Below are 54,833 nucleotides of genomic sequence, written 5' to 3'. Positions count from 1 at the left end.
GTTGCAGCGATTGGCGAGCGCACTCATCACCGAATCGTGCAGGGCCGGGAAGGTACTGAGCGGCACATCGCTCAGCAGGGATTCATAGTCGCCGGTGGCCGCCAGGATCTCCAGCTCCTGCGAGCCGGGCCGGCGTTCGGCACAGATGGCGCCTTCGGTGCCCACGTCGAGAATGGCGCTGATCTGCTTGAGTACGCCGGAGGCAAATTCCCGCAGCGAGTGCAGATGATAGAGATCCCCCGCCCCCTCCAGTATCTTGCCGAGCCCCTGCCGGCTCTTGTCGATGGCGCAGAGGGTCTCGTAGGAGCGCAGGGAGGCGATGACGGTGGTGTAGAGCTTCTGCACCGTCAGCTCGGTCTTGGTCTTGTAGTCGTTGATGTCGTAATCGAGGATCACCCGCTGCTCCGGGGCCTGCCCCGGCTGGCCGGTGCGCAGCACGATGCGCACCAGGCTGTTATGCATCTCGTTGCGGATCTGATGCACCAGCCGCAGGCCGGCATCCTCGGTCTCCATCACCACGTCGAGCAGGATCAGGGCGATGCGCGGATTGGCCAGCAGCATGCGGGCCGCTTCGGCGCCGCTGTAGGCGTTGAGCAGTTCAAGCGGGCGGGATTTGTACTGAATGTTGGAAAGTGCCAGCCGGGTGGCATGATGAATGTCCGGCTCGTCATCGACGATCAACACCTGCCAGGGGTTGATCGCCTTGGTCACCACGGCCTCATCGTCATCCAGCTCGATGATGTCGTCATCCAGCCAGAGCTCGTCCTTGTCTTGGGCACTGCTCATATCGTTCACGCCTCCAGGCGCTGCATGAGGGTACTGACAGTATGTACCATCAGGCAGCGATGGATCACAAGCCCCTGCACTTGCCCCCCTCGTGCCCGCCCGGTGCCGGCCGGTTTATTCGAACGGTTCGAGATAGGCCTGGATTGCCTTCCTCAGCCAGGCCAACACCTTGCCGTGATAGGCATTTTCCGACAGATAGACGCCGTAGTCGCGCCACTGCAGGCTGAACTTGTGCTTCAAGGTCAGCAGCTCCCCTTGCCGCAGCTGACTCTGGATCAGCGGCGACGGCAGCACGGCCCAGCCGAGGCCGTCGAGCACCGCATCGCGCATCAGCTCGAAGCTCGACAACCCGATGTGGTGGCCGCCGATGGGCAACAGGCTCTTGACCGAAAATTCGTCCACATAGGAGAGGGTGACCTGGGTATGGCCGGTCAGATCCTGCTGCAATACCCGCTTCAGGCTGGCCAGCGGGTGGCTCGGGGCCACCACCATCAGGGTGCGGATCGGGTTGAGCACCTCGATGTTGAGGCCGCTGCGCTCCTGCTCCTCGGTGATAAGGCCGAAGGCGGCGTCGACAAACCCCTCCTCCACCAGCGCGGGCAGCTCCGGCGGCGAGGCCAGCACCAGTGAGATGCTGGTGCCGGGAAACTGGTGGCGCAGCGCCCCCAGCATCTCCCGCCACACCGCCTCGGGAATGGCATCATCCCGCGCCACCCGCAGCGCTACCTCCGCGCCGGAGGCGTAGTGTTCGCACTTGAGTTTGAGGCTGTTGGCGGCCTGCAGCAGCCGCTTGCAGTCATCCAGCACCTGCTCGCCGATCTCGGTCAAGCGGCTCTGGTTGGCACCTCGTTCAAAAAGTTCGACGCCAAGCTCAACCTCAAGCGCCGCTATCGCCGTGCTGACGGCGCTGCGGCTCTTGCCAAGCCGGCGCGCCGTATTGGCGATGGAGCCACTGCTGGCTGATTCCACAAAGAGTTGTATCTGGTAGAGCTTCATGATCTGGGTCGTGAGCAGGGTATCCGATATTCACCTTACCTTGCCCCCTTCTAGCAAGGCAAACCGTCAGCGTCTGAATTGTCGACGCTCAGCGATTCTGCCGCCTGAGCGGGCTGTGGCTATCATGGCCCCGTCGCAGCAACAAAAGGACATTTTATGTTATTCAATCGCATGCTCCTGGCCCGCATCTTCCTGACGGGCGCCATCCTGACCGAGGTCGCGGGGACCTCCAGCATGGCCATGATCCCGGAGAACGAGGCCGGCTGGCTCAACTATCTGCCGATGTGGCTGCTCATCTCCTTCTCCTATCTGTTGTTGGCCAAAGCCGCCAAAACAATCTCCATTGGTATTGCCTTCGCGCTCTGGGAGGGGCTGGGGATCGCGCTGATCACCGTCGTCTCCGTGCTGTTCCTCGACTACCACCTGAATGCTCAGGAGTTGGTCGGACTGGCGCTGGCCATAGTGGGTATTGTTCTGGTGACAATGGGTGAAACCCATGACGAACCGACCACAGGCACCGGCAGCATCCGCCGTCTTGGCGCGGCCCATGACAAACCGGCTGCAGGTACCGGCAGCACCCGCCGTCTTGGCGCAGCCCATGACAAACCGGCCGCAGGTACCGGTAGCACCCGCCGTCTTGGCGCTGCCCATGATAAACCGGCCGCAGGCACTGGCAGTACTCGCTGCCTTGGCGCTGCCAAGGAGGCCGTATGCACCCGTTGATCATCGTACTGGGAGCGGCCCTGCTGGATATCGGCGCCAACATGGCGATCAACCGCTCGGTTGGTTTTCGTCACAAAGGCTGGGGATTTCTCGGCATACTGCTGGTGCTGTGTGCCTTCACCCTGCTGTCGGAAGCGGTGAGCACCGGCAAGATCGATCTGGCCGTGGCCTACGCCACCTGGGGTGCCATCGGCATTCTGGGCACCGCCCTCGGTGGCTTGCTGCTGTTTGGCGAGCGACTCAAGCCCATCGGCTGGGTCGGCATGCTGGTGATGGCCGTCGCGGTGACCCTGCTCACCACCGCCTGATCGCCTCACGCACTGCACACCATGAAAAGAAGCCGCCCGGCTAACCGGGCGGCTTCTGCTCTTTATGGGGCAATGCAGGCTCGCGGCAGGTCTGCCTCAGCAGCTCGCTTCGTAGAGCTCCAGCGGCAAGCCGTCGGGGTCGGCGAAGAAGGTAAAGCGCTTGCCGGTCAGCTCATCCACCCGCACCGGCTCCACCTCGACGCCATGATCCTGCAGATGGGCGATGACCCGGTCGAGCTCAGCGACCCGAAAGGCCAGGTGGCGCAAGCCGCACGCCTCCGGCCGGGAGGGGCGCGGCGGCGGCGCCGGGAAGCTGAACAGCTCCAGCTGGCTACCGTCCGGCAGCGCCAGATCCAGCTTCCACGACTGGCGCTCCTCGCGCAGCGTCTCGGCGATGATGGGCAACCCCAGCACCTGGTGGTAGAAGTGGCGCGAGCGCGCATAATCGCTGGCGATGATGGCCACGTGGTGGATGGCATCGAACAGGGGATGTGACATGAGCACTCCGGGCAAGCGGGCAGCCTGAGCTGCCCGCTGCGGTCAGTTGAAGAAACCGTTGAACCAGTTGTCCAGCGCATTGGCCGGGCTGGACACCGGGCTGGCGCAGCCCATGGGCTCGGCCAGCCCGGCCAGCTTGGCCGGTACCTGCAGACTGCCCGGGCAGTCGCTGGTGACCCGGGTGCCGCTGGCACGGGAGAAGCTGGCCCAGCTCACCCCTTGCGGCATGTTCATGGCCAGGCTGTTGACCCCGCGCTGGCTCATGTAGCCGCTGAACAGCTGCAGGGCACCGCTGGCGCCGGTCAGGCCGGCCGGGGTGTTGTCGTCGCGTCCGACCCAGATGCTGACAAGCTCGTTGTTGTCGAGCCCGGTGAACCAGGAGTCGCGCAGCTCGTTGGTGGTGCCCGTCTTGGCCGCCATGGTGGCGCCGGGGAACTTGGCACCGAGCGCGCGCGCCGTGCCCTGGCTCACCGTCTTGGTCATGGCAAACAGGGTCAGCCAGCTGGCCTGCTCATCGGTCACCCGCTTGGCCGCTTCATCATGCTGATAGAGCTTGCTGCCGTCGCTGTTGACTACCGCCCGAATCGCCGACAGCGGCTGGGTCAGCCCCTGGTTGGCGATGGGCAGGTACATCTGGTTCACCTCCATCGGCGAGAGCGCCACCGCCCCCAGCACCAGCGACGGATAGGGCTGGATCTCCTGCTCCACCCCCAGCTTGTGCAGGGTGTCCACCACCTTGTCCAGCCCCACCTGCAGCCCCAGATTGACGGTCGGCACGTTGAGGGAGCTGGCCAGCGCATCCATCAGCGGCACGCTCTGGCGGAACTTGCGGTCATAGTTTTGCGGGGTCCAGATCTGGCCATCCTTGCCGCGAATGCGGATCGGCTGGTCCTTGAGCGGCGTGCCCAGGGTCAGGCCGTTGGAGAGGCCGGTCAGGTAGACCGCGGGCTTCACCAGCGAGCCTATCTGGCGACGGGCATCCAGCGCCCGGTTGAAGCCGGCGTAGCGCGGATCCCGACCGCCCACCATGGCCACCACCTCGCCCTTGTGCCAGTCGGAGACCACCATGGCCGCCTCCAGCTTCTTCTTGCCGCGCAGCTTCTCGATCTGGGCCAGACCCGACTCCACCGCCTGCTCGGCGGCGTGCTGGGCGATGGGATCCAGACTGGTGAAGATCTTGAGGCCGGACTGCTTGAGCAGATCCGGGCCGAAGCGGCTCTGGATCTCCCGTTTAAGCAGGCCCATGAAGGCCGGGGTGCGGCCATAGCTCATCTGGCCGCGAGTGATGATGCCGAGCGGCTGCTTGCTGGCCAGCTCATACTCGGCCGGTTGCAGGCTGCCGTGATCCATCAGCAGCTTGAGCACCAGATCACGACGCGCCTTGGCCCGCTCCGGGAAGCGCCAGGGATCGTAATAGGAGGGGCCCTTCACCATGCCCACCAGCAGGGCCACCTGATCGATGTCCAGCTCGTTGACCGGAATGCCGAAGTAGAAGTAGGAGGCGAGCCCGAAGCCATAAACCCCCTGGGAGAAGTTCTGCCCCAGATAGACCTCGTTGAGGTAGGCCTCCAGGATCTCGTCCTTGCTGTAGCGATAGTCGATCAGCACCGCCATGTAGGCTTCCTGTGCCTTGCGCCACAGGCTGCGTTCCCGGGTCAGGAAGAAGTTCTTGGCCAGCTGCTGGGTCAGGGTACTGCCCCCCTGCACGGTACGACCCGCCAGCAGGTTGGCCGCCATGGCCCGCATGATGGCCACCGGCGAGACGCCGCCGTGCTGGTAGAAGTCGCGATCCTCGGTGGTGAGCAGGGTGATCAGCAGGCTGTCCGGCACCTCGGCGATGCGCACCAGCAGGCGGTCCTCCCGATCCTCGGTGTTGAGGCGATCGAGCAGCACCGGGTCCATCTGGGCGTAGCCGAGCTGACGCTGGTTCTCCAGCGACTGGATCCCCTCCAGCCGCGCGCCGTTGAAGGTGAGGCGCAGGCCGCGGGCGGCATCGGCCCCGTCATGGAATTCGAACGGCCGGCGAATAAGCTCGATGCGGTTGCCGCTCACCGCATACTCGCCCGGGGTGTGGGGCTGGCGCACCTGCTTGTAGCTCAGCATGTTGAGCTCGCGCAGCATCTGGGCCTGGGAGAGGCGCTGGCTGGGATAGAGTTCCAGCGGCCGGCTGTAGACCATCACCGGCAACTGCCACTTCTCGCCGTCGAAGCGTTCACGCACCTTGGTATCGAGGTAGATGCCAAACACCACCATAAAAGCCGCTCCCACCAGGGAGAGCTTGAAGCCCAGCCAGAACAGCGTGCGCCAGATGGTGCGTTTGGGCGCCGCCTTCTTGGGGGTGCGCTTGCGTCGTTGCGTTGCCATAAATCCTCTTTGCTTTCCTTTCTACTTGTTATGTCGCGTTCGCGAACGTCCGATCAGACTTGGCCAATCGAACCTACAACCCCATCTTCTTCTTGGTGACCCTGGTCGGCATCGCCTCCAGCGGATTGTCCGGCCAGTAGTGGCGGGGGTAGCGTCCTTTCATCTCTTTCTTCACCAGCTCGTAGGAGCCGGCCCAGAAGGCGGCCAGATCGGCGGTGATCTGCAGCGGCCGCTGAGCCGGGGAGAGCAGCTCCACCACCAGCGCCACCCGGCCATCGGCCACGCACGGGGTCGCGGCCTGGCCGAACATCTCCTGGATGCGCACCGGGATCACCGGCGCCTGACCCGGCTGATAGCGGATCCGCACCCGGCTGCCGGTCGGTGCGGTAAAATGGCCGGGCAGCGCCTCGTCCAGCCGCTTGGGCAATGGCCAGGGCAGCGACTGGCGCAGGATGTCGCTCATATCGAGCTTTTTCAACTGTTCCAGCCGGGTCATGCCGCTCACCGCCGGCAGCAGCCACTGCTCGAGGTCAGCCAGCAGGCTCGCCTCGTCCATGGCCGGCCACCCTTCGTCGGGCAACCAGTCGCGGGCACAGCGCAATCGGGCCAACAGCCCCTCGCTGGCGTCATCCCAGGGCAGCACATGCAGCCCCTTGCGCCGAATACCCTGCAGCAGGCAGCGCCCTTTCTGTTCATCGGAGAGATCCGTCAGCGGCCGCTGGCTCAGCACCAGCTCGCCGAGCACCTGCTGGCGTTCGGCCCGCACCCGCTCTTCGCGCTCGTCCCAGTCGAACCACTGGCGCTCGCTCACCAGCTCGGGCAACTGGCGCACCAGCTCATCCAGCTCCACCGGCTCGGCGATGAAGATGCGGCTGCCGCGCTCGTTCTGGCCCATCTCGATGGCAATGAGCGCCCCCTGCCCCTGACAGGGGTGACCTTCTACCAGATCGCAGCTCACCCCGCCACTGAGCTGATAGCGGCTGCCACTGCGCAGCTTGCCGATGCGATCGGGCCAGGCGAGAGCGCACAGCAGCCCCAGCCATTGCCCCTGCGCACTGGCGGGGCGAGTGCCGAGCCGCTCGAACCAGCGGGCCGCACTCTGGCGCAGGGCCCCCTGGCGGCGGTGGAACAGCACGGAGAGGCGCTCCGATCCTCGCAGATCTTCTTCCAGCAGCGCCACCAGGAAAGCCGCATCGGCGACAATCCCTGTCAGACCCTCCGCCTCCAGCTCGCGCGCGCGCAGCAGCATGCGGGCAAGCCGGGGATGGGTACCGAAGGCCGCCATGGCGCGGCCGGCCGGGGTAAGTTGTTGCTCACCCTCCGGCTTCATGGCGCCGAGGCTCACCAGCAGCCGCTGGGCACTGGCGACGGCGGCGGCCGGCGGCATGTCCAGCAGCGGCAGCTCTTCGACCTTGGCCCCCCACTGGGCGGCGTCCAGCAACAGACCCGTCAGCTCCTGGGTAAGGATGTCGGGCGGGCTCTGCTCGGCGAGGCGCTCCTGCACCTCGCTGCTCCAGAGCCGGTAGCAGACACCGGGGCCGAGACGACCGGCACGACCCGCCCGCTGGGTGGCGGAGGCTTTGGCGATGGGGCGGGTCTCCAGCCGGGTGACGCCGCTCTTGATGTCGAAGGAGGCGCGCCGCTCCAGCCCGCTGTCGACCACCACGGAGATCCCCTCGATGGTGAGCGAGGTCTCCGCCACATTGGTGGTGAGCACCAGCTTACGGCGCCCCGCAGGTGCCGGCTCGATGGCCGCCTGCTGGGCCGCCATGTCGAGGCGACCGTAGAGGGGGGCGAGGGTCACCTCGTCCGGCAGCCGCCCTTCCAGCCACTGCGCCAGCCGCTCGATCTCTCCCTGGCCCGGCAAGAAGACAAGCAGGCTGCCGCCGTGGGCAGCCAGCGCCTCCAGCACCACGGCGCCGACCTGGGGCTCCAGCCACTGCTGGCGATTGGCGGGGCGATAGTGGTAGTCGATGGGAAAACCGCGCCCCTCGGAGCGAACCACCGGGGCCTCCGGCAAAAGCCGCTCCAGCGCCATGCCATCCAGGGTGGCGGACATCACCAAGAGCTTGAGGTCATCGCGCAATCCCTGCTGGCTCTCGATGGCGAAGGCCAGCGCGGTATCGGCGTGCAGGCTGCGCTCGTGGAACTCATCGAAGATGACCAGGGAGACGCCGGTGAGCTCGGGATCCTGCTGCAGCATCCGGGTCAGCACCCCTTCGGTGACGATCTCGAGCCGGGTGGCTGCGCTGGTGCGGCTCTCGCCACGCACCCGCAGGCCGATGCGCTCGCCCACCTTCTCCCCGAGCTGGCGCGCCAGAAAGCCGGCGATGTTGCGCGCCGCGAGACGTCTGGGCTCCAGCATGATGATGCGACCGGGCAGCCGGTTCTGGCGCACCAGCTCCAGCGGCAGCAGGGTCGATTTGCCCGCACCGGGCGGCGCCTGCAGGATCACGCTGGCATGGTCGTCGATGGCGGCAAAGAGTGCGGGCAGCACCGACACTATGGGGAGGGAAGACAAAGGGATCTGCACCTTCTTGTTGCAAGTCGTAAAGCGGCGCCTATTCTGCCACAGCCTGGCCGGCCACCGTGAGCGGATGTCGGCCGGCGAGACAGGATGCAGTGGCTGCCCTAGAATGGGCCACCCTGTCTGCATGAAAGAGGCATGCTCACCCGAATGGCCAAACTCTTCTTTGCCCTGCCCGCCGAGGCGCTGGCACCCGATCTCGTCGCCTGGCGCGACCAGCTGCCCTGGCCGGGTCAACCGGTGCCCGCCGCCAATCTCCACCTGACGCTGGCCTTCCTCGGCGAAGCGGATCAGCTCACCACCACCCGCCTGATGGCCGCCGTCGAGCGCCAGCACTGCCCGCCGCTCACCATAGCGCTCAATGAAACCGGCTGGTTCGGCCGCGCCAAGGCCGCCTGGGTCGGCCCGACGGAGTGGCCCAACGAGCTCACCGTGCTGGCCAGGGCGCTGCATCGCCACGGCGAGAAGCTGGGGCTTGGCAACGGCGAGCAGGGCTATCGCCCCCACGTCACCCTGTCGCGCAGGGCGAGCGAACCGCCGGCCGCCTTGCCCGCCCCCGATTTCGTGCTGCAGGCCGACCGCTTCTGCCTCTATCAATCCCTCTCGACCCCGGACGGGGTGCGCTACGAGCCCCTCGCCTGCTGGCCGCTGCGGGCCAGAGAGAAAATGGCATCCTGACCGGCGGCCATGCCCAGACTCATCGATTAAGAGAGCCATACCATGATCTTCGATCCCCCCCTGCAATCCGGGCAGCTGATCTCCCGTTACAAACGCTTCCTGACCGACGTGCAGCTCGACAACGGCGAGGTGATCACCATCCACTGCGCCAATACCGGCGCCATGACCGGCTGCGCCGAACCGGGCACCCGGGTCTGGTACTCCACCTCAGACAATCCCAAGCGCAAGCTGCCCCACAGCTGGGAGATCGCCGAGAGCCCGGCCGGTCACTTCATCTGCGTCAACACGGCCCGCGCCAACCAGCTGGCCCGCGAGCTTATCGAGCAGGATGCCCTCGCCCCGCTGCGCGGCTATGCCAGGCTGCGCACCGAGGTGAAATACGGCGAAGAGAACAGTCGCATCGATCTGCTGCTGGAAGATGACCACCGGCCAGCCTGTTATATCGAGGTGAAATCGGTGACCCTGCTCGACGAGCGGGAGCAAGCCGGCATGGGCTACTTCCCCGATGCGGTAACCACCCGTGGCGCCAAGCACTTGCGTGAATTAATGGCCATGAAGGCGGCAGGCCACAGAGCCGTGCTGTTATTTATGGTTTTGCACTCCGGAATCGTGAGAATGCGCCCGGCAGCGCATATAGATCCGCACTATAGTCTGCTTATTGAGCAAGCAATTACGGCAGGGGTTGAAATTTTATGCTATCGACCCCATGTTGGGGTGCAGAGCATGGTGGCCCAAGATTTTATCCCGTTTGAATCTTGTCACCTGCTACCCGAGGGCAGCGAATAAATGTTGGAGTGGGTAACATTATTGGTACGGCTTGTTTGCCTCCAAGTTACCCTTCTGCTATAGATGTCGCCCTCAATTTATGGATGGCACGGGTAGCGTGCTGAATTAGGAGACAGGGCATGCCAACAGGCGAAAACAGGAAATCTCTGGGCCCCCTGGCCATTGCGGGTGTGGCGCCTTACCAGGAAAAACCGGGTGAGGAGTACATGAATGACCAACAAAAGGCACATTTTCGCAAGATCCTGGGAGCCTGGCGCAACCAACTGATGCAGGAAGTTGACCGCACCGTTGACCATATGAAGGATGAGGCTGCCAACTTTCCGGATCCCGTGGATCGCGCCGCGCAAGAAGAAGAGTTCGCTCTTGAACTGCGTACCCGCGACCGTGAGCGCAAGCTGATCAAGAAGATCGAGAAAACCTTGCTGCTGCTCGAAGACGATGACTTCGGTTACTGCGAACACTGCGGTATCGAGATCGGTATCCGCCGTCTGGAAGCCAGACCCACCGCCGACCTCTGTGTCGACTGCAAGACCCTGGCTGAAATCAAGGAAAAACAGATGGCCGGTTGATACCGACCTCTGGCATAACAGAAAAAAGGGAGCTCGCGGGCTCCCTTTTTTATTGAGCTTTTGGCCGGGCCGTCCCAGAATGCAGCCTCAATGTCCCGTTTGCCCGAATCTGCATGCCCGTGAATACCATCCCCTCATCCCAGACCCGCCCTTATATCGGCCGCTTTGCCCCCTCCCCCTCAGGCCCGCTTCACTTCGGCTCCCTGATCGCGGCGCTCGGCAGCTTCCTGCAGGCCAGGGCACGGCAAGGACGCTGGCTGGTGCGCATCGAAGATATCGATCCGCCGCGGGAGATGGCGGGGGCCGCCCCGCTCATTTTGCAGACGCTGGAAGCCCATGGCCTACAGTGGGATGGCGAGGTGATGTACCAGAGCCGGCGCCACGGCCGCTATGACGAGATCATCGACCAGCTCTACCGGACCGGCGATCTCTACTGGTGTCGCTGTACCCGGCGCGAAATCATGGCGAGCGGCGGCTTTTACAACGGTCACTGCCGCACCCTCGGGCTGACCGCAGAGGGTTGTGCCGCCCGCGTGCGCCAGCACCACCCGGTGTACGATTTCGAGGATGGGCTGCAGGGACGCATTGCGGTGCCGGCGGCGCTGGCCGAGGAAGATTTCATCGTGCGCCGGCGCGATGGGCTCTATGCCTACAACCTGGCGGTGGTGGTGGACGACATGGACTGCGGCATCACCGAGATAGTGCGCGGTGCCGATCTACTGGAGCCGACGGTGCGCCAGATCGCCCTCTACCAGACGCTGGGCGCCCCCGTGCCCGCCTGGGTGCATCTGCCGCTGGCGGTGCAGGCCGACGGCAACAAGCTCTCCAAGCAGAATCACGCACCGGCGCTGGCACAGGACGAGGTGCGCCCGGCCCTGTGGCAGGCGCTGCACTTTCTCGGCCAGTGCCCGCCCCCCGAGCTGATGGCGAGCCGGGTGGACGAGATCATCGACTGGGGCATCGCCCACTGGCAGTTGGCCCGGGTGCCCGCCAGCGAGAAGATTGCGCTGACAGCTGGCGTAAACGAATAGGCAGTTCAGGGGGATTTGGGTGTGAATCAGCGCGGTTTGCGATGATTTAGCCGGGATAATCCGCTTCAAACGAGATCAATTGCCAGCACGGTTTTTCATTTGGTTAGGCGTGAGCTATGATAGGCCGCTATTTTTTTGGCCTCCCGTCAATTTGAAGTCATAACGAGGTGTACCATTTTTTCCCAGATCGCAAACTTTTGCCGCAAAGTGCTCGGCAAGGAAGACGGCGAGCAGTCGGCGGAGTCCCCCATTCCGGCCCGTGTCGCCGGACAACGTCGTACCTTGAGCCGTGACCAGCACCCGATTTCGCGCAAAGAGATCAGCGAGAATGCACTCAAGGTGCTCTATCGCCTGAACAAGGGCGGCTACGAAGCCTACCTGGTCGGCGGCGGAGTCCGGGATCTGCTGCTCGGGAAGACGCCCAAGGATTTCGACATCGCTACCGATGCGACGCCGGAGCAGATCAAGTCACTGTTCAGCAACTGCCGCCTGATCGGCCGCCGTTTCCGGCTGGCCCACATCGTCTTTGGTCGTGACGTGATCGAAGTGGCCACCTTCCGCGGTCACCACCATCAGGTCAATACCAGCAAACATGTGTCGGCCCAATCCGATGAAGGCATGCTGCTGCGCGACAACGTCTACGGCACCATCGAAGAGGATGCCGAGCGTCGCGACTTTACCGTCAACGCCCTCTATTACAGTGCCAAGGACTTCACCCTGCACGATTTCGAGGGCGGGCTGGAAGACCTGGCCGAGCGCAAGCTGGAGCTCATTGGCGATCCCGAGACCCGCTACCGCGAAGATCCGGTGCGGATGCTGCGCGCCGTGCGCTTCGCCGCCAAGCTGGACATGACCATCAGCCCGCGCACTGCCGCCCCCATCAAGGAGCTGGCACCGCTGCTGCAGGATATTCCGGCAGCCCGCCTGTTCGAGGAAACCCTCAAGCTGTTCCTGGCTGGCGATGGCCTGGCCACCTACAAGCTGCTGCGCGAATACGGCCTGTTCCAACAGCTGTTCCCGCAGGTGGCGGCGCTGTTTACCCCGCACGGCAACTCGCCCTACGAGCAGTTCATCGAGCAGGCGCTGATCGATACCGACACCCGGGTCCGGGAAGACAAGCGCGTCACCCCCGCCTTCCTCTACGCCACCCTGTTGTGGGGCTGTGTCGAGGCCCGCGGCCGGGTGCTGGAGAACGAGAGCGGCCTGCCCTGGTATGACGCCTTCATGCTGGCGATCAACGAGGTGCTGGACAATCAGGTGCGGATCATCGCCGTTCCGCGCCGCTTCACCACCGATGTGCGCGACATCTGGGCCCTGCAGCAGCGGCTGACCCGCCGTCAGGGCCGCCATCCCGAGCGGGCCATGGAGCATCCCAAGTTCCGCGCAGCGTTTGACTTCCTGTTGCTGCGCAACCGGGTCGAGCGCGGTCTGGGCGAGCTGGCCAGCTGGTGGGAACGCTACGTGGAATCCAATCCGGACGTGCGCCCGCAGCTGCAACGGGAGGCGACCCGCCGCCCGGCAAGCGGTGAGCGCGGTCAGGCCGGTGAGGCCCGCAGCAACGATGGCGAGAAGCGCAGCAGCAACAGCCGCAACCGTCGTCGCCCCCGTCGCCGCAAACCGAAAGCGGCCGAGTGACAACTGACGTGATGACCGAGGTCTTCATCGCCATTGGTTCCAACCTGTCTGACCCGCTCGGTCAGGCTCGTCGCGCCGTCGCCGCTCTGGCAAGGTTGCCGGAATCCGTGCTGGTGCAGGCCTCGTCGTTTTACAGCAGCCGCCCGATGGGCCCTGCTGACCAGCCGGACTACGTCAATGCCGTGGCCCGACTCAACACCCGGCTGACGCCGCTGGCGCTGCTGGATCAACTACAAAGCATCGAGCTGGAACAAGGACGTGTGCGCAAGGATGAGCGATGGGGGCCAAGAACCCTGGATCTCGATCTGCTGCTGTTTGGCGATCAGATCATCAGGCATGAACGCCTCATCGTTCCCCACTACGGCATGAAGGAGCGGGAGTTCGTGCTGCTGCCCCTGGCCGAGATTGCACCCGCTCTGGTACTGCCTTGCGGCACCCCACTCGCAGAACTGGTTGCCCACTGCCCGCACAATGATCTTGCCATCATTGCCCCCGGTGCAGACGAACAGGAGCCTCTATGAGCAAGATCACCACCACCAACCTGCTGAAGATGAAGCAGGAAGGCCAACGAATCACCGCCATCACCGCCTATGATGCCACCTTTGCCAAGCTGTTCGACGACGAGGGCGCCCACGTGCTGCTCATCGGCGACTCGCTGGGCATGGTGCTGCAGGGGGGGCAGGATACCCTGGGCGTCAGCATGGATGAGATGGTCTATCACACTCGTTGCGTGGTGCGCGGCACCACCAATGCACTGGTGGTGACCGACATGCCGTTCATGAGCTATGCCACCCCGGAGCAGACCTATCAGAACGCCGCCCGGCTGATGGCGGCCGGTGCCCGCATGGTGAAGATGGAAGGGGGCGACTGGCTGTGCGACTCCATTCGCCACCTGACCCGCAACGGCGTGCCGGTGTGCGGCCACCTCGGCCTCACCCCGCAATCCGTGCACGTATTCGGCGGCTTCAAGGTGCAGGGACGCGACGAGTTCCAGGCCCAGGAGATCTACCGTCAGGCCCTCGAACTGCAGGCTGCCGGCATCCAGTTGCTGGTGCTCGAGTGCGTGCCCACTTCGCTGGCCGAGCGCATCAGCAAGGCGCTGCGCATTCCGGTGATCGGCATCGGTGCCGGTCCCGCCACCGACGGCCAGATCCTGGTGATGCACGATGCCTTCGGCATCACCTCCGGCTATGTGCCCAAGTTCACCAAAAACTTCCTGGCCGAGACCGGCGACATGCGCGCCGCCATCCGGCTCTATGTGAAGCAGGTGAGCGAAGGCACCTTCCCGGGCCCGGAGCACTGCTTCAACTGATCCGATAGCCTGACGAGAGCGGGGGCCTGCGCCCCCGCTTCGCCCTCTGGTGCTGACTGAGCAACCCGTCTCTTGATGACTCATCCCAAGGTGACCTGTCGATGATGCTGCCCGTTGACACTCCTCTCTTACCCATGCGGGCCCATACCGCCCGCCTCTCTTTGATCTTTTCGAAGGTGAACTGCTGATGTTGGTCGTTAACAATCCCGCCGCTCTGCGTGAACAGATCGGCCAATGGCGCCGTGAAGGGCTCACAATCGCATTCGTGCCCACCATGGGCAACCTGCATCAGGGCCATATGACCCTGGTGAAAGAGGCGCACCACCACGCCGACAAGGTGGTGACCAGCATCTTCGTCAACCCGATGCAGTTCGACAAGGCCGAGGATCTCGCCAACTACCCGCGCACCCTGGAGCAGGACTGCGCCGCGCTGGAAACGGCCGGGGTGGACATGGTGTTCACGCCGACCCCGGAGATCATGTATCCGCAGGGGCTCGCCAGCCACACCTTCGTCGAGGTGCCGGGCCTCTCCGGTCTGCTGGAAGGGGCGCTGCGTCCGGGTCACTTCCGCGGTGTCAGCACCGTGGTCACCAAGCTGTTCAATCTGGTGCAGCCGGATGTGGCCTGCTTCGGCCAGAAGGATTACCAGCAGCTGGCGCTCATTCGCAAGATGGTGGCCGACATGGCGATGCCCATCCAGATCGTTGGCGTGCCCACCGTGCGGGCCGAAGACGGGCTGGCGCTCTCCTCGCGCAACGGCTACCTGACCGCCGCCGAGCGGGCCTTGGCCCCTGAGCTCGCGCGCACCATGAACTGGATCGCCGAGCAGATTGAAGCGGGTGACCATCACCTGCCCTCCCTGGTGGCCCAGGCCAGCCAGCGCCTCGACAAGGCCGGTTTTCGGACCGACGCCATCGACATCGTCGATGCCGCCACCCTGGAAGCGGCCACCGACCAGAGCGAGCAGCTGGTGATCCTGATGGCGGCGTATCTCGGCAAGGCCCGCCTCATCGACAACCGGGTGGTGACGCTGGCCCGCTCCTGAGCCGCTGCGCCACTGACAACAAAGCCCGCATGTGCGGGCTTTGTTGTTTCTGAGCGCATCCGCCCTACTCGGCGGTAACCGGGTAACCCGCCCCTTTCCAGGCGAAGATGCCGCCCGGCACCCGATAGACCTGCTGATAGCCCTGGGTGACCGCCCAGGCAGCCCCGTTGTGGCTGCGGCCACACTTGACGAAGCCGCAGTAGAACACCACCGGACGGGTCTTGTCGTCCCCCAGCAGGGCCAGCAGCTGCTCGGGCGTGCCGCTCCCCTCGACGATCTGGCTCCAGTCATCGCCGGACTTGGCCTCCTTCACGAAGGCAAAATTCTTGGCCCCCTGGATGTGCTCCTTCTTGTAGGACTCCTCGAACGGCATGGTGTCGATGATCACCAGCGCCTCGCCTTTATCCATCCGGGTCTTCAGCTCGGCCACGGTCAACAGCTGATAGCCCCCCTGCTGGGTCTCCTGGGAGAGCTGTACCGCCGCCTGCTCCAGCTTGGTCTCCTGCTCGAACTGGTTGTCGCCACAGCCACCGAGGGCAAAGCTGGCCGCAATCAGCGTGGCCATCAGGGTGCGGGATTGCAATCTCATCATGTCACTGCTCCTTTGGAACGGTAAAAACGGGGCGGGAGTAGCGCAGCAAGGCGCCCGCAAGCGTCAGCAGCAGCAGATCCCGCAAGAGGGCCTGTGGCAGCGAGCTGAGATCCGCCCTGCCAAGACAGCCGCAAGAGATGTCGAGCCCGATGGCGATGCCATAGCCCAACACAGGAATAAACAGGGCCAAGAGGGCCACCACCAACCAGAGCCCCCAGCGCCGGTTGGCGATCACCGCGAGCCCGGCGCAGAGCTCCAGCCCGACAAGCCCCCAAACGGCAAGGGGAATGAACGGCGACCAGAGCAGGCCGAAGGCGCCGATCTGCTCGGCGAACAGCTCCGGCGCCACCAGCTTGAACCCGGCGGAGGCGACGAAGAATCCCCCCAGCGCCAACCTGGCCAGCACCCGCAGATACACGGCCATGGGATAGCTCTTTATCATCCATGCCCCCCACTGCCAACTCCCCGAGCAGGTCTCACCATGCCCTAGCCGGCGGCCGGATAGCGGGCCAGTTCGCAATACTCACCGTCTTCGTCACAACGAAAAACGGCGGCGGTTTCGCCGCGCTGGCACCACTGCTGCCACTCCTCGGGCGGGCAATGCAGGCGGATGGCGAGGCCACAGCCGGCGCTGAGCCGGCGCGGTACGTCGCAGACCCGAAACGGGTGGGGCTGCTGCTCCAGCCGCTTGCGCAGCCTGAGCGTGCCGAGGGTAGAGTGGAACAGGTAGAGGAACTCTGCGTTCATGATTTGCCTCCCGTGCTGGCGCGGGCACCGAACAGAGCCGCCCCCAGCGCACCGGCAAACTGGGCGTCCGGGTGGGTGGCCACGTCACAGCCCAATCCTTGCGCCAGATAATGGCGGAAGGTGGCGCAGTGGCTGACGCCGCCGGTAAAGAGCACCGTCGGTCTGGCACCGAGGCGGCCGATGAAGTTGGCGCTGCGCCGGGCCATGGAGCGGACGATGCCGGCCAGAATCGACTCGGCCGGAATGCCCGCCGAGCGCAGACTGATCGCCTCCGATTCGGCAAACACGGTGCACATGCTGCTGATGTCGTGAGGCTCGGCCCCTTGCAGCAGCTCGTCTAGCTGCTCGACCCGCGCCCCCAGGGTGCGGGTGATCACCTCGAGAAAGCGGCCGGTACCGGCGGCACACTTGTCATTCATCAGAAAGTCGGTGAGATTGCCCTCGCCATCGAGCTGGATCACCTTGCTGTCCTGGCCGCCGATGTCGATGACGGTGTATACCGACGGGCAGAGCAGGCGCGCCCCCAGCCCGTGGCAGGAGATCTCGGTGACCCGCCGATCGGCGAACGATGCCAGATCGCGGCCATAACCGGTCAGGGTCAGATGGGGGCGCTCTGGCAGCGCGGCCGAGAGCGTCTCCCAGCCTTGCTCGATGGCGGCCAGCGGACGAAAGGGGGTCGGCACCAGAAAGCGGCGGACGATGCGCCCGCCGTCCTTGTGGTCGAACAGGATCCCCTTGGTCGCGGTGGAGCCCGAGTCAATCCCGATGGTGAGTGACACGGCGCCTCCTCACAGCATTTCGATAAAGGCCGCCAGCCGGGTGGCCAGTTGTCCCTTGTCGGCGCTGGAGTAGTCGGTCTCCACCGCCATGTAGGGGATGCCGTGGCGATCGCGCACGTGGCGTTTGATGGCGAGCGACTCCACCGCATAGGTGTGACAGGCCTGCAGGATCACGTCGATCACCCCGTCCGCCTGATACTCCTCCACCATCTGGCTCAGCAGCTTCATGCGCTGGTGGTTGGGGGAGATGCAGGAGCAGCCGATGGCCAGATACTTGTCGGTCAGCGCATCGAACAAGTCGCCCTCCTCGCTGACGCACTGCTCGGTCGCCTTGGCGCCGGTGCAGTTCTCGTAGCCCACCACCCAGCCGCCGTGCTCCTCGATGAGGCGCACCACCTTGTCGGCGGCGCCACCGATGGGGCAGCCGGTGATGAGGATGCGCGGACGGGCATCGAGCCGTTTGCCCTCGGCGTACTCGGCCTTGATGCGGTGGGTCATCTCCTGCAGCTCGCTGATGAGCTGCTCCTTGTCGAAGCGGAAGGTGGCGCCATAGACCACCTTGAGGAGGTCGGTGCCGCTCAGCGCCGGTGGATTGAGCTGGCCCAGCCGGTAGAAATCGGCCAGCGCGCGGCGCTCGCGGTTCTTCAGCACGATGGCGTCGCGCAGCGCCTGCTCGCTGATGGGGTTGCCGAACTGCTGCTCCAGCAATGCCTTGAAGCGAACGATTTCGCTGCGCCACAGGGTGCGGGAGGCCTCGTCATCGGCACGGTTGGGCAGCTGCATCACGTGCACCGGTTTGAACTCGGCCATGTACTCGTACATCTTCTTCTTGCCGTCGCAGGTGGTTTCCCCCACCACCAGATCGGAGAAGTAGAAGTAGGGGCACTTGTCGGTCTTGCCGAAACCGTAGCTGCTCTTGATGAGCGGGCAGAGGTTGCGGGGCAGGTCTTTTTCGGCCTCCTCGATGGTCTCGTCGCTGGTGGAACAGAGCGATACGACCACGGCGCCGGCGGCCATCGCCACCTCCTGCGGCATGAAGGTGCAGTAGGTGCCGACCAGGGGGATCTGTCGCTCCTTGAGTGCCATCACGGCCAGAAAGCCCTGACGGCGGGCATCTGAAAAACTGTCGAAAATGGCTGGCAACTCGGTGATCAGTGACATAGGCGATCCTGCCCTGGTGAGAAAAAGAAGAGACGGAGGGCCTCCATTGTGCAGACCTTCCAACCGCTGGAATTATACCTTTGGGGGTAATCTGAAAATTGCGGTGGATCACAAGGTGCCAGATAAAACCTTGATAAGAGAGCGGTTATTGACCCTATTCGAGAGGGGGCCAGCGCAGGAGAGGAAAAAGCGGCGACAAAAAACGGGCACCCCAGGGTGCCCGTTGCATTCTATCAGTGGCGCAGCCCGGTGCCGCGGGAGATGAGCCACCAGGCCAGACCGTAGAGAGCCACGATGAAGCCGATGATGATGAGGTAGGCGGTGCCGAGCGGCACGTCGGAGATCCCGAGGAAGCCGTAACGGAACGCGTTCACCATGTAGATGATCGGGTTCACCTGGGAGACCCCCTGCCAGAAGGGTGGCAACAGGCTGATGGAGTAGAACACCCCGCCGAGATAGGTGAGCGGCGTCAGCACGAAGGTGGGGATGATGCTGATGTCGTCGAAGGTCTTGGCAAACACCGCGTTGATGAGGCCGCCCAGCGAGAAGAGGATGGCGGTCAGCAGCACGGTGAAGCAGACGCTGAACAGGTGGTGGATCTGCAGCGGCACGAAGAACAGCGACACCAGGGTGACGATAAGACCGACACAGAGGCCGCGCGCCACGCCACCGCCCACGTAACCGGCGATGATGACGTAGTTGGGCACCGGCGCCACCAGCAGCTCCTCCACGTTGCGCTGGAACTTGGCGCTGAAGAAGGAGGAGGCGACGTTGGAGTAGGAGTTAGTGATCACCGACATCATGATGAGGCCGGGCACGATGAACTCCATGTAGCTGAAGCCCCCCATGTCACCGATGCGGCCGCCGATGAGGTTGCCGAAGATGACGAAGTAGAGGCTCATGGTGATGGCGGGCGGCACCAGGGTCTGGATCCAGATCCGGGTGAAGCGGCTGATCTCCTTGGCCAGAATGCTCTTGAAGGCGATGTAGTAAGTGGTCAGGTTCATGCTTTTCTCCCCTCCTCGACCAGGGTGACGAACAGCTCTTCCAGCCGGTTGGCCTTGTTGCGCATGCTCAATACCTGCACCTGCTGGCTCGACAGCTGCTCGAACAGGCTGTTGAGGGACTGGCTCTTGTCCAGATCCACCTCCAGGGTGCGTTCGTCCTGCATGCGGCCGTTGAACTCGGGCACGTTCGGCACGGCGGAGCCCGGCGCCAGATCCAGCATGAAGGTCTCGCGGCCCAGCTTGCCCAGCAGATTCTTCATGCTGGTGTTCTCGATCAGGCGGCCCTTGTCGATGATGCCGATGTTGCGGCACAGCATCTCGGCCTCTTCCAGATAGTGGGTGGTGAGGATGATGGTGACGCCCTGCTCGTTGAGATCCTTGAGGAAACTCCACATGGAACGGCGGATCTCGATGTCTACCCCGGCGGTCGGTTCGTCGAGGATCAACAGCCTGGGTTCGTGCATCAGGGCGCGGGCGATCATCAGCCGGCGCTTCATGCCACCGGAGAGAGTACGGGCCGGCATGTCGCGCTTGTCCCACAGGTCGAGCTGACGCAGATACTTCTCGGCACGGATCTTGGCCTCGGCCCTCGGCACGCCATAGAAGCCGGCCTGATGGGTGACGATCTGGATCACCTTCTCGAACTGGCTGAAGTTGAACTCCTGCGGCACCAGCCCGAGCTGGGCCTTGGCCTCTTCCAGGTGAGTGTCGATGTCGTAACCGAACACCTTCACCTTGCCGGCGCTCTTGTTCACCAGCGAGCTGATGATGCCGATGGTGGTGGACTTGCCCGCCCCGTTGGGGCCGAGCAGCGCGAAGAAATCCCCCTGCTTGACGGTGAGATCAATGCCTTTAAGGGCTTCGACGCCCCCCTGATAGGTCTTTTTCAGGCCGCTGATTTCCAGTGCGTTCATTGCAACCCCTGTGATGGCGCATCCCATCTCGAGACAGAAAAGGCGGCCAAGGCCGCCTGCAGACAGAAAATGGCGCTCTGCCACCTCGCCCGTGATATTCCTGAACCTTGCTTACTCTTGCGGTACTACCTTGCCGATGAACTTCAGATTGCGGTACTTCTGGGCATAGTCGATGCCGCAGCCCACCACGAATTCATCGGGAATGGAGAAACCGATCCAGTCTACCGGCACCTGCACTTCGCGGCGGGACGGCTTGTCCAGCAGGGTGCAGATGGCCAGGGATTTCGGCTCGCGCAGAGAGAGGATCTCGCGCACCTTGTTGAGGGTGTAGCCGGTATCGATGATGTCTTCGACGATCACCACGTCCTTCCCTTTGATGTCGTCATCCAGATCTTTGAGGATGCGCACGTCACGGGTGCTGTGCATGCCGGAGCCATAGCTGGAGGCGGTCATAAAATCCAGGGTGATGGGCAGCTGGGTCTGGCGGCACAGGTCGGCCAGGAAGATGCAGGAACCACGCAGCAGGCCGATCATGACCACTTCGTCAGAGCCCTGATAACGGGCGGTGATCTCTTCACCCAATTTGGCGATCCGGGCGGCAACTTCAGCCTCGGAGATCATCACCTCGACAGTGTGTTTCATCACTTACTCCATAATGGCCAAAGCGAATTTGGCCGTTCATTAACGTCAAAACCGATGATTCTACCATTCAAGCCGAAGGGCGTCAGGCATACGTGATGCTTTTATCGGCTTATTTTAATTGATAGAGTTAGCAGGCCCTCGGGCATTATCGGTGACAATACTATAAACACCATAATCAATAACTATTAGATGAAAAAACTATGGAACCACGCGCAGAAATAAGACGTCGAACCCGGCTTTCGCCGGAGGCCCGACGCAATCAATTGATGGAATGTGCCATCGAGGTGTTCTCCCGTCGCGGCATTGGCCGTGCGGGTCACGCCGAAATCGCAGAACAGGCCAAGGTCTCGGTTGCTACCGTGTTCAACTATTTCAACACCCGTGAAGAGCTGGTGGATGAAGTGTTGGCCGAGATCGAACGTTTCGTGCATCAGATGCTGGAACATGCCTACACCGGCCAGGGCCCGGTCAGCGACAGCATTCGCCGCCACGTGAAGCTGTTTGTCGACGCCGCCTACGATCAGCCTGACCACGCCAGCATCTGGCTGGAGTGGAGCTCATCGGTGCGGGAAGAGGTCTGGCCCCGTTACGCCAAGCTGCTGGACAAGGCACTTGAGCGCATTGCACCCCACCTGCAACGCGCCATGGATGCCGGCGAGATCCAGAGCGTGCTGTCCGCCCAGGACTTGGCCCGCTCCCTGACCGGTTTTGGTTACGTCATGATGCAGATGATCAATCAGCCACAACGCCCGGACCGGGAAGAAGTGACCGATTTTCTGTTCAAGTACGTGACGGCCCCGATCCAGGCAGCCTAACCCGCTCCGTCAAAATAAAGCGGCGCCGAACTGTTCAGGTCGGCGCCGCTTTTGTTTGTCCGCTATCTCTCAGCTCACCCTTTGGCGTAGCCCCAGCGGCGGGTCAGATCGTGCTCTATCCCAAGATGGTCGAGGATCCTCGCCACCATGAAGTCCACCAGATCCGCGATGCTTTTTGGCTCATGATAGAAGCCCGGCGCCGCCGGCATGATGGTCACCCCGAGCCGCGCCAGTTTCAGCATGTTCTCCAGGTGGATGGCCGAGAAGGGGCTCTCGCGGGGCACCAGAATGAGCTGGCCACGCTCCTTTATCACCACGTCCGCCGCCCGCTCCAGCAGGTTGTCGGAGGTGCCGTTGGCAATGGCCGACACGGTACCCATGGAGCAGGGGCAGACCACCATCTGTCTGGGCGCCGCCGAACCGGAAGCCACCGGCGAGAACCACTCCTCCTTGCCGCAGGCCACTATCTGCCCCTCGCTGGCGCCATATTGGCGACAGAGAAAGGCAGAGAGCTCTTTCGGCGAGCCGGGCCACTCCCGCTGCTGCTCGGTCTTGAGCACCACACGAGCCGCCGAGGAGGCGAGCAGGTAGACCCGATAATCCGCCTGCACCAGGCATTCCAGCAGGCGCAGGGCATAAGGGGCGCCGGAGGCGCCGGTCAGCGCCAGGGTGATCGCTTTGTTCATAGCTGGCCGTGATAGTCCTTGAGGCGGGCGATCAGCTTGTCATGAATGCCGCCGAAGCCACCGTTGCTCATGATCAGAATATGATCGCCATCGCGGCACTCGGCCACCAGCCGGTTGATCAGGGTCTCCAGATCGTTGAATACCTTGGCCGGTCGGGTCATGTGGGCGGTCACCTCGCCGAGATCCCAGCCGATGTTGGGCGGCTGGAAGAAGAACACCTCGTCGGCGCCGTCGAAGCAGCCGGCCAGCTCTTCCTTGTGCACTCCCAGCTTCATGGTGTTGGAGCGGGGTTCCAGCACCGCCAGAATGCGGGCCTTGCCCACCTTGGCGCGCAGTCCACCGAGGGTGGTCTCGATGGCGGTGGGGTGGTGGGCGAAGTCGTCATAGACGCTGATGCCGGCTACCTCGCCTTTGAGCTCCATCCGCCGCTTGGGGGACTTGAACTGGCAGAGCGCCGCAATGCCGTGCTCCACCATCACACCGGCATGGCGGGCAGCGGCAATGGCCATCAGGCCGTTGTTGACGTTGTGCTCGCCGATGCACTCCCAGTGCACCTCGCCCTGCTTCACGCCGTCCAGCCACACCTCGAAGGCGGAGCCATCGTCGGCCAGTTTGACGGCCTTCCACTGGGCGTCGTCCTGCCCCACCAGCTCCACTTCGCTCCAGCAGCCCATCTTGCGCACGGCGGCGAGGTTCTCATCCCCCTTGGGGAAGAGCACCCGGCCGTTGCTCGGCACGGTGCGCATCAGGTGGTGGAACTGACGCTGGATGGCGGCCAGATCCGGGAAGATATCCGCGTGGTCGAACTCCAGGTTGTTCATCACCAGGGTGCGTGGGTGGTAGTGGACGAACTTGGAGCGCTTGTCGAAGAAAGCGCAGTCATACTCGTCCGCCTCGATGACGAAGAAGGGGGCTGAACCAAGACGGGCGGAGACCGGGAAGTTGCCGGGCACGCCGCCGATGAGGAAACCGGGCTCCAGCTTGGCGTATTCGAGCACCCAGGCCAGCATGCTGGCGGTGGTGGTCTTGCCGTGGGTACCTGCGACGGCCAGCACCCAGCGATCCTGCAGCACGTGCTCCAGCAGCCACTGGGGGCCGGAGATGTAGGGCAGATTGCGGTCCAGCACATACTCCACACAGGGGTTGCCGCGGCTCATGGCATTGCCGACCACTACCAGATCCGGCGCCGGATCGAGCTGGGAGGGGTCATAGCCCTCGGTCAGTTCGATGCCCTGTTGCTCGAGCTGAGTACTCATGGGGGGATAGACGTTGGCATCCGAACCGGTCACCCGGTAACCAAGCTGTTTTGCCAACACCGCCAGACCACCCATGAAGGTGCCGCAGATCCCGAGGATGTGAATGTGCATACCGCTGCCTTTTCCAGTAAAGGGAGTGCGCATTCTAGCAAGGTGACGGCAATTTGGCAGACCCAAGCTGTGCGGTATCCACCAACTCTGTCGCAGTGGCCCTGAAATATGGTCATTTGACGCGACATCGCTATAATATCGGCCTGCAAACTTGACTCCAACACTCAAAGGAAACGTCATGAGCCTGAACCTGGTCCCGGCTGGCAAGAGCCTGCCCGACGACATCTACGTCATCATCGAAATCCCGCAGAATGCCGACCCGATCAAATACGAAGTCGACAAGGACAGCGGTGCCATCTTCGTTGATCGCTTCATGTCTACCCCGATGTTCTACCCGTGCAACTACGGTTACGTGAACGCCACCCTATCTCTGGATGGTGATCCGGTCGACGTGCTGGTGCCGACTCCCTACCCGCTGCTGGCCGGCTCCGTCATTCGCTGCCGCCCGGTTGGCGTGCTGAAGATGACCGACGAATCCGGTGAAGATGCCAAGATCGTGGCCGTTCCGCACTCCAAGCTGACCAAGCAGTACGATCACATCAAGGATGTGAACGATCTGCCCGAGCTGCTGCGCGCCCAGATCCAGCACTTCTTCGAGCGCTACAAAGAGCTGGAAGCAGGCAAGTGGGTCAAGGTTGAAGGCTGGGGCGACAAGGCCGCTGCCGAAGCCGAGATCATCAGCTCTGCCGAGCGTTACGCTGCCAAGTAAGCGTATCCTTCGTGAAAAAGGCGCCTCAGGGCGCCTTTTTTATAGGCTGTTGCGGGCGCTGACCCGGCGTCACACCGGCAGGATCCCCCTGGATATAGATATCGCGCCCATCCTGTCGATAGGACCGATAGTAGTCTCCCCCGCAGCGATAGCTGCCATCCTGATCGCTCATCAGCTCGCAGTTCACCGGCAGCACCTCCAGCCACTTGATGGCCTGCTGGAAACGCAGCCACTCCTGCCACTCATGCTCCCGCGCCAGCTTGTCCCGCAGGGCAAAGGTATCCGCGCTGGACATCCCCTGGTTGACGATGACTGGCCCCGCTGCGGCCGGCAAGGTGGCCAGCAGCAGCAACAACGGTGTGATTCGCTTCATGACGGTTTCCTGCATGACTTATTTCCTGAATTAAATTAAAAGCCCGATCAATCTGTTATCAAAATCACAAATGCCAGACTCATCCAAAATCGGCCAGCTCACCTAGTTGTTTATTATCACCCCGAGCAGGATGCACATCATGAAACTGGCACAAGGTCTGTTGTTGAGTCTAGTGTTCGCGTCCATGGCCGGGGCCAACGAGGTCACCCTGAGCTGGCAGTGGCAATCGGCCGACGGCCAGCAGAAACATCTGCTGCTGAACACGGATGAGCGGGTCATCTCCGCCAGCCGCCACGAGATGAGCCTGCTCGATGCTTCCCTCAACTATCCGCTGGAGACCCTCTACTCCTACATCAGTCCTCGGCTCTACAACAGCATCAATCTGATCAATCAGACCAGCCCGGAGACCGCCACCAAGTTTCGCAATCTGGAGCAGGCCTTCACCCTGCACGACGACAGCATGGAATCGACCCTGTTCTGGCAGGCCTATCAGCAATATCAGGACGATGCCTTTTATCAGATGCGGGTGGTGCCCTGCGTCCATCCCGCCAATCGCAAGCTGCCCTGCGTGCGTCCCAACTATTCGCAGCTGTTCTACCAGTTCAAGGGCGACCTGAGGCCCCTAGCAAAACAGTTCCTGGCCAAGGATCTCGCCACCAGCGTCGGCCTGCTACAGGAGTGGCTGAGCGGCATTCCTACCCCGCCCGAGCAGATGGACCACTTCGCGCCGCCGCTGCAAGCCTTGCAGAGCAACAAGGCAGACAGCGACGAGAAGGCGCTGCTGATGGCCAGCCTGCTGGCCGAGCTGGCCCCCCAGTACATGCTCAGCATCATCTACCCGAACATCAGCATCGGCAGCGTCTCGCCGGCCTGGCTGGCCATTACCGCCGACAGCGGCCTGAAAGGGGATACCGTGGTGATCGGCAACCAGCGCCACGTTCTGCTGACCGGCTCGCCCCTGCTGGCCCAACAGATGACCATGGCCAAGATCCCGCTGGTGAGCGAACCGCTCTACTGAGCCCTCCCCCTCACCTCCCGTCTGGCTGCAGGCCGCAGCCAGACTCCTCAAACCAGTTGATAAGCAATTGATTTTTATCGACTGCGTGCCATCCTAGCCGCCTTTGCCAGCCAGGTCCCGCGCTGGCGGGCAGGCAAGCGGGCCAATCACACGTTTATTTAACACTTCTTAAACAGATCCGATCAGTTTAGGATGAGTACTGCCCCATTCCCTCAATGCAAAAATCGTTATAACATAACAAAAGGAGTGTCATCAGGATGAAACATCTCGTACTTACTCTGGCGCTGCTGCCAACCCTAGCCCTGGCTCACAACATCAAGGAGTCGGCCCAGGTGCCGCTGGTCAACATCAGCGACAAGGGTGAACTGGTTCTGAAAGAAAAAGAGATCAGCTATCAGCCCTGGCAAAGCAAGGTGCTGGCCGGCAAGGTCTTTCTGATCCAGCACATCGCCGGTCGTTCCAGCGCCAAGGAGCTCAACGCCCCCATGATCGAAGCGATCAAGGCGGCCAAGCTGCCCCACGACAAGTACCAGACCGTCACCATCATCAACAGCAATGACGCCATCTGGGGCACCTCCGGCTTTGTGAAGAGCAGTGCCGAAGACAGCAAGAAGGAATTCCCCTGGTCCGCCATGGTACTGGATGCCAAGGGCATGGCCCGCAACGCCTGGGATCTGGCGCCGGAAAGCTCGGCCATCATCCTGCTGGACAAAGAGGGCAAGGTGCTGTTTGCCAAAGATGGCCAGCTCGATGCCAACAATATCGCTACCGTGATGGGGCTCATCAAGTCCCATCTCTAAGTCAGAGAGAAGGGGCGCTGATGGCGCCCCTTTGATAGGGGTCTATGGGTCGTACCAAGCTGAAAATCTGGTTGCTGCTGCTGGGCTGGTTGTGGCTGCAACCGGTGCTGGCACAACATCCGCTGGAAGCCGACCTACCCGGCCACAACCACGCCTGCGTCCTCTGCGCCCTGCATCTGGATGGCAAGCTGGCACTCACCCCAACCCTGGTCATCCCGTCTTCACAAGTGGTCATCGGCACGCTCGTTGATGCTGCCTTGCCCACACCTCATGCTACCCCGTCAGGCCAGTGCCGCATTCGCGCGCCGCCACTGTTTCATCGCTTATCCGGCTAAATCCATTTTTCAATAAATTTTTCAAAGGATTAACGATGAAAGCAGTCACCCTGTTACTGGCGGCCGCCGCGTTTGGCGTGCAGGCAAACCACGATGAACACGACAGTCACGGCCACGGCGCCCACGAGCACGGCCACGGCCACCTCAACCTGGTGCTCGATGGCAACCAGCTGATGATCGAGCTGCAGGCCCCCGCCGCCGATCTGGTGGGCTTCGAGCACGCCGCCAAGAGCGACGAGGAGAAGGCGCAATACGCCAAAGCCATGGCTCAACTCAAACAACCCGATGCCCTGTTTCGCTTCGACCCGGCCGCCGGCTGCAAGCTGACCCAGCAGGAGCTGCAGGCCGCCAAGGAAGATCATGACCATGACCATGACCATGACCATGACCATGACCATGACCATGACCATGACCATGACCACCAGAAGTCTGACGGCAAGCACGACGAACACCAGCACGACGACGCCGGTCACGCCGACCTGGGCGCCATGTACACCTACACCTGCGCTACCCCGGCCAAGCTGACCGGGCTGGAGGCCACCCTGTTCAGCGTCTATCCGAGCCTGGAGAAGCTGAGCATGCAGGGCATACTGCCCAGCGGCCAGACTGCGGCCGAGCTGACCCCCTCCGCCAACAAACTGAGCTGGTAACGCCATGAAAAACGCCGTGGTTGAGATCCGCGATCTGGCCTTTGCCTGGCCGGGTCACGAGGTTGTACTCGATCTGCCCGCCCTCACCATCAGCGAGGGGGAGCGGGTGTTCATCAAGGGACCGTCGGGTTCCGGCAAGTCGACCCTGCTCGGCCTGCTGGCCGGGATCCAGACCGCCAACCACGGCACCCTGGAGGTGCTGGGCCAGCCGCTGGCCCGGCTCTCTGGCCGTGCCCGCGACCACTTCCGGGCGGCCAATCTGGGTTACATCTTCCAGCAGTTCAATCTGCTGCCGTTTTTATCCGTGCAGGACAACGTCACCAGCGCCCTCACCTTCTCCCCCGAGAAGCGGGCCCGGCTGCAGGGCAGCCCGGCCGACGAGGCACGCCGCCTGCTGCGGGAATTGCAACTGCCCGAGGAGGCGCTGCACAGGCCCGTCCATGCCCTCAGCATCGGCCAGCAGCAACGGGTGGCCGCCGCCCGCGCGCTGATCGGCTCACCGCCGCTGGTGATCGCCGACGAGCCCACCTCGGCCCTCGATACCGACAACCGGGCCGCCTTCATCAAGCTGTTGTTCGAGGAGTGCGACAAGCAGGGCTCGACCCTGGTCTTCGTCAGCCACGACCCCTACCTCGAACCGCTCTTCCCGCGGGTGGAAAACCTGCAACAACTGAACAGGAGGGCATCATGCTGAAACTTGCCCTGCAAAGCCTCTGGGCCCGCCGCCTCACCGCCGGGCTCACCCTGCTGGCCGTCGCCATCAGCGTCACCCTGCTGCTCGGGGTGGAGCGAGTGCGCAACCAGGCGCGCGAGAGCTTCGCCAATACGGTGTCGGGCACGGATCTCATCGTCGGCGCCCGCTCCGGCCAGGTGAACCTGCTGCTCTACTCGGTGTTTCGCATCGGCAATCCCACCAACAACGTAGGGTGGGATGCCTATCAAGCCATCAAAAACCAGCGCGGCATCGCCTGGACCATCCCGCTTTCCCTTGGTGACTCCCACAAGGGGTTTCGCGTGCTTGGCACCAATGGCGACTACTTCACCCACCTGAAGTACGGCCAGCAGCAGGCGCTGCAACTGCGGGAGGGGCGGCCGTTCGACACGCCGTTCGAAGCGGTGCTCGGCGCCCAGGTGGCCGAGAAGCTCGGTTATCACCTGGGGCAGTCCATCGTCATCGCCCACGGCGCCGGCAACACCTCGTTCAGCCAGCACGACAACCTGCCATTCAAGGTAGTGGGGATCCTGGCACCGACCGGTACCCCCATCGATCGCACCATCCACGTGCCGCTGGCCGGCATCGAGGCGATCCACCTGGGCTGGGACACCGGCCGCCACAGCAAGAACGTGACCGCCGAGCAGGCGCTGGCCCAGGATCTCACTCCCAAGACCATCACCGCCTTCATGGTGGGGCTCAGCAACCGAATATTGGCGTTCCAGCTGCAGCGCAGCGTCAACACCTACCGAGGCGAGCCGCTGATGGCGATCCTGCCGGGGGCCGCCCTGCAGGAGCTGTGGAGCCTGATGAGCGTGGCGGAGACGGCGTTGTCGATGATCGCCGGCTTCGTGGTGGTGGCAGGCCTTATCGGCATGCTGACCACCCTGCTGGCCGGTCTCAACGAGCGGCGCCGGGAACTTGCCATCTTGCGCTCTCTCGGCGCCGGCCCCGCCCACCTGTTCCTGCTGCTGGCACTGGAGGCGATGGCCCTCACCACTGCCGGCATCGCGCTCGGGGTGGCGGTGCTCTACTTGGGGCAGGGGCTTGCCACCCCCTGGCTGCTCAGCCACTATGGCCTGCAATTGAGCCTGGGGCTGCCGAGCGCCCACGAGTGGCTGCTGCTGGGGCTGGTCTGGCTGGCCGGCATGGTGATCGGCCTGTTGCCAGCGGCCCGCGCTTATCGCTACAGCCTGAGCGACGGCATGAGCATTCGCGTCTAGTCAGGCGCCCATAAAACGAGAAGGACAGATGATGAAGTGGAAAATTGTGGCGCTGCTGGCCGCCCTGCTGGCGCTGCCGGCCATGGCCGTGGAGTACAAGACCATCGACTGGGATGTGCTCATTCCCGCAGGTGAAAAACTGTTGCCGCCCCCCCAGGTGAGCCACGACGGCAACCTTGCCTCGGTGCCGCAGCCGGTGGGCGGGGTCAACCAGAAGCTGGACAACCAAGAGGTGCGCATCCCGGGCTTCGTAGTACCGCTGGAGGGGGATGCCAAGAAGATCACCGCCTTCCTGCTGGTGCCCTACTTCGGCGCCTGCATCCATGTGCCGCCCCCGCCCACCAATCAGGTGGTCTACGTGAGCTACCCCAAGGGGGCGCCGGTGGACGACCTGTGGGACGCCATCTGGGTGAAGGGCAAGATGCGCACAGTCAGCTCCAGCCACGAGATGGCCACCGCCTCCTACTCCATGGAGGCGGTCGAGGTGAGCGTCTACGAAGAGCAGTAACCAGGCACACACGGCCTCCCTCGGGAGGCCGTTTTGTTATCCGCAACGACCGGATCTTTACCGGCCCCTGCCTGAGGGATTGCCCGCCATCCCGGTTGGAGTAACATTCAAGGCTAGACCTTGCGATCACGGAGCCAGCATGGCTGACCTGCCCCCGCCCAAGAAAGAGAGTTCCATCCTGAGCAGCCAGGAGCAGACCCTGCGCCTGGCCCGCAGCCGCGGTATCGACGGCATGCTCACCCGCAACAGCGACAGCACCTTCGAGCAGCGCGCCACCTTTCGCCAGCTGGCGGATCAGGCCGCCCGCCAGCGCAACCTGGAAGCCATCATGGTGATGGCCTCCCGCCACTGCGAGGAGACAGCCGCCGGCGGCGAGATGGACAGCGACTGGCTGACCCGTTTCCTGCAACTGGCGGAAGACATCAGCATGGTGCCCATGCAGCAGCTGTGGGGCCGCATCTTCGCCATCGAGATCGCCACCCCGGGCCGCTTCTCCATCCGCGCACTTTCCACCCTCAAGGAGATGACCCAGCGCGAGGCCCAGCTGTTCCAGCGCATCTGCTCCCTCTCCTGCCACTACGTGGGCAGCGACGAGCAGCGCCTGCTGCTGGGGCTGCACAAGGGGGCCAGCCTGCTCAGCCGCGCCCGGGTGACCCGGCTCGGCCTTGGCAAGTACCGCATCCCCTACAACGCCCTGCTGCAGCTGTTCGAACTCGGCCTGCTGCACCGGGGCGAGCTGGAGTCCGGCCCGCTGCCCGCCGACGGGGTGGAGCTGGAGTTCGGCGATCAGCGCTGGCGCCTGCAGCGCAAGCAGACCAACATCACCCTGCTCTACTACCGGTTGACGCCGGTCGGCAACGAGCTCGCCCAGTTGCTGCAAGAGCCGCCGCTGGAAGAGTACCTGCAGGATCTGAAAACCGTGCTGGTGCAGGGGCTGCAGATAGAGACCATGATGCTGACCCCGCCCGCCGGACCTGAGCCTGCCCCGGTCGACCCTGCCCCCTGATCCCCTGGAGCCCGTCCCCCGGGCTCCGTTGTTTCGCGCACCGCCGCAGCATCTTGCGAAATATCGACCAGCCGTTGCCAAAACGGTTCTCGAAATGCGAATTCTTCTCCATTTCGCTGCCAATAATTGCCCTCCTGGCTGAGCCAGGCTGACTCGTTTCACCTTCATCACCCACTATTCACAAAATAATCATCAATCTCTGCGTGCTGGCTCATGACTTGCATTTGCCATACATCTTTCCAGCAACCCTGTTCCGGAGCCACCATGAGAATCAATCAACCCGTTACCCAGCGCGAACGCCTCTATCCGGAGCACCAGAGCCTGATCTCCACCACGGATCTGGAGAGCCGGATCACCTATGCCAACGACGAGTTTTGCCATATCGCCGGCTTCAATCTGGAGGAGCTGCAAGGGGAGCACCACAACCTGGTGCGCCACCCGGATATGCCCAAGCAGGCCTTCGCCGATCTCTGGCACCATATCCGGGCCGGCAAAAGCTGGATGGGGCCGGTGAAGAATCGCTGCAAGAATGGCGATCACTACTGGGTCAGCGCCTTCGTCACGCCGATCAAGGATGCCCACGGCAAGGTGGTGGAGTATCAATCAGTGCGTACCGCCCCCAGTGAGGAGATCAAGCAGCGGGCCGAGCGCATCTATGCCGGGCTGCGCGCTGACAAGGCCCCGCTGGCGCTCAGGCTGCCGACCTTCTCCCACACCCTGGCACTCGGGCTCTGCCTGCTGCTGAGCCTGACGGCCATGGTGGCGCTGGGGTATCAACAGGCTGCGCTCTGGCAGCTGGCCCTGGCGGCCATACCGCTGCTGCTGGCAGCCATGATCACCCATGCCCTGGCCCGTCGCCTCGGCAAGCTCGACAAGATGGCCCGCAGCCGTTTCGACAACCCGCTGATGCAGTTGCTCTACACCAACAAGGTCGACAACATCGCCGCCATCGAGCTCGCCATGCTGATGAATCAGGCCGAGTTCAACGCCGTGCTGGCGCGTACCCAGCAGACCTGCAGCCGGATCCTGCGCTCGGCCGAAGGCGATCTGCGCAATGCCGAGTCCATCACCAGCAACCTGCAGCAACAACAGGCAGAGACCAATCAGGTCGCCACCGCCATCACCCAGATGGCCGAGTCGATCCACGAGGTCTCCCACAGCTCCACCGCCGCCTCCGGCCTGCTCGATGAAACCGCTGAGCTGTTCCGGGAGGGCAACCGCAGCGTGCAGGAGACCATAGGGGCGGTCGAGGGGATGCACAGCGAGCTGACCACTTCAAAAACGGTGATCCACACTCTGGCGGCACAGTGCCGGGACATCGACGGCATTCTCGATGTCATCAACAGCATCGCCAATCAGACCAATCTGCTCGCCCTCAATGCAGCCATCGAGGCAGCCCGGGCCGGCGAGGCGGGCCGCGGCTTCTCGGTGGTGGCGGATGAGATCAGATCCTTGGCCATCAAGACCCAGTCCTCCACCGGCGAAATCCAGAAGATGATCACCCTGCTGCAGGCCAGTGCAGGCAATGCCGAACTGGCGATGGAGAAAGGGGGCGCGCTCTCCGCCAGCTGCCAGCAGAAGGCCTCCGCCACCGGCACCATACTGCAGCAGATCAACAGCATGTTGCAGCAGGTCGCCTCCGGCAGCAGCCAGATAGCCCAGGCCGTGCAGGAGCAGTCCCAGGTCACCGCCGATATCGATCGCAACGTGCTCAGCATCAAGACCCTGGCCGATGACTCAAGCCAAGGCAGCCAGCATGCCGTACAGGGCATCAACCAGCTGGTGCGGCAACTGAGCGAACTGGACCGGCTGGTGCGCCAGTTCCAGCAGCAGCCCGCTCCCCATCAATTCGACAACCCCAGACCCAGCGGCCAGGTAGTGCTGGCCCGCTGATCCCAAGACCGTGCGCTAACAACAAAAAAGGCCCCTGTCATCACCGGCAGCGGGCCCATTTATCTCTTGTGACAAGTGCGGTTCTGGCCGTATGGGTACCCCCATACCATCACTGCCCCCTTGATGCCCTCACCCTGGCATCTGTGCTGCGCCTCACTCAACAGCGTGACGGCCCCGCAGTTCATTCCTCTACCCAAATACCCAACGAGCGTTTAGCAAGCAAGGGCGCTGAGATACCCCCACCGCCCGACCACCACCCCATAGCAGCTCAATTTATTGATCCTGCTCGAGAAAGCACTCACTACCCCTTCCCTAAAAGGCTCCGTTCGGTAACATGATCATCAGATCACCTCTCGTCGGAGTCCGCCATGAATCAGACCAGAGCCACACCGCAGGGAAAGAGCAGCAGACTGGAGGCTGAAATTCAGGGGCGGTAGCCTTGCCGATAAAATAGATAAACGAGTGGCAACACAAATATATTCTGATATCAGAGAGTGTGAGCTTTCAGCAGCCGCTATAAAGGTGATAAAAACTATTCAAATAGTTAGGTTATCGGATCATTTATAACTTCCATTTTATTACTGTCAGGGGCCGAAATGAAAATTCGAGCGATATTTTTACTTTTGCTCCTTTTGACATTCACTAGTAATGCTGAAGATATCACCACTCGCACAGCCAGCAGGGATGATGGCTCGCCTGTCTCCTATTATCTGGTCCAACATTCCCATGATGCAGATACGCTGCTGTTGATTCTGCAAGGCTCTGATTGCAACAGTGTGCTTAACATTGATTCGATACTTTCCGACTATAAAGATGTTTGGCCAGAAGCTGATGTTCTGCTAATCGAAAAGTATGGCATTGATAGAAAATTAAAATACAGTACCGATCCGGCACGCAAGGATTGCCCTGCTCAGTACCTTGAAAAGGACAGCCCTGCGCAGCGGGTAGCAGATATCAAGGCTGTTCTCGATATCATCCGCAAAGATAGGCAATACAAGACATTTATCCTCTTGGGCGGCAGTGAAGGGGCCGTTATCGCCAACCTGGTGACCGCAGATGTTGACTATATCGATGCCACCATCGCCTTTAATGGCGGTGGCCGCTGGTTTATCGATGACGTCTCACACAGCATCGCTGCAGAGCATAAAAACCCCGCCGCGGCGAGAAAAAATATCGACGGTTTTAAAGGGTTTGCCGAACATGTTCTTAACAGCAAACCCTTTGAGCTTGAAGTGAGCGGGCATGGCTATCATTGGTGGCAACAGATGCTCTCCCTCGATCAGCTTGATACCCTGAAAAACATAAAATCTCCTTTGCTGATCATTCAGGGAGGGAGAGACACGTCGGTATCACCGCAAAAAACAGATGAGTTGATACAGCGCCTTAAAGTCCTCGGGAAAAGAAATATCGAGTATCGGCGTTACGAAGAACTCGATCATGGATTGAAGGACAGTGACGGGAAAAACCTGCGTAAAGAGGTCATTAGCGATATGAATATGTGGTTAAAGTCGAAGTTAAGTAACCCTAACCAATATACCAGTGCTTATTAATTAAAGCAGCCTAGCTGCTAAATATCCTCTTTATATTATCGATTAGTAGTTTATCAATCCACCAATCTCATACACCCCATCACACCAAACTTATTAATCAAACTCAATAAACGGCGAAACTCCCACACAATTAATGAAAGATAGTACCCAAATAATGCTTGAGGGAAATCAAAGGTCAGAGCTAAATACAAAAGAAAATAATAACCTCTCAGCTCAGCATAAAAACGGTCAAAGGCTATTCATTACGCTTGCGCCCGTCCCTTTACCTATCCGTTAGCTGATTTAATTTAGGAGAATTTACTTGTATAAAATTGACAATGAAAAACATAGAGAGATAATAGAGGGCACATTGGAAGATGTAAATAAAACCCTAGGTGATATTGTTGAAAAAAACATTTTAATTTCGGATGTTGATAATATTTTACAGGCAATTAATGAACAGTTAGTTGAAAACGAGCAGTTTTCAAACTCTATCTTTTCTGAGCTACGAACTATCACTGGTTTGGGGGTGACTAGTATTGGACTACTTGCATTAACCGTAGGTCCCGACCCAATAAAAAATGAAAGCAAATTGTTTCCTAGAGATTGGCTCGGTAGTAATGAACGCCCAAACCCTGACTTAGTCATTTCTCATTTACTTTGTAACTTATCAAATTATGCCTTGTCAGTTGACACCCTAATCCAAAAAGGGCTCGACACTCAGGCTAGAAGTCAATTAAGGATATTTCTTGAACTCAGTTGGATGACGCTAAACATAATCTCTGATAAGGAGCTATTTTCTGGTTTTGTATGTTCTGATGAAATTGAAGAAAAACGGTTTTGGGCTAAAAACCTCAAATCATTTCAACTTAATTCACGTTTAAGTGATCTAGAAAAATTATTTGGGCTTGAGCCGCAGTTACAATCAAGCATTAGTCAACTAAGAAAAGATAACTACTCATTCTATTCTAACATTGTCCATCATTCTTACAGTTCAACTATGTTAGGAGCGCTCTCATTTCATGCTAATTCAGATACATCTAGCTTCAATGTTTTTGGCAAAGTAGGAAGCAATAGCAGTTCTACGTTGGTCGTTTTAAATGATGCAATCTGGTATTTTTTGTTAATGTTTTATGCCATTTTGTGTAAAAAGCACAAGATATCACCTCTCAATCCGAACGTTGATTTTTGGGTCGAGTCCTTCAGTATTTACAAATGCGTAGTAAATATTTATCTATATCAGCGCATCAATAACTCAGCTAACAAAGCCTTCAGGGCTGATTTGTAAACGCATGCTGAATTCGCTTCACTCAAATATGTCACACGTTCATTCACAGGTTAAGGCGGCATAATAGTTAGCCAATGCAACAAGGGGAATAGCTGGGAAGCAATAAACAAGGTGGAAAACGCCTCCTTGTTTATCAATAATCCGTCCAGACAATAGACCTTAATCGATCAACCCCCGCTGCCTTAGGGCGGTCAGCAACTCATCCACCAGCACTTCCACCGGCTTGCCGGCGTTGAGTAGATGGATTTCCGGCTGCTCGGGGGCCTCGTATGCGGAGTCGATGCCAGTGAAGTTGCGGATCTCCCCTGCTCGCGCCTTTTTGTAGAGCCCCTTGGGGTCGCGCTCTTCACAGATGGCGAGCGGGGCATCCACAAACACTTCGACAAACTCCCCTTCACCCACGAGATTGCGCACCAGCTCCCGCTCGGCACGAAACGGCGAGATAAAGGCGGTGAGCACGATAAGGCCCGCATCCACCATGAGTTTTGCCACCTCGCCGACCCGGCGGATGTTTTCCTGACGGGCGGCGTCATCGAAGCCGAGATCGCCGCACAGGCCGTGGCGCACGTTGTCCCCATCCAGCAGATAGGTGTGCTTGCCTTGCGCGGCCAGCGCCTGCTCCAGTGCCCCCGCCAGGGTGGACTTGCCCGCCCCCGACAGTCCGGTAAACCAGATCACCAGCGGCTTCTGTCCCTTCTGCTCGGCCCGGCTCCGTTTGTCGACGGCATGGGCATGCCACACGATATTGCTCATTCACACTCCTTGCTTGGCGCTCGCGCCTCAATGCTGAAACGGTCTGGCTCCCTGGAGCTCAGCCTCTGGCCACTCGCCACTGACGGGGCCATGGTCGTCGTGTATCTATATTCCCTGCCAGGCACCAGGCCCCCAGTTGCGCCGCCTTAAAACGGAAACAGCAGGGGCACCATGACGATCACCCCGAGGCTGTAGGCCAGGGAGACCGGCAGGGCCAGCTTGAGGTAGTCCGGCATCTTGTAGTTGCCTGCCGCATAGACCATCAGGTTGGTCTGGTAGCCGTAGGGCAGGATAAAGCTGGAGCTCGCCCCGAACAGCACCGCCAGAATGAACGGCATGGTGGAGACATCCATGCTGAGCGCCAGCTGGTAACCCATGGGGAAGGCCAGCGCCGCGGCGGCGTTGTTGCTCATCAGCTCGGTCAGCACCAGGGTGAACAGGTAGATGCCGATAAAGGCGATCAAGGGGCTAGCACCGTTGAACTCCCCCATCAGCCAGTCGGCGATGACCCGGGCCAGCCCGCTCTTTTCCAGCTGATCGGCGATGGCCAGCGCCCCGCCCACCACCAGCCAGATATCCAGCGGAAAGCGGCGGCGGATCTCGTCCAGGGTCAGGATGCGGGAGAACAGCAGCACCACCAGCATCACCAGCAGCCCCTTGAACAGTGGCACCAGATCGAACACCGACAGCGCCAGTACCCCGAGAAAACCGCCCACCACGGCGGCGCTGCGCGTGGCATCGAGCCGGGTGGAGGCCTCCAGCCCGCTCACCACCACGAACTCGCGGGAGAGGGACTTGTTGCCTGCAAACTTGGGGCCGGGGGCCAGCAGCAAGGTGTCCCCTGCGTGCAGTTCAATCTGGCCGAGGCCGCCGGTGAGCTGGGTCTCGCCCCGGCGCACCGCCAGCACCACCGCATCGAAGTGGGTGCGAAACTCCGCATCCTTGATGGTCTGACCCACCAGCCGCGAGCTGTGGCTGACGATCACCTCCACCAGGTGCTGGCCGTTGAGCCGGTGCTGGCCGTAGAGATCCAGCCCCTTGAGCTCCTGCAGCACGCCGACGCTCTCCACGTCGCCGCAAAACAGCAGCATGTCTCCCTCGTGCAACTCGTGTTCCGGCTGCACCGGGCAGATCACCTGGTTGCCCCGGATGATCTCGGCGAGATAGAGGCTTTTCAGGCTGCGCAGGCCGTTCTCCTTGACACTGCGCCCGGCCATGGGCGAGCCGGGGCCCACCTTGGCCTCGAGAAAGTAGCCGGATTCGCGGCTCATCTCGGTGTCCTGCTCCGGCAGGTGGCGGGCAAACAGCAGCACGGCGATGAGGCCGGTCAGCAAGGTCCCCGCCCCCACCATAAAGAAGTCGAACATGCCGAGCGGCTTGGCCCCCATCTTGATGAGAAAGCTGTTGACGATGAGGTTGGTGGAGGTGCCGATCAGAGTCAGCACGCCGCCAAAGGTCGCCGCGAAGCACATGGGCAGCAGCAACCGGGACGGTGCATGGTTGGGGTTGCGTTTGACCGCCCCCAGCATGGAGGCCACCACGGCGGTGTTGTTGACGAACGCCGACAGGAAGGCGGTGGAGAACCACACCTTCACCAGCACCTTGTTGAACGAGCCGGTGCCCACCAGGTTGGCGAACCAGCTCATGACCCGGGTCTTTTCCACCGCGAGCGAGACCAGCAGCAACAGCACCAGGGTCAGCAAGGCGCTGTTGGTGTAGCCCGCCACCACGGCGTTGATGTCCGCCAGGCCGCTCAGATAGGTGATGAGCACGGCGCCCGAGAAGAGCAGCGCCGGCCGGAGTTTGCCCTGGATCAGCAGAACGACGAGGGCAGCCAGCAGACCCAGCACCAGGGATTGTTGCCAGGTCATGGGCTTATTCCTTGCTTGCGTCGTTGCTGATGGTCAGCGCCTGCCAGTGGGGGAAGTGCTTGCGCACCAGGGCGTTGAGCTCCACTTCGAACTCGCTGTAGTGCCCTGTTGCCACTTTAGCTGCCAAGCCCTCCACTATCATGCCGGCACCGACGGTGACGTTGGTCAGCCGGTCGATCAGGATGAAGCTGCCGGTATCGCGGATCTCCTGATACGGGTCGAACGCCACCGGGTCGGTCAGGCTCAGCTCGCACAGGCCGATCTCGTTGAGCTTGAGTTCGCTCGCCTCCAGCTCATCGAGCTTGTTGATCTCGATGCGGTGGCGGATGGCCTCCACCTGGCCGCGACTCTTCTTGGTGGCCAGCTTGACGTCGTAGACCCGGCCCGGTTGCAAGGACTCCTCCCCCATCCAGACGATGTGGGCCAGCAGGTTCTGGGTAACCAGCGGCTTTCTGGCGGCATCCACCAGCAGGTCGCCGCGGCTGATGTCGATCTCGTCGGCGAAGGTGACCGTGATGGCCTGACCCGGCAGGGCGTAGTCGAGATCGCCGTCGAAGGTGACGATACGGGTCACCGTGCTCTCTTTGCCCGACGGCAGCACCGCCAGCTTGTCGCCGACCCGCAGGATGCCGGAGGCGAGCGTCCCCGCGAAGCCGCGAAAATCGAGGTTGGGGCGGTTGACGTACTGTACCGGCAGGCGCACCGGGTGACGCTCCAGCTCGCGCTCTGCATTTTGTATCACATCGGCAGACTCCAGCAGAGCAAGCAGGGTTTCGCCTTCGTACCAGGCCAGCTTGTCGCTCGGGTTGACCACGTTGTCACCGTCCAGCGCCGAGACCGGCACGATATGGATGGTGTCGACGCTGAGCTTCTTGGCAAATTCGCGATACTCCAAGCTGATGCGCTCGAACACCTCCTGGCTGAACTCCACCAGGTCCATCTTGTTGACCGCCACCACGAACTGCTTGATGCCAAGCAGGCTCGCGATAAAGCTGTGACGGCGGGTCTGATCCAGCACCCCCTTGCGGGCGTCGATCAGGATGATGGCCAGATCGCAGGTGGAGGCGCCGGTGGCCATGTTGCGGGTGTACTGCTCGTGGCCCGGGGTGTCCGAGATGATGAATTTGCGCTTGGCGGTGGAGAAATAGCGGTAGGCCACGTCGATGGTGATGCCCTGCTCGCGCTCCGCCTGCAGGCCGTCCACCAGCAGCGCTAGGTCCAGCTTCTCGCCGGTGGTGCCGAGTTTCTGGCTGTCGGACTCCAGCGCTTTGAGCTGATCTTCATAGATCTGCTGGGAGTCGTGCAGCAGGCGGCCGATGAGGGTGCTCTTGCCGTCGTCCACGCTGCCGCAGGTGAGAAAGCGCAGCAGGCTCTTGTGTTGCTGGGCGTGCAGGTAGGCTTCAATGCCCTGTTCGCTGATGGCGGTCTGAATGTGGTTGTTCATGTTGCGATTCCTTAGAACATTTTTTTAGAAATAGCCCTGACGCTTCTTCTGCTCCATGGAGCCGGCCTGATCGTGGTCGATGAGCCGCCCCTGCCGCTCGCTCGAGGTGGTGAGCAGCATCTCTTCGATGATCTCCGGCAGGGTGGTGGCAGCGGATTCGATGGCACCGGTCAGCGGGTAGCAGCCGAGGGTGCGGAAGCGCACCAGCTCCTGCTTCACTTCGTCTTCCGGGCCGATGGGCATGCGCTCGTCATCCACCATGATCTTGATGCCGTTGCGCTCCACCACCGGGCGATGGGCCGCAAAGTAGAGCGGCACTATGTCGATGTTCTCGAGGTAGATGTATTGCCAGATGTCGAGCTCGGTCCAGTTGGAGAGCGGGAACACCCGGATGCTCTCCCCCTTGTTGACCTGGCTGTTGTAGACGCGCCACAGCTCCGGGCGCTGGTTCTTGGGATCCCAGCGGTGGGACTTGTCGCGAAAGGAATAGACCCGCTCCTTGGCACGGGACTTCTCCTCGTCGCGGCGGGCACCACCGAAGGCAGCGTCGAAGCCGTATTTGTTGAGTGCCTGCTTGAGCCCCTCGGTCTTCATGATGTCGGTGTGCTTGCCGCTGCCGTGCACGAAGGGGTTGATGCCCATGGCGAGGCCATCCGGGTTCTTGTGGACGATGAGATCCAGCCCGTACTTCCTGGCGGTCTCATCGCGGAACTTGATCATCTCCTTGAACTTCCAGTCGGTGTCGACGTGCAGCAAGGGGAACGGGATCTTGCCCGGATAGAAGGCCTTACGGGCCAGGTGCAGCATGACGGAGGAGTCCTTGCCGATGGAGTACATCATCACCGGGTTTTCAAATTCGGCAGCCACCTCGCGGATGATGTGGATGCTCTCGGCTTCCAGCTGCTGCAAGTGGGTCAGTCTTTCACGGTCCATGTCTGGGTCCTCGGTTCATTGCTAACGCGCCTGGTCAGGGCGCGGTGTTGGTTCAGGTCGGTGCCGCTGTCGCAGCACCGTCAAATCGATGGCTGTTGCCGCCGGCGCTCAGGCCAGGCTCACCAGCTTGAGGTCGCAGGCGCCCTGCTGCTGTCCCTCGCCAAACCAGGCGAGCCGCTCGCGCAGGGCCACTACTTCGCCGATGACGATGAGGGACGGGCTCACGGCCTGCTGGGCCAGTTCGGCCAGATCCGCCAAGGTGCCGGTCAGTACCCGCTGGCGGGCGGTGGTGCCGCGCTCGATGATGGCGATGGGAGTAGCGCTGCTGCGGCCATGGCTCACCAGCTGCTGCTGGATGTGCTCGGAGCGCATCAGCCCCATGTAGATGATCAGGGTCTGGCTGGTAGCGGCGAGCTGCTGCCAGTCGGGCTCCTTGCCATCGATCTGGCAGTGGCCGGTAATGAAGACGGCGCTCTGGGCATGGTCGCGGTGAGTAAGCGGAATGCCCGCATAGGCGGTGGCACCGGCGGCGGCCGTGATGCCGGGCACCACCGAGAAGGGGATGCCTTCGTCGGCCAGCACTTCCAGCTCCTCACCGCCACGGCCGAACATGAAGGGATCGCCCCCCTTGAGCCGCACTACCCGGTTGCCCGCTTTCGCGTATTCCACCAGCAGGCGATTGGTCTCCTCCTGCGGCACGCTGTGGGCGCCGGCCTTCTTGCCGACCGACACCAGGGTGGCATCGCGGCGCACCAGGTCGAGGATCTCGGCAGAGACCAGCTGGTCATAGAGCACCACTTCGGCCTGCTGAATCTGTTGCAGCGCCTTGAGGGTCAGCAGGCCCGGATCGCCGGGGCCCGCACCGACCAGCACCACTTCTCCCACTTCGCTTGTCGCCTGGTCGAGGCCATCGTTCAGCCACTGCTCGGCCCCCTGCCAATCCTCTTTCTCAATCAGACCGGCCAGGGTGTTGGAGGCAAAGGCGCGCTCCCAGAAGCGACGACGATCGGAAATAGATGAGAGCACCCGTTTGGCCTGGTCGCGCACCCGGCCGGAGAGCTCGGCCAGAGCGCCGAGATGGCGGGGCAGCAGACTCTCCAGCCGCTCGCGCAGCAGGCGCACCAGCACTGGCGCCTTGCCGCCGCTGGAGACAGCCACCATGATGGGGCTGCGATCGATGATGGAAGGGAAGATGAAGCTGGAGCGCTTGGGGTCGTCCACCACGTTGACGAACAGACCGAGCTGGTTGGCGCTCTGATAGACCAGCGCGTTCACCTCGAGATCGTCGGTAGCGGCCACCACCAGGATCTGGCCGGCCAGATGGGCCGGGGTGAAACGTTCCGCCAGATGGGTGAAGCGATCGGTAAATTGATGGAAGTCGGGTTCCAGCTCGGGGGAAACCAGAGTCAGCCTGGCACCGGCCGCCAGCAGCAGGCGCGCCTTGCGCAGGGCCACTTCGCCCCCTCCCACCAGCAGCACCGGGCGACCGTCCAATTTGGCAAACATCGGCAAATAATCCATTTCGGCCCATCCCTCGGAACACGACTAATATGGGGCGACTATAGGCAGGGCTGCTTATCCCTCAAAATAATAAAAAATGCTTTTTAATGCATTTTAGTAATTAACAAAGCCGTATGATGACAAAGGCGAAGCAAGGCGCTTGTGGTGCCAGGCGCAAGGCCATAGGCTAGTGAAAGTGTTTCATAAGGAGCTTAATAATGAATGAGTCATTGATTGTGCTGGGGATCTTCGTGTTTCTGGTGCTCGCGACCCTGAGCGCCGGCATCAAGATAGTGCCGCAGGGCTACAACTGGACCGTGGAGCGCTTCGGCCGCTACACCCGCACCCTGGTGCCGGGCCTCAACCTGCTGATCCCCTATGTGGACAGGGTCGGCCACAAGATCATCATGATGGAGCAGGTGCTGGACATCCCGGCGCAGGAGGTGATCTCCCGCGACAACGCCAACGTCACCATCGATGCCATCAGCTTCGTGCAGGTGGTGGATGCCCGCAAGGCGGGCTATGAGGTCAACGATCTCACCAGCGCCATCCGCAATCTCACCATGACCAACATGCGGACCGTGCTCGGCGCCATGGAGCTGGACGAGATGCTCTCCCAGCGCGACACCATCAACGAGAAACTGCTGCGCACCATGGATGCCGCCACCGCCCCCTGGGGCATCAAGGTGACCCGGATCGAAATCAAGGATGTACGTCCGCCGCTGGCACTGGTGGAAGCCATGAACGCCCAGATGAAGGCCGAGCGCCAGAAACGGGCCGAGGTGCTGGAGGCCGAAGGGGTGCGCCAGTCCAAAATCCTGAAAGCGGAAGGGGAGAAGCAGTCCCAGATCCTCAAGGCCGAGGGTGAGCGTCAGGCCGCCTTCCTCGCCGCCGAAGCGCGCGAGCGGGCCGCCGAGGCGGAAGCCAAGGCAACCCACATGGTCTCCAAGGCCATCGCCGAAGGGGATCTGCAGGCCATCAACTACTTCGTGGCCCAGAAATACACCGAGGCGCTGGCCCGCATCGGCGAAGGCCCCAACAGCAAGGTGGTGATGATGCCGCTGGAGGCGGGCAGCCTGATCGGCGCCGTCGCCGGCATGGCCGAGCTGTTCAAGGATGGCAAGGGCGGCAAGTCATGACAGCCCTGTTCGAGGGGCTGACCCACTGGCACTGGCTGGGGCTCGGCTTCGCGCTGCTGGCCATCGAGGTGCTGGGCTCGGTGGGCTTTCTGCTCTGGACCGGCATCGCCGCGCTGGAAGTGGGCCTGCTGCTGCTGGTCTGGCCCTTCGGCTGGCAGGCGCAGCTGCTGCTGTTCGGCCTACAATCCCTGCTCACCACCTGGGCCTGGTGGCGCTGGCAACACCGCCGGGATCGCTCCAGCCGGGATGCCGCCGCCCCCATCAACGAGCGGATGCAGGGCTATCTTGGCCGCGAGCTGGTGCTGCTGGATGACGTGACTCAGGGGATGAGCCGGGTACACCTGGACGACACCGCCTGGACGGTGCGCTGCAGCCAGCCGCTGAGCGCCGGCAGCAAGGTGCGGGTGACGGGACATGACTCCCATATCCTGCTGGTGGAACCGCTGCCCTGACACAGGGGCAAGGCGCCATTGACCGCCAACGACAAAGGGCTCCTCGGAGCCCTTTTCGCTGTCTTGCAAACTGTGAGCGAGGGTCTAGAAGGCGTCGCTGTCGAGGGCGGCGCGCAGCAGATCCTTCCAGCTGATGATGCCGACCAGGGCGCCGTTTTCCAGCACCGGCAGGCAGGAGACGTTCTTCTCCAGCATCATCTTGACCCCGTCCCGCACCGTGAGCTGGGGGGCGATGGTGATGGGGTGGCGGCTCATGATCTGGTGGGCGCGCCGGTTGAGGGTCTCGGTGTCGCGGCTCATCTCGGCCTCGGAGTCCAGATAGGGGCTGATGGCGCGGAACAGATCCCGGTCCGAAATGACCCCTACCAGCTCCTCCTCTTCCAGCACCAGCAGGTGGCGAAAGTGAGCCTGCTCGAAGATCTCCTTGATGACATTGAGCCGGTCATCCATGGAAACGGTGGCGACCCGGGTCGTCATGATGTCCCTGATAAGCATGCTAACCTCCCCAACCCTGACTGATTGCTCTGTTATGGCATGTTTTTGCCCCCCCAGCCAGTGGTTGCCCCCCGCCTCAAGTGCAAATCTGCGCCGTTTCACGTAAGATCCGCGCCAGTTTTTCTCCTCCATTTGAGCCAAGCAGACCAATCCATGATAGTTGCCAGTCAAATCGAACTGATCCGCGGCGGCCGCAAGCTGCTGGACAACGCATCCGCCACCATTCATCCCGGCCACAAGGTGGGTCTGGTGGGCAAGAACGGCTGTGGCAAGTCCACCTTTTTTGCACTGGTACGGGGCGAGCTGGCCATCGACAGCGGCACCTTCAGCCTGCCCGCTGGCTGGCAGATTGCCGGCGTGGCACAGGAGACCCCGGCGCTGGACTGCTCCGCCCTCGACTACGTGATCGACGGCGACAAGGAGTTCCGCGCCCTGGAGGCCCAGCTGGTCCAGGCCGAGCAGGATGACAACGGCCTGCTGGTGGCCGAGCTGCACGGCAAGCTCGATACTATCGGCGCCTACAGCATTCGTGCCCGCGCCGCCGAACTGCTGCACGGCCTCGGTTTCAGCGACGAGCAGCTGAGTTCGCCGGTGCGCAGCTTCTCCGGTGGCTGGCGCATGCGCCTGAACCTCGCCCAGGCGCTGCTCTGCCGCTCCGATCTGCTGCTGCTGGATGAACCGACCAACCACCTGGATCTCGACGCCGTCATCTGGCTGGAGAAGTGGCTCAAGGCCTATCAGGGCACGCTGGTGCTGATCTCCCACGACCGCGACTTCCTCGATTCGGTCATCAGCCGCATCATCCACATCGAGAACGGCAAGCTCAACGAATACACCGGCGGTTACTCCGACTTCGAACTGCAGCGCGCCGAACACCTGGCCCAGCAGCAATCCATGTACGAGAAGCAGCAGCGCGAGATGTCCCACATGCAGGCGTATGTGGACCGCTTCCGCTACAAGGCCTCCAAGGCCCGTCAAGCTCAGAGCCGACTGAAAGCGATGGAGCGGATGGAGAAGATCCTGCCCGCCCACGCCGACTCCGAGTTCAGCTTCGAGTTTCGCGAGCCGTCGGCCCTGCCGACCCCGCTGATTGCCATGGAGAACCTCAGCGCCGGTTACGGCGACAAGGTGATCCTGGAGAAGATCAAACTCAACCTGGTGCCGGGTTCGCGCATCGGCCTGCTCGGTCGCAACGGCGCCGGCAAATCCACCTTCATCAAGATGCTGTCGGGCTCCAACCCGCCGCTCTCCGGCAAGCTCGAGGTGAGCGCCGGGGTCAGCATCGGCTACTTCGCCCAGCATCAGCTGGAGACCCTGCGTCTGGACGACTCACCCCTCGATCACCTGGTGCGCCTCGCGCCGGACAAGACCGAGCAGGAGCTGCGCAACTACCTCGGCAGCTTCGGCTTTCACGGTGACAAGGCGCTCGACAAGGTGGCCCCCTTCTCCGGCGGCGAGAAGGCGCGGCTGGTGCTGGCCCTCATCACCTGGCAAAAGCCCAACCTGCTGCTGCTGGATGAACCGACCAACCACCTGGATCTGGAGATGCGCCACGCCCTGACCATGGCGCTGCAAGGCTTCGAGGGCGCCATGGTGGTGGTCTCCCACGACCGGCACCTGTTGCGTACCACCACAGATGACTTCTATCTGGTGCACGGTGGCCGGGTCGAGCCGTTCGACGGCGATCTGGACGACTACCACAAGTGGCTCGGCGAGCAGGAGAAAGAGGCCAACGCCAAACCGGACGACGGCCCGGTCTCCGCCAACTCGGCGGTGGCGCGCAAGGATCAGAAGCGGCGCGAGGCGGAGTTCCGGCAAGCAACCCGGCCGCTGCGCCAGAAGCTGGAGAAGCTCGAAACCAGCATGGAGAAACTGCAGGCCAAGCTGGCCGCGGTGGAAGAACAGCTGGCCGACCCCGCCATCTATGAAGATAGCGCCAAGCAGAAGCTCTCCGAGCTGCTCAAGTCCCAGGGCCCCATCAAGGAGGAGCTGGAAGGGGTGGAGCTGGAGTGGATGAGCCTCTCCGAGGAGTTGGAAACCATGGAGCAGGCCTTCCTTGCGTGACGAACAGCTGATGGCGAGCGAGCGGATCGCCGCCCACGAACTGCCGGGCCCGCTCGACTTCTGGCAGTGGAGTGGCGAGGTCTACGGTGCGCGCAGCCAGGACTGGCTCAGCGTGCAGGTGCAGGGGGGCAACGTCAATCTGGCCCTGTTGCTGCATCGGCTGGATCAGTGCGGGATCCCGGTCGATCTGACCGACCTGCAACCGGCGCTGGTGCAGACCGAGGCGGTGCTCGGCCCCTGGCGCACCCTGCGTTCGAGCGCCAAGGCGCGGCTCGGCGAGCAGGAGTATCAGGCCATGCTGGCCCACGAGCTGGAGCTGGAGCGGCTGCAACAAGGGGTGCTGCTGCAGACCCTGCGCAGCCTCACCCTGTTTCGCGGCAACAGCCGCAACCTGTTGAACTATCTATTGTTACTGGGGGCCCAGCAGGGCCCCCTCAGAGACCTAATATGCTGAGTTATCGCCACGCCTTTCACGCCGGCAACCACGCCGACGTGCTGAAACACGCCGTTCAGGCCCTGATCATCGAGTCCCTCAAGAAGAAGGAGAAACCCTTCATCGTGCTGGATACCCATGCCGGCGGCGGTCTCTACGACCTGCGCGGCGACTGGTCCCAGAAGAAGGCGGAATATGCCGACGGCATTGGCCGGCTGTGGGATGAGCGGGCCCAGTGGTCCACCATGGTCCCCTATCTCGGCGTCATCGAGGAGATGAACAGCGATGGTCAGCTGCACTACTACCCCGGCTCGCCGGAGCTGTCCCGTCGCCTCGCCCGCGAGCAGGACAAGCTGGCGCTGATGGAGCTGCACAACAACGAGGTGGAAGACCTGCGCGCTAACATGGGTTACGACCCCCGCGTCGCCGTCCACCATCGTGATGGCTTCGAGGGGCTGGTGGCCCTGCTGCCGCCCACGCCGCGCCGCGGCCTGGTGCTGATCGACCCGCCCTATGAGCTCAAGGAAGATTACTTCGCGGTGGTCGATACCCTGAAAAAGGCGCAAAAACGCTGGGCCACCGGCATCTACGCCCTCTGGTATCCCATCCTCGGGGAAGAGGCGGACAAGTCCCGCGACATGCTGCGCGCCATCAAGCGCGAGAACTTCGGCAACGTCCTGGTGGCCGAGCTGGAAGTGGCCGGCCAGACCACCGATTGGGGCATGAACGGCTCAGGCATGCTGATAGTGAGCCCCCCCTGGCTGCTGGATGAGCAGATTGAAGCCTTCTTGAAACCCCTGTGCGCCAAGCTGGCGCAGGGCGCCGGCGCCCAGTACAAGGTCGAGTGGCTCAACAAGGTTGAAGCGTAACGCCTTCCATCACTGTTACACCGCCAAGGGCCTGCCACTGCAGGCCCTTTTTATTGGTCATGGCTGCCTGCCCCCGCCACGCTGGCAAGCCGCTCCGGCAGCCGGCTCGCCAACCAGTCGATGGCCATTCTGGTCTTGAGCGGCAGGTGCGGGCTGTGGGGCCAGAGGGCATTGATGGGATAACGCCTGCCCTTGAGGGAGCCCAGCACTTCGCACAGCTCGCCCCGCTCAAGGTGCGGGCGCGCCAGCCAGGTCGGCAACCAGGCCAGGCCAAAGCCAGCGATGGCCGCCTGGGTGATGGCGTGCAGATCGTCGAGCTGCAGGCGCCCCGTCGGTCGCACCGATTGCCACTGGCCATCCAGCTGCCACTGCCACGCCAGCACCCGCCCCTGCCGCAGATAGGCGATGCCCTCGTGCTCGGCCAGATCCGCCAGCGTCATCGGTTCGCCCCGCTCGGCCAGATAGGCGGGCGCAGCGCAGAGCGTCATGCCGTGCTCGCCGAGCCGGCGCGCCGCCAGATCCAGGCTGTCCGGCGGCTCCCCGTTGCGGATCACCAGATCGAGCCCCTCCTCCACCAGATCCACCTTGCGGTCACTGAACGACAGCGACAGCGCCAGCCCGGGATGAGCCTGCGCCAGCTCCAGCAGCAGGGGCGCCACGCACAGCTGACCGAACAGCACCGGCATGGAGACCTTGAGGCTGCCGTTGAGAGTGAGCTTGTTGCTGGCCAGCGCCGCCTCGCCGAGGCGCACCTCCTCCAGCGCCCGCAGGCAGTGGCGATGGAACAGCGCCCCCTCCTCGGTCAGGCTCTGGCTGCGGGTGGTGCGGTGAAACAGCTGGACGCCGAGACGCTGCTCGAGCCGGGCAATCCCCTTGCCCACCGCCGAGCGGGTGAGGTGGAGCCGCTCGGCGGCCTGGGCGAAACTGCCCGCCTCCACCACGCTGGCGAACAGATCGAGGCCATTGAGGCTGTTTGCCATCTATTGCATACCTTATGGAACCAATATGACGAAATAGTATCAGCACTGCGGAAAAAAATGACTGATAAGATCCCTCCATCCCCACACTTTGTCAGATGGAGTTCACCTCATGAGTCAGATCCTGCTGCTGCAATCCAGCCTCAACGGCCCCGCGTCCCGCACCAACCAGTTGATGGAGCGCTTTCTGCAAGCGCGCCGGGAGCAGGGCCACCAGGACCAGGTGGTGGTACGCGACCTGCCGGCCCTCACCCTGCCGCCACTGGACAGCGCACTGTTTCACGCCCTGCGGGGGGCAGAGTCAGCCAGCGAGGCCATCCGCCAAGGGGTGGCGCTGTCGGATCAACTGATTGCCGAGCTCAAGGCCGCCGACCTGCTGCTGATCGGCGCCCCCATGTACAACCTCAACGTGCCGACCCCGCTCAAGAACTGGTTCGATCTGGTGGCGCGAGCCAGGGTCACCTTTCGCTACACCGACAGCTACCCCATGGGGCTGGTGGAGGGGGTAAAAGCTCTGGTGTTCAGTAGCCGCGGCGGCGTGCATCAAGGACAGACAACGGATGCGGTCACCCCCTACCTCGAGTCCGTGCTCGGCCTGATGGGCATCGCGCAGGTGGAGTTCGTCTACGCGGAAGGGATGGACCTGTACCCCCACGGGGCGGAGCAGGGCATGCGCCAGGCCCATGAGCGGATCGCCGCCCTCAGCCGGTGAGCCCCTCGCCCGCCTCTTGCCGCCCCAACCGGCAGCTGCGCGGGAGACGCCCAAATAAAAAAGCCCCGTCACGGGGCTTTTAGCATGTCGGCCAACCTCACGTTTTGCCCGGGAGATCCCGCCAGAGCGCCAGAATAAGCAGCGCCAGCAGGGCGAAAGGCGGGGCCAGACTGAGCAGCATGCACAGCACGGTGATCAGCACCGGATGCTCACTCTTGCGGCGGGCCAGTCGCCAGGCCACGACGCCGACGATGATCATCAGCAACAGGATGAACTGCCCCATCAGGGTGGCGTTGATATTCATATGCATGAAAGCTCCTTTTTCATGGCAAAGGCTCACTCTAGCGCCGCTGTGGCCCCAGGCAACTCCCAATCCGGTGAGGGCGTTCTCACTTGATAGGTCGTCCCTATCCAACCATTAGATGAGAATAGTTTTCATTTGATGTGATTTCAGGGGATACTCTGCTCATCACCAGAGGGAGCCGCCATCATGAAAAAGACCATCAGCTTTGCCGTTCTGCACTTCACCGTGGCCTTCACCGTGGCTTACCTGCTGACCGGTGAACTGCTCACCGCCAGCCTGATCGCCCTGATAGAGCCCGCCGTCAACACGGTCGCCTTCTACTTCCATGATCTCGGCTGGCACAAGCTCAAGCCTCACCACAGCCTGCAGGCCAAGACCAGCAGCTTCGCCCTGGTGCACTTCTCGGTGGCCTTCGGCGTCGCCTACCTGCTGAGCGGCGAGCTGCTCACCGGCGGCGTGATGGCGATGATCGAGCCTGCCATCAACACTGTGGTGTTCTTCTTCCACGAGCGGCTGTGGCGCGCCCGTCAGCAGCTTGCACTGGCATGAGGGAGGGGCTGCGGCCCTTCCCCACGCTTGGACCAGCTTCTCTCCCCCGGCAAGGGGGCCAGCCCCTGCCGTACTGACCAATTTGTTGATCCCGCCCCAACATTTATCACCTAGCCCTTCCCCTGCGCCCCTCTCCCGCTACCATACCCGAATGGCAATCCAAGCCTCGTCGGAGTCACCCATGAGCCCTCTCCGCCATCCCCGTTGGTTACAAAGCAGCAGACTGGAGGCTGAAATTCAGGGGCGGTAGCCATGCCATCGGCTTCACAGCAAGGGGCCGGCCGGCGACTCATCCACAACATGCAAAGCAAGGTGGTGTATGGAAACACAAACATTGCATCGCGGTCGGCTGATCGACCATCTCCAGCTGGTGGTGAAAGACCTGGCCGCCAGCCAGCGCTTTTATACGGCCGCACTGGCCGTCCTCGATATTCCCATAGGCGGCACCGGTGAGGGTTACTTCTGGGCAGACGAGCTGTTTGTCACCGCCATCGACAGCCCGGCGGCGCTGGGGGCATTGACCGGCCGCCATCACCTCGCCTTTCAGGCGCAAGACCGCACCACAGTGGATCGCTTCTATCAGGCAGCGCTGGCCAATGGGGGCCAGGACAACGGCGCCCCCGGTGAGCGCCATTATCACCCCGGCTATTACGCCGCCTTTTTGCTCGATCCGGATGGCAATAATATCGAGGCGGTTTATCACGGTGAGGCAAAGCGGAGTGCGGAGTCGGTGGAGATTAGGTTTTAGCAATATGTGAATCACCAGTAATTTATACTCTCACTGTGAGGAGTCTCAAGCATACCCTATTAAAATGAAGAATTATTATTTCTGGCTTTGCTCTACACATCAACTCATGAGCAATTCAAATAAAAAACAATCCAACATGGAATAGTATTAACTTGATTTTTATCCATAAGTCTGGTGATGAAAGTTATCAAGATGACATATGAAATATCACGTTACTCTATTATCCCCATCTATCTACCATCAGGTTTAATTGATGCCATTCCGACTACGTATCATTGAAATTAATCCTTCTAGTAGTGACGCCGATGGAAATGTGCGAGCTAAATTAGATAGCGGATTGGAGATATGGTTTTACTATCAAGGCAGTAATCAACAGGGTTATCAATGGTTTCCAGTTAACGGTGTTGTGGAAGTAATGTTAGTTGGCCGCCTGTCCTCCGTATCAGCCATCGAGCAACCCTCAATATCCCTGTCGTTTCCTAATAGGAATTGCTGTTATCAGGCAACAGGACAAATAACCGGAACAGAGGAAATCGATGGGGAGTCACTACTAAAACTATCATCAACATTGTCGTTTCCGATAGATAATGAGCTGGGTAAAGAGCTGTTCGCTATCGGATCATGGGTAAGTATTCACGGGGAGCTATGGGCAGAAATATAAATCCTAATCCATCGTCAAATCAGACAATGCGACACCTATATTTTATGATAAATGCTATGAACAATGTAATACAAGAGCGTTGTAAATTTCAATGTGGTTGTGTTACTAAAATAATCATGTCACATTTCAATAGTGAAAAAGTTTATGTGTCGACCTGCAGCCTTGCATCTCCAATGTATCGCTATAATTTAGCCAGAAGGTTCGAATAGCACAGCGTATTCGGAAAATTGAGAATAACTCGTCTAAATAATCCGCCCCTCGTTATCTCGATAGCTGGTGTTATACTGCTATCGAACTGGAATAAATAATGAAATACTCATTAAATTGGAAGCAGCCATTACTCTCAATGAGCAAGCGGTTCCTTATATTTATCACATTGATGTTTGCAGGGGGGGTTGTACTCAGTGCATACAAAACGCAACTCAACATGGAGCTGGGCGCCTGGCTCTTTGACCAATATCTAAAAATACTGCTAGCAGCCTTTATTGTATTGTTCGTGATGGCTCAAGCTTCCAGATTGTTTTCTGTCGAATTGAGAAGTGAAGATGTGGTAGGTAGAAACCGATTTTTCCGAAAAGTATCCATACCATATACCAAGATGGTGGGGGTCAGCATGGGAAAAATGCTTATCGTCGATTGCATGGTCATTCGAACCAACAGCCTCAAGCGTATTTACGCTCCTTTTGATCTGGACGGTTTCCAAGACCTTTCGAATAAAATTGATACAAGGCTAACCAATAATAACGCATTCAAAAATGGGACATAACAGGTTCTATTTTCTATCTTTCATTATTTTCGTTAGAGATATATTTCGCCCTTCCCCTTAATCCTGCGAAAAATTTTTTATGGTGGTATCATGAAGATTTCTGAAGTCGCAAACAAAACAAATACCTCTATTTATACATTGCGATATTATGAGAAGGAAGGATTATTATTAGACATACGTAGAGATAAATCTGGATAACGTATTTTCGATAAAACAGATATTGAATGGCTGACCTGGATTAAACGTTTAAAATCTACTGGAATGCCATTAGCGGAAATAAAGTCATTTTCCAAGCTACGCCAAGCAGGATCCACAACCTTGGCAGAAAGGAAATCTTTGCTTGTAACTCATCAGATCAATCTTGAAGAAGAGATAGCAAGGCTCAATGGTGAGCTGGATATTGTGCTCTACAAGATAGATGCCTACGACAAAAAAAATGCTTGACCTAGAGTGAACTCGAGGGGTTAGCGTACAGACTCCACTGAGAAGGAGTCATTTATGTTTAATCCCGGTTATTACATTACCGCCGAGCTAAAGGTTAAAGAGTCTGCAAACATTAGTAAGGCTCGTCAACACCTGCAAGAACTTTGCGAAGAGACATTAAGGGAACCTGGCTGCTCTATTTTCACTCTTCATCAATGTGAAAAAGATGAGAGCCGCTTCTTGTTGTGGGAACGATTTAACAGTGAAGATGATTTCAAATTGCACTTTGAGCAACCTCATACCCAAGAGTATTTGGCGCATGATTTGACCGAGGTGGTGCAGTATTTTGTCACTGATGTGCCTTAACGTACTCATATCCAGTTTGTACCGAAGGAGCAGATCTAGTTATCACCTGACACCGGCCTCAAGCCGGTGCCTTGCTCCACGATTAGTTACAACCAACAAGGGGTTGACTCTACAGCCATCAAGGATAATCACGAAAACCATCTCTCTGGCGACCGCTAATCCATCCACGCCTGTTGCGGCCTATTACTGGCCGCAGGGTCCTTGCTATATATTCTCCCACTTCTACGACACGCCGAGGAGGCGTTGATATGCAGTCACAGACTCACACCTTTATCATCAATGGCAGCCCAATGCCCTGCCTGCAGGCCGGTTCCGGTGAGCCGCTGCTGCTGATCCACGGAGCGTTGGCCAACCATACCCTCTGGCTCGAACATATCGAGCAACTCTCACAGCACTACACCGTCTATGCCCCCACTCTGCGCCACTTCGGCGAGGCTGGCAAAGAGGGGTCTTTCGGCCTTGAGACCCATGCCAGCGATCTGCTCACACTGCTGGTACAGCTGGCGTGTGGGCCTGTCCATCTGGTCGGCTGGTCTTATGGGGCGGATGTAGCGCTGACAGCCGCCTTGCAGGCACCGGGGCGCGTCAGAAGCCTCTATCTGGTGGAGCCGGGCTGCCCGGGGGCGCTGGATGAGCAGGGGCTCGCCGCCTTTATGACCGATGCCGGCGCCATGTTCGGCCCGGTGTTTGGTCAGGTTGAAGCTGGGCAGTTGCAAGAGGCGGTGGCCACCCTGATCGATGGCTCGGGGGGCCGCCCAGGCTACTTTGCTGCGCAACCCCTCAAGTGGCAGCAAGCCCAACTGGCGGAGACCGCCAGCCTGCCCAAGCAACTGAGCCAGAGCGAGCGGCCGGATTGGTCGCCGTCGCGCCTTGCCGGGCTCAGCGTGCCCACCTGCATCGTGCGGGGCGCGCAGACCAGAGCGCTGTTTGCGCAAGTGTGCGAGGCACTTGGCAACGCCATCCCCGCCTGCCAGCGCCTGCAGGTGGCGGATGTCGGGCATCTCTACCCCATCGAGCAGCCCGCGCTGTTTGTGCAGCAGTTGCTGCGTTGGCTCAAACAGCAGGCATGAAAAAACCGGAACCCAAGGGTTCCGGTTTTTTCATCAAGGCATCAGCTGTGGTAATCGCCCCGGGTGCTGCTTGATAACCGACCAGGGTAGTATGCTCCACTCGGTCAGCTCGCAGTTACGCTCGACACGGGGAAAAGAAGGGTCCAACACTATCCCCTTCTCTGTCATATACCAAGAGGCATACTCCCAGACTGACGGATCTGCGTAATTGCACTGGTAATCCCCCCGAAAAACCAGGGTGCTCATAAGTAGAATTTTCCCGTACCTTGAACGCAGGAGGTTCTACATGAAA

Annotated in this window: 59 protein-coding genes and 2 pseudogenes (1 of these 61 running past the window's edge); 37 read left to right on the top strand and 24 right to left on the bottom strand. The window is 61.1% G+C overall.

The window, feature by feature from the left end; all coding sequences use genetic code 11:
- A protein-coding gene (locus PG899_RS17485; RefSeq protein ID WP_024945740.1) for a response regulator crosses the window boundary here: on the bottom strand, positions 1-786 show its start. The gene continues 795 nt to the left of window position 1, outside the view; the window shows 786 of its 1,581 coding nt (coding positions 1-786); its start codon is at positions 784-786; its stop codon lies beyond the left edge, outside the window.
- Between the two features lie 114 nt (positions 787-900).
- Entirely contained in the window at positions 901-1,782 is an 882-nt protein-coding gene (locus PG899_RS17480; RefSeq protein WP_011707270.1) for a LysR family transcriptional regulator, read from the bottom strand.
- A gap of 156 nt (positions 1,783-1,938) precedes the next feature.
- Between PG899_RS17480 and PG899_RS24265 the strand changes: the two are divergent.
- Positions 1,939-2,301 (top strand): annotated as a pseudogene (locus PG899_RS24265) (SMR family transporter); the annotation flags it as partial.
- Between the two features lie 191 nt (positions 2,302-2,492).
- Positions 2,493-2,813, top strand: a complete 321-nt coding sequence (locus PG899_RS17470) for an SMR family transporter (RefSeq protein ID WP_011707272.1) — start codon at positions 2,493-2,495, stop codon at positions 2,811-2,813.
- 96 nt (positions 2,814-2,909) lie between these two features.
- Here the strand turns inward: PG899_RS17470 and gloA2 are convergent, their stop codons facing one another.
- The 3 genes from gloA2 to hrpB all read right to left on the bottom strand — a co-directional run bounded on the left by gloA2 (position 2,910) and on the right by hrpB (position 8,196).
- On the bottom strand, positions 2,910-3,311 hold the full coding sequence (gloA2, locus tag PG899_RS17465; protein WP_252411183.1) for an SMU1112c/YaeR family gloxylase I-like metalloprotein: 402 nt from the start codon (positions 3,309-3,311) through the stop codon (positions 2,910-2,912).
- Between the two features lie 42 nt (positions 3,312-3,353).
- Positions 3,354-5,675, bottom strand: coding sequence for a penicillin-binding protein 1B (gene mrcB / locus PG899_RS17460; RefSeq protein ID WP_016351880.1), 2,322 nt, complete (start codon positions 5,673-5,675; stop codon positions 3,354-3,356).
- A gap of 73 nt (positions 5,676-5,748) precedes the next feature.
- Positions 5,749-8,196 carry an ATP-dependent helicase HrpB gene (gene hrpB, locus PG899_RS17455; RefSeq protein WP_270697525.1) on the bottom strand — a complete coding sequence of 816 codons (2,448 nt, stop codon included), beginning with the start codon at positions 8,194-8,196 and terminating at the stop codon, positions 5,749-5,751.
- Between the two features lie 156 nt (positions 8,197-8,352).
- Here hrpB and thpR point away from each other — a divergent pair, with 156 nt between their 5' ends.
- From thpR to panC, 8 genes are all read left to right on the top strand, one after another.
- On the top strand, positions 8,353-8,880 hold the full coding sequence (gene thpR, locus PG899_RS17450) for an RNA 2',3'-cyclic phosphodiesterase (RefSeq protein ID WP_270697529.1): 528 nt from the start codon (positions 8,353-8,355) through the stop codon (positions 8,878-8,880).
- Positions 8,881-8,922: 42 nt separating this feature from the next.
- The gene (sfsA, locus tag PG899_RS17445; protein WP_045526152.1) at positions 8,923-9,666 is read left to right on the top strand and encodes a DNA/RNA nuclease SfsA; all 744 of its coding nucleotides are present in this window, start codon (positions 8,923-8,925) and stop codon (positions 9,664-9,666) included.
- Positions 9,667-9,785: 119 nt separating this feature from the next.
- Complete coding sequence (gene dksA / locus PG899_RS17440; RefSeq protein WP_005304459.1) at positions 9,786-10,235, top strand: RNA polymerase-binding protein DksA; 450 nt, start codon at positions 9,786-9,788, stop codon at positions 10,233-10,235.
- Between the two features lie 113 nt (positions 10,236-10,348).
- Positions 10,349-11,266: a tRNA glutamyl-Q(34) synthetase GluQRS gene (gene gluQRS, locus PG899_RS17435; RefSeq protein ID WP_252411181.1), complete on the top strand. Its 918-nt coding sequence runs from the start codon at positions 10,349-10,351 to the stop codon at positions 11,264-11,266.
- Between the two features lie 135 nt (positions 11,267-11,401).
- Positions 11,402-12,901 (top strand): polynucleotide adenylyltransferase PcnB, encoded by a 1,500-nt coding sequence (gene pcnB, locus PG899_RS17430; protein WP_017411017.1) that lies wholly within the window; start codon positions 11,402-11,404, stop codon positions 12,899-12,901.
- An 11-nt stretch (positions 12,902-12,912) separates the two neighbouring features.
- On the top strand, positions 12,913-13,422 hold the full coding sequence (folK, locus tag PG899_RS17425) for a 2-amino-4-hydroxy-6-hydroxymethyldihydropteridine diphosphokinase (protein WP_270697528.1): 510 nt from the start codon (positions 12,913-12,915) through the stop codon (positions 13,420-13,422).
- Positions 13,419-14,213, top strand: a complete 795-nt coding sequence (gene panB / locus PG899_RS17420) for a 3-methyl-2-oxobutanoate hydroxymethyltransferase (protein WP_011707281.1) — start codon at positions 13,419-13,421, stop codon at positions 14,211-14,213. The genes folK and panB overlap by 4 nt, the downstream gene beginning before the upstream one ends.
- A gap of 187 nt (positions 14,214-14,400) precedes the next feature.
- A complete protein-coding gene (panC, locus tag PG899_RS17415; protein ID WP_270697524.1) occupies positions 14,401-15,258 on the top strand; it encodes a pantoate--beta-alanine ligase in 858 nt (285 codons plus the stop codon).
- A 64-nt stretch (positions 15,259-15,322) separates the two neighbouring features.
- Here the strand turns inward: panC and PG899_RS17410 are convergent, their stop codons facing one another.
- The 8 genes from PG899_RS17410 to hpt form a co-directional block, all read right to left on the bottom strand.
- On the bottom strand, positions 15,323-15,850 hold the full coding sequence (locus PG899_RS17410; RefSeq protein WP_252451339.1) for a rhodanese-like domain-containing protein: 528 nt from the start codon (positions 15,848-15,850) through the stop codon (positions 15,323-15,325).
- A gap of 1 nt (position 15,851) precedes the next feature.
- Positions 15,852-16,274: a MauE/DoxX family redox-associated membrane protein gene (locus PG899_RS17405; RefSeq protein WP_252451337.1), complete on the bottom strand. Its 423-nt coding sequence runs from the start codon at positions 16,272-16,274 to the stop codon at positions 15,852-15,854.
- A gap of 62 nt (positions 16,275-16,336) precedes the next feature.
- Positions 16,337-16,597, bottom strand: a complete 261-nt coding sequence (locus PG899_RS17400) for a DUF3343 domain-containing protein (protein ID WP_077096939.1) — start codon at positions 16,595-16,597, stop codon at positions 16,337-16,339.
- On the bottom strand, positions 16,594-17,376 hold the full coding sequence (locus PG899_RS17395; RefSeq protein WP_270697523.1) for an acyl-CoA dehydratase activase: 783 nt from the start codon (positions 17,374-17,376) through the stop codon (positions 16,594-16,596). Before PG899_RS17395 ends, PG899_RS17400 begins: the two co-directional genes overlap by 4 nt.
- A gap of 9 nt (positions 17,377-17,385) precedes the next feature.
- Positions 17,386-18,537: a double-cubane-cluster-containing anaerobic reductase gene (locus PG899_RS17390; protein WP_252451332.1), complete on the bottom strand. Its 1,152-nt coding sequence runs from the start codon at positions 18,535-18,537 to the stop codon at positions 17,386-17,388.
- A 233-nt stretch (positions 18,538-18,770) separates the two neighbouring features.
- Positions 18,771-19,544 (bottom strand): ABC transporter permease, encoded by a 774-nt coding sequence (locus tag PG899_RS17385; RefSeq protein WP_005304632.1) that lies wholly within the window; start codon positions 19,542-19,544, stop codon positions 18,771-18,773.
- Positions 19,541-20,458, bottom strand: coding sequence for an ABC transporter ATP-binding protein (locus tag PG899_RS17380; RefSeq protein ID WP_016351893.1), 918 nt, complete (start codon positions 20,456-20,458; stop codon positions 19,541-19,543). Before PG899_RS17380 ends, PG899_RS17385 begins: the two co-directional genes overlap by 4 nt.
- Positions 20,459-20,569: 111 nt before the next feature.
- The gene (gene hpt, locus PG899_RS17375; RefSeq protein ID WP_011707288.1) at positions 20,570-21,100 is read right to left on the bottom strand and encodes a hypoxanthine phosphoribosyltransferase; all 531 of its coding nucleotides are present in this window, start codon (positions 21,098-21,100) and stop codon (positions 20,570-20,572) included.
- A gap of 200 nt (positions 21,101-21,300) precedes the next feature.
- Here hpt and PG899_RS17370 point away from each other — a divergent pair, with 200 nt between their 5' ends.
- Positions 21,301-21,915: a TetR/AcrR family transcriptional regulator gene (locus tag PG899_RS17370; RefSeq protein ID WP_323947881.1), complete on the top strand. Its 615-nt coding sequence runs from the start codon at positions 21,301-21,303 to the stop codon at positions 21,913-21,915.
- A 74-nt stretch (positions 21,916-21,989) separates the two neighbouring features.
- On the opposite strand, the gene PG899_RS17365 is transcribed toward PG899_RS17370, so the two are convergent.
- Together PG899_RS17365 and mpl are read right to left on the bottom strand one after the other, a co-directional pair.
- Positions 21,990-22,601 (bottom strand): flavin prenyltransferase UbiX, encoded by a 612-nt coding sequence (locus PG899_RS17365; protein ID WP_270697521.1) that lies wholly within the window; start codon positions 22,599-22,601, stop codon positions 21,990-21,992.
- Positions 22,598-23,968, bottom strand: coding sequence for a UDP-N-acetylmuramate:L-alanyl-gamma-D-glutamyl-meso-diaminopimelate ligase (mpl, locus tag PG899_RS17360; RefSeq protein WP_011707291.1), 1,371 nt, complete (start codon positions 23,966-23,968; stop codon positions 22,598-22,600). The genes PG899_RS17365 and mpl overlap by 4 nt, the downstream gene beginning before the upstream one ends.
- Positions 23,969-24,146: 178 nt before the next feature.
- On the opposite strand from mpl, the gene ppa reads away from it, so the two are divergent.
- Complete coding sequence (gene ppa / locus PG899_RS17355) at positions 24,147-24,677, top strand: inorganic diphosphatase (RefSeq protein WP_011707292.1); 531 nt, start codon at positions 24,147-24,149, stop codon at positions 24,675-24,677.
- Between the two features lie 25 nt (positions 24,678-24,702).
- On the opposite strand, the gene PG899_RS17350 is transcribed toward ppa, so the two are convergent.
- On the bottom strand, positions 24,703-25,065 hold the full coding sequence (locus PG899_RS17350) for a hypothetical protein (RefSeq protein ID WP_016351897.1): 363 nt from the start codon (positions 25,063-25,065) through the stop codon (positions 24,703-24,705).
- Between the two features lie 124 nt (positions 25,066-25,189).
- Between PG899_RS17350 and PG899_RS17345 the strand changes: the two genes are divergently transcribed.
- From PG899_RS17345 to PG899_RS17295, 11 genes are all read left to right on the top strand, one after another.
- Positions 25,190-26,068 carry a hypothetical protein gene (locus PG899_RS17345; protein WP_029302247.1) on the top strand — a complete coding sequence of 293 codons (879 nt, stop codon included), beginning with the start codon at positions 25,190-25,192 and terminating at the stop codon, positions 26,066-26,068.
- 257 nt (positions 26,069-26,325) lie between these two features.
- Positions 26,326-26,868 carry a YtfJ family protein gene (locus tag PG899_RS17340; RefSeq protein ID WP_011707296.1) on the top strand — a complete coding sequence of 181 codons (543 nt, stop codon included), beginning with the start codon at positions 26,326-26,328 and terminating at the stop codon, positions 26,866-26,868.
- Between the two features lie 44 nt (positions 26,869-26,912).
- Positions 26,913-27,203 carry a hypothetical protein gene (locus PG899_RS17335; protein WP_077096929.1) on the top strand — a complete coding sequence of 97 codons (291 nt, stop codon included), beginning with the start codon at positions 26,913-26,915 and terminating at the stop codon, positions 27,201-27,203.
- Positions 27,204-27,238: 35 nt separating this feature from the next.
- A complete protein-coding gene (locus PG899_RS17330) occupies positions 27,239-27,853 on the top strand; it encodes a DUF2796 domain-containing protein (RefSeq protein ID WP_270697520.1) in 615 nt (204 codons plus the stop codon).
- A gap of 4 nt (positions 27,854-27,857) precedes the next feature.
- On the top strand, positions 27,858-28,547 hold the full coding sequence (locus PG899_RS17325; protein WP_041218359.1) for an ABC transporter ATP-binding protein: 690 nt from the start codon (positions 27,858-27,860) through the stop codon (positions 28,545-28,547).
- Positions 28,541-29,788 (top strand): ABC transporter permease, encoded by a 1,248-nt coding sequence (locus tag PG899_RS17320; RefSeq protein ID WP_252411174.1) that lies wholly within the window; start codon positions 28,541-28,543, stop codon positions 29,786-29,788. Before PG899_RS17325 ends, PG899_RS17320 begins: the two co-directional genes overlap by 7 nt.
- Positions 29,789-29,816: 28 nt before the next feature.
- On the top strand, positions 29,817-30,296 hold the full coding sequence (locus PG899_RS17315) for a DUF3299 domain-containing protein (protein WP_011707301.1): 480 nt from the start codon (positions 29,817-29,819) through the stop codon (positions 30,294-30,296).
- A gap of 139 nt (positions 30,297-30,435) precedes the next feature.
- Entirely contained in the window at positions 30,436-31,302 is an 867-nt protein-coding gene (locus PG899_RS17310; RefSeq protein ID WP_252411173.1) for a TIGR03899 family protein, read from the top strand.
- 264 nt (positions 31,303-31,566) lie between these two features.
- On the top strand, positions 31,567-33,195 hold the full coding sequence (locus PG899_RS17305) for a methyl-accepting chemotaxis protein (protein WP_252411172.1): 1,629 nt from the start codon (positions 31,567-31,569) through the stop codon (positions 33,193-33,195).
- A 596-nt stretch (positions 33,196-33,791) separates the two neighbouring features.
- Complete coding sequence (locus tag PG899_RS17300; RefSeq protein WP_252411171.1) at positions 33,792-34,745, top strand: alpha/beta hydrolase family protein; 954 nt, start codon at positions 33,792-33,794, stop codon at positions 34,743-34,745.
- Between the two features lie 301 nt (positions 34,746-35,046).
- The gene (locus PG899_RS17295; protein ID WP_252411170.1) at positions 35,047-36,012 is read left to right on the top strand and encodes a hypothetical protein; all 966 of its coding nucleotides are present in this window, start codon (positions 35,047-35,049) and stop codon (positions 36,010-36,012) included.
- A 159-nt stretch (positions 36,013-36,171) separates the two neighbouring features.
- On the opposite strand, the gene cysC is transcribed toward PG899_RS17295, so the two are convergent.
- From cysC to cysG, 5 genes are all read right to left on the bottom strand, one after another.
- Complete coding sequence (cysC, locus tag PG899_RS17290) at positions 36,172-36,765, bottom strand: adenylyl-sulfate kinase (RefSeq protein WP_252411169.1); 594 nt, start codon at positions 36,763-36,765, stop codon at positions 36,172-36,174.
- Between the two features lie 146 nt (positions 36,766-36,911).
- Positions 36,912-38,636: an SLC13 family permease gene (locus tag PG899_RS17285; RefSeq protein WP_124251976.1), complete on the bottom strand. Its 1,725-nt coding sequence runs from the start codon at positions 38,634-38,636 to the stop codon at positions 36,912-36,914.
- A gap of 4 nt (positions 38,637-38,640) precedes the next feature.
- Positions 38,641-40,080 (bottom strand): sulfate adenylyltransferase subunit CysN, encoded by a 1,440-nt coding sequence (gene cysN / locus PG899_RS17280; RefSeq protein WP_252411168.1) that lies wholly within the window; start codon positions 40,078-40,080, stop codon positions 38,641-38,643.
- A 24-nt stretch (positions 40,081-40,104) separates the two neighbouring features.
- Positions 40,105-41,013, bottom strand: coding sequence for a sulfate adenylyltransferase subunit CysD (cysD, locus tag PG899_RS17275; protein WP_016351912.1), 909 nt, complete (start codon positions 41,011-41,013; stop codon positions 40,105-40,107).
- A 108-nt stretch (positions 41,014-41,121) separates the two neighbouring features.
- The gene (gene cysG, locus PG899_RS17270; protein WP_252411167.1) at positions 41,122-42,534 is read right to left on the bottom strand and encodes a siroheme synthase CysG; all 1,413 of its coding nucleotides are present in this window, start codon (positions 42,532-42,534) and stop codon (positions 41,122-41,124) included.
- Between the two features lie 197 nt (positions 42,535-42,731).
- Here cysG and PG899_RS17265 point away from each other — a divergent pair, with 197 nt between their 5' ends.
- The gene (locus tag PG899_RS17265; RefSeq protein ID WP_011707311.1) at positions 42,732-43,652 is read left to right on the top strand and encodes an SPFH domain-containing protein; all 921 of its coding nucleotides are present in this window, start codon (positions 42,732-42,734) and stop codon (positions 43,650-43,652) included.
- Positions 43,649-44,104 (top strand): NfeD family protein, encoded by a 456-nt coding sequence (locus PG899_RS17260; RefSeq protein WP_041218350.1) that lies wholly within the window; start codon positions 43,649-43,651, stop codon positions 44,102-44,104. The genes PG899_RS17265 and PG899_RS17260 overlap by 4 nt, the downstream gene beginning before the upstream one ends.
- 84 nt (positions 44,105-44,188) lie before the next feature.
- Here PG899_RS17260 and PG899_RS17255 read toward each other — a convergent pair whose 3' ends face one another.
- Positions 44,189-44,599, bottom strand: coding sequence for a CBS domain-containing protein (locus PG899_RS17255; RefSeq protein WP_011707313.1), 411 nt, complete (start codon positions 44,597-44,599; stop codon positions 44,189-44,191).
- Positions 44,600-44,752: 153 nt separating this feature from the next.
- Here PG899_RS17255 and PG899_RS17250 point away from each other — a divergent pair, with 153 nt between their 5' ends.
- The 3 genes from PG899_RS17250 to PG899_RS17240 are packed head-to-tail and all read left to right on the top strand — an operon-like array spanning position 44,753 to position 47,965.
- A complete protein-coding gene (locus PG899_RS17250; RefSeq protein WP_077096569.1) occupies positions 44,753-46,663 on the top strand; it encodes an ABC transporter ATP-binding protein in 1,911 nt (636 codons plus the stop codon).
- Entirely contained in the window at positions 46,656-47,117 is a 462-nt protein-coding gene (locus PG899_RS17245; protein WP_179101443.1) for a DUF2390 domain-containing protein, read from the top strand. Before PG899_RS17250 ends, PG899_RS17245 begins: the two co-directional genes overlap by 8 nt.
- Positions 47,111-47,965: a 23S rRNA (adenine(2030)-N(6))-methyltransferase RlmJ gene (locus PG899_RS17240; RefSeq protein ID WP_077096568.1), complete on the top strand. Its 855-nt coding sequence runs from the start codon at positions 47,111-47,113 to the stop codon at positions 47,963-47,965. The genes PG899_RS17245 and PG899_RS17240 overlap by 7 nt, the downstream gene beginning before the upstream one ends.
- Positions 47,966-48,015: 50 nt before the next feature.
- Here the strand turns inward: PG899_RS17240 and PG899_RS17235 are convergent, their stop codons facing one another.
- Positions 48,016-48,945: a LysR family transcriptional regulator gene (locus PG899_RS17235; RefSeq protein WP_077096567.1), complete on the bottom strand. Its 930-nt coding sequence runs from the start codon at positions 48,943-48,945 to the stop codon at positions 48,016-48,018.
- A gap of 109 nt (positions 48,946-49,054) precedes the next feature.
- Here PG899_RS17235 and PG899_RS17230 point away from each other — a divergent pair, with 109 nt between their 5' ends.
- On the top strand, positions 49,055-49,654 hold the full coding sequence (locus PG899_RS17230; RefSeq protein WP_077096566.1) for an FMN-dependent NADH-azoreductase: 600 nt from the start codon (positions 49,055-49,057) through the stop codon (positions 49,652-49,654).
- Positions 49,655-49,751: 97 nt separating this feature from the next.
- Here the strand turns inward: PG899_RS17230 and PG899_RS17225 are convergent, their stop codons facing one another.
- Entirely contained in the window at positions 49,752-49,958 is a 207-nt protein-coding gene (locus tag PG899_RS17225; protein WP_016351920.1) for a hypothetical protein, read from the bottom strand.
- Between the two features lie 186 nt (positions 49,959-50,144).
- Between PG899_RS17225 and PG899_RS17220 the strand changes: the two genes are divergently transcribed.
- From PG899_RS17220 to PG899_RS17185, 8 genes and pseudogenes are all read left to right on the top strand, one after another.
- Positions 50,145-50,507, top strand: a complete 363-nt coding sequence (locus PG899_RS17220) for a DUF2061 domain-containing protein (RefSeq protein WP_045526198.1) — start codon at positions 50,145-50,147, stop codon at positions 50,505-50,507.
- 319 nt (positions 50,508-50,826) lie between these two features.
- Positions 50,827-51,255 carry a VOC family protein gene (locus PG899_RS17215; protein ID WP_077096565.1) on the top strand — a complete coding sequence of 143 codons (429 nt, stop codon included), beginning with the start codon at positions 50,827-50,829 and terminating at the stop codon, positions 51,253-51,255.
- A 253-nt stretch (positions 51,256-51,508) separates the two neighbouring features.
- Positions 51,509-51,916 (top strand): hypothetical protein, encoded by a 408-nt coding sequence (locus tag PG899_RS17210; protein ID WP_077096564.1) that lies wholly within the window; start codon positions 51,509-51,511, stop codon positions 51,914-51,916.
- Between the two features lie 307 nt (positions 51,917-52,223).
- Entirely contained in the window at positions 52,224-52,682 is a 459-nt protein-coding gene (locus tag PG899_RS17205; protein ID WP_139391552.1) for a hypothetical protein, read from the top strand.
- Between the two features lie 90 nt (positions 52,683-52,772).
- Positions 52,773-52,907: pseudogene (locus PG899_RS17200) on the top strand (MerR family DNA-binding transcriptional regulator); the annotation flags it as partial.
- A gap of 36 nt (positions 52,908-52,943) precedes the next feature.
- Entirely contained in the window at positions 52,944-53,126 is a 183-nt protein-coding gene (locus PG899_RS17195) for a hypothetical protein (protein WP_256822029.1), read from the top strand.
- Between the two features lie 54 nt (positions 53,127-53,180).
- Positions 53,181-53,471, top strand: coding sequence for a putative quinol monooxygenase (locus PG899_RS17190; protein ID WP_077096562.1), 291 nt, complete (start codon positions 53,181-53,183; stop codon positions 53,469-53,471).
- 248 nt (positions 53,472-53,719) lie between these two features.
- Positions 53,720-54,541: an alpha/beta fold hydrolase gene (locus PG899_RS17185; protein ID WP_077096561.1), complete on the top strand. Its 822-nt coding sequence runs from the start codon at positions 53,720-53,722 to the stop codon at positions 54,539-54,541.
- Positions 54,542-54,833 lie beyond the last annotated feature (292 nt).

It is taken from the genome of Aeromonas sp. QDB39 (assembly GCF_027707585.1).
In the GTDB taxonomy this organism is placed as follows: domain Bacteria; phylum Pseudomonadota; class Gammaproteobacteria; order Enterobacterales; family Aeromonadaceae; genus Aeromonas; species Aeromonas hydrophila.
The sequence above is the reverse complement of the archived record's forward strand: the minus strand, read 5'-3'. Positions and strand labels throughout refer to the sequence as shown.

What these genes read in the sequence shown, in the direction of transcription:
- PG899_RS17480 (WP_011707270.1), bottom strand. Translation starts at nt 1,782, where the DNA reads ATGAAGCTCTACCAGATACAACTCTTTGTGGAATCAGCCAGCAGTGGC.
- PG899_RS17470 (WP_011707272.1), top strand. Translation starts at nt 2,493, where the DNA reads ATGCACCCGTTGATCATCGTACTGGGAGCGGCCCTGCTGGATATCGGC.
- gloA2 (WP_252411183.1), bottom strand. Translation starts at nt 3,311, where the DNA reads ATGTCACATCCCCTGTTCGATGCCATCCACCACGTGGCCATCATCGCC.
- mrcB (WP_016351880.1), bottom strand. Translation starts at nt 5,675, where the DNA reads ATGGCAACGCAACGACGCAAGCGCACCCCCAAGAAGGCGGCGCCCAAA.
- thpR (WP_270697529.1), top strand. Translation starts at nt 8,353, where the DNA reads ATGGCCAAACTCTTCTTTGCCCTGCCCGCCGAGGCGCTGGCACCCGAT.
- sfsA (WP_045526152.1), top strand. Translation starts at nt 8,923, where the DNA reads ATGATCTTCGATCCCCCCCTGCAATCCGGGCAGCTGATCTCCCGTTAC.
- dksA (WP_005304459.1), top strand. Translation starts at nt 9,786, where the DNA reads ATGCCAACAGGCGAAAACAGGAAATCTCTGGGCCCCCTGGCCATTGCG.
- gluQRS (WP_252411181.1), top strand. Translation starts at nt 10,349, where the DNA reads ATGCCCGTGAATACCATCCCCTCATCCCAGACCCGCCCTTATATCGGC.
- folK (WP_270697528.1), top strand. Translation starts at nt 12,913, where the DNA reads ATGACCGAGGTCTTCATCGCCATTGGTTCCAACCTGTCTGACCCGCTC.
- panB (WP_011707281.1), top strand. Translation starts at nt 13,419, where the DNA reads ATGAGCAAGATCACCACCACCAACCTGCTGAAGATGAAGCAGGAAGGC.
- panC (WP_270697524.1), top strand. Translation starts at nt 14,401, where the DNA reads ATGTTGGTCGTTAACAATCCCGCCGCTCTGCGTGAACAGATCGGCCAA.
- PG899_RS17410 (WP_252451339.1), bottom strand. Translation starts at nt 15,850, where the DNA reads ATGATGAGATTGCAATCCCGCACCCTGATGGCCACGCTGATTGCGGCC.
- PG899_RS17405 (WP_252451337.1), bottom strand. Translation starts at nt 16,274, where the DNA reads ATGGCCGTGTATCTGCGGGTGCTGGCCAGGTTGGCGCTGGGGGGATTC.
- PG899_RS17400 (WP_077096939.1), bottom strand. Translation starts at nt 16,597, where the DNA reads ATGAACGCAGAGTTCCTCTACCTGTTCCACTCTACCCTCGGCACGCTC.
- PG899_RS17390 (WP_252451332.1), bottom strand. Translation starts at nt 18,537, where the DNA reads ATGTCACTGATCACCGAGTTGCCAGCCATTTTCGACAGTTTTTCAGAT.
- PG899_RS17385 (WP_005304632.1), bottom strand. Translation starts at nt 19,544, where the DNA reads ATGAACCTGACCACTTACTACATCGCCTTCAAGAGCATTCTGGCCAAG.
- PG899_RS17380 (WP_016351893.1), bottom strand. Translation starts at nt 20,458, where the DNA reads ATGAACGCACTGGAAATCAGCGGCCTGAAAAAGACCTATCAGGGGGGC.
- hpt (WP_011707288.1), bottom strand. Translation starts at nt 21,100, where the DNA reads ATGAAACACACTGTCGAGGTGATGATCTCCGAGGCTGAAGTTGCCGCC.
- PG899_RS17370 (WP_323947881.1), top strand. Translation starts at nt 21,301, where the DNA reads ATGGAACCACGCGCAGAAATAAGACGTCGAACCCGGCTTTCGCCGGAG.
- PG899_RS17365 (WP_270697521.1), bottom strand. Translation starts at nt 22,601, where the DNA reads ATGAACAAAGCGATCACCCTGGCGCTGACCGGCGCCTCCGGCGCCCCT.
- mpl (WP_011707291.1), bottom strand. Translation starts at nt 23,968, where the DNA reads ATGCACATTCACATCCTCGGGATCTGCGGCACCTTCATGGGTGGTCTG.
- ppa (WP_011707292.1), top strand. Translation starts at nt 24,147, where the DNA reads ATGAGCCTGAACCTGGTCCCGGCTGGCAAGAGCCTGCCCGACGACATC.
- PG899_RS17350 (WP_016351897.1), bottom strand. Translation starts at nt 25,065, where the DNA reads ATGCAGGAAACCGTCATGAAGCGAATCACACCGTTGTTGCTGCTGCTG.
- PG899_RS17345 (WP_029302247.1), top strand. Translation starts at nt 25,190, where the DNA reads ATGAAACTGGCACAAGGTCTGTTGTTGAGTCTAGTGTTCGCGTCCATG.
- PG899_RS17340 (WP_011707296.1), top strand. Translation starts at nt 26,326, where the DNA reads ATGAAACATCTCGTACTTACTCTGGCGCTGCTGCCAACCCTAGCCCTG.
- PG899_RS17335 (WP_077096929.1), top strand. Translation starts at nt 26,913, where the DNA reads ATGGGTCGTACCAAGCTGAAAATCTGGTTGCTGCTGCTGGGCTGGTTG.
- PG899_RS17330 (WP_270697520.1), top strand. Translation starts at nt 27,239, where the DNA reads ATGAAAGCAGTCACCCTGTTACTGGCGGCCGCCGCGTTTGGCGTGCAG.
- PG899_RS17325 (WP_041218359.1), top strand. Translation starts at nt 27,858, where the DNA reads ATGAAAAACGCCGTGGTTGAGATCCGCGATCTGGCCTTTGCCTGGCCG.
- PG899_RS17320 (WP_252411174.1), top strand. Translation starts at nt 28,541, where the DNA reads ATGCTGAAACTTGCCCTGCAAAGCCTCTGGGCCCGCCGCCTCACCGCC.
- PG899_RS17315 (WP_011707301.1), top strand. Translation starts at nt 29,817, where the DNA reads ATGATGAAGTGGAAAATTGTGGCGCTGCTGGCCGCCCTGCTGGCGCTG.
- PG899_RS17310 (WP_252411173.1), top strand. Translation starts at nt 30,436, where the DNA reads ATGGCTGACCTGCCCCCGCCCAAGAAAGAGAGTTCCATCCTGAGCAGC.
- PG899_RS17305 (WP_252411172.1), top strand. Translation starts at nt 31,567, where the DNA reads ATGAGAATCAATCAACCCGTTACCCAGCGCGAACGCCTCTATCCGGAG.
- PG899_RS17300 (WP_252411171.1), top strand. Translation starts at nt 33,792, where the DNA reads ATGAAAATTCGAGCGATATTTTTACTTTTGCTCCTTTTGACATTCACT.
- cysC (WP_252411169.1), bottom strand. Translation starts at nt 36,765, where the DNA reads ATGAGCAATATCGTGTGGCATGCCCATGCCGTCGACAAACGGAGCCGG.
- PG899_RS17285 (WP_124251976.1), bottom strand. Translation starts at nt 38,636, where the DNA reads ATGACCTGGCAACAATCCCTGGTGCTGGGTCTGCTGGCTGCCCTCGTC.
- cysN (WP_252411168.1), bottom strand. Translation starts at nt 40,080, where the DNA reads ATGAACAACCACATTCAGACCGCCATCAGCGAACAGGGCATTGAAGCC.
- cysD (WP_016351912.1), bottom strand. Translation starts at nt 41,013, where the DNA reads ATGGACCGTGAAAGACTGACCCACTTGCAGCAGCTGGAAGCCGAGAGC.
- cysG (WP_252411167.1), bottom strand. Translation starts at nt 42,534, where the DNA reads ATGGATTATTTGCCGATGTTTGCCAAATTGGACGGTCGCCCGGTGCTG.
- PG899_RS17265 (WP_011707311.1), top strand. Translation starts at nt 42,732, where the DNA reads ATGAATGAGTCATTGATTGTGCTGGGGATCTTCGTGTTTCTGGTGCTC.
- PG899_RS17260 (WP_041218350.1), top strand. Translation starts at nt 43,649, where the DNA reads ATGACAGCCCTGTTCGAGGGGCTGACCCACTGGCACTGGCTGGGGCTC.
- PG899_RS17255 (WP_011707313.1), bottom strand. Translation starts at nt 44,599, where the DNA reads ATGCTTATCAGGGACATCATGACGACCCGGGTCGCCACCGTTTCCATG.
- PG899_RS17250 (WP_077096569.1), top strand. Translation starts at nt 44,753, where the DNA reads ATGATAGTTGCCAGTCAAATCGAACTGATCCGCGGCGGCCGCAAGCTG.
- PG899_RS17240 (WP_077096568.1), top strand. Translation starts at nt 47,111, where the DNA reads ATGCTGAGTTATCGCCACGCCTTTCACGCCGGCAACCACGCCGACGTG.
- PG899_RS17235 (WP_077096567.1), bottom strand. Translation starts at nt 48,945, where the DNA reads ATGGCAAACAGCCTCAATGGCCTCGATCTGTTCGCCAGCGTGGTGGAG.
- PG899_RS17230 (WP_077096566.1), top strand. Translation starts at nt 49,055, where the DNA reads ATGAGTCAGATCCTGCTGCTGCAATCCAGCCTCAACGGCCCCGCGTCC.
- PG899_RS17225 (WP_016351920.1), bottom strand. Translation starts at nt 49,958, where the DNA reads ATGAATATCAACGCCACCCTGATGGGGCAGTTCATCCTGTTGCTGATG.
- PG899_RS17220 (WP_045526198.1), top strand. Translation starts at nt 50,145, where the DNA reads ATGAAAAAGACCATCAGCTTTGCCGTTCTGCACTTCACCGTGGCCTTC.
- PG899_RS17215 (WP_077096565.1), top strand. Translation starts at nt 50,827, where the DNA reads ATGGAAACACAAACATTGCATCGCGGTCGGCTGATCGACCATCTCCAG.
- PG899_RS17210 (WP_077096564.1), top strand. Translation starts at nt 51,509, where the DNA reads ATGCCATTCCGACTACGTATCATTGAAATTAATCCTTCTAGTAGTGAC.
- PG899_RS17205 (WP_139391552.1), top strand. Translation starts at nt 52,224, where the DNA reads ATGAAATACTCATTAAATTGGAAGCAGCCATTACTCTCAATGAGCAAG.
- PG899_RS17195 (WP_256822029.1), top strand. Translation starts at nt 52,944, where the DNA reads ATGCCATTAGCGGAAATAAAGTCATTTTCCAAGCTACGCCAAGCAGGA.
- PG899_RS17190 (WP_077096562.1), top strand. Translation starts at nt 53,181, where the DNA reads ATGTTTAATCCCGGTTATTACATTACCGCCGAGCTAAAGGTTAAAGAG.
- PG899_RS17185 (WP_077096561.1), top strand. Translation starts at nt 53,720, where the DNA reads ATGCAGTCACAGACTCACACCTTTATCATCAATGGCAGCCCAATGCCC.